This window comes from Rhizobium sp. CSW-27, from assembly GCF_018760785.1.
GTDB lineage: Bacteria > Pseudomonadota > Alphaproteobacteria > Rhizobiales > Rhizobiaceae > Neorhizobium.
The window spans coordinates 56475-113133 of record NZ_JAHHZO010000015.1 but is presented as its reverse complement, the minus strand read 5'-3'; the positions used below and the strand labels follow the sequence as shown (position 1 = coordinate 113133).

Here is a 56659-nt window from a genome sequence, read left to right as displayed (position 1 = left end):
AATATCGATCGGTGTCGGCTCGCCATCGTAGAGATCGGCCGGCAGAAGTTCGATGGCATCTGCGAGGGCCGTTTCAAGATCCTCGCCGTCGCGGGGCCGGCATGTGTAGGTCTCGCCGAACGGGCCGCAGGTCAGGGCATGCGTGCCGAGTACGAAGTCGGGATGACGGGCAAACCACCTATTGACGCGGATCGCATCTTCTTCATCGGTGGCCAGCCTGATCTCATCGAAATCGAGCCACAGCTGATCGCCTTCAGGCTCACCGAGCTTTCGCTTGCGGAAGAAGAGGATGTCGACGACGACATCCGTGCCAGCATCGCGGCGAAAACTGCCCTCGGGCAGGCGGATCGCGGCGACCAGGTCGGCCGACTTTGCGATATGCTCTCGGGCTGTCGGATCCGCTTTGTCCATCGTCCCGTGCGATGTCACGAAAGCAGCCAGCGCGCCCGGCTTCAAAAGGTCGATCGACCGGGCGATGAAGTAATCGTGCAGACGAAGGCCAAGCGAGCGATAGGTTCGGTCCGATCGGACAGTGCGTTCAGAGAAAGGCGGATTGCCAATGGCAAGATCGTAGATCGACGCCAGATCGGTGCGGGCGAAGTCGCCATTGATGATCCGCGCCTTCGGCTGCAACAGGCCGACGATGCGGGCCGTGACCGGATCGAGTTCGATACCGGTGGCATAGGCAGCATCGCGATAGGGCTCAGGCATCAGAGCCGGAAACAGGCCAGTCCCAATTCCGGGCTCCAGCACCTGGCCGCCGCGCCAGCCGAGTTTTGCGATCCCGGCCCAGATCGCCCGGATGATGAACTCGGGCGTGAAATACGCATATTGGGTGCAACGCGCGAGCGACGAATACTCCGCGTCGGATACTGCGGTTTCGAGCGAAGAGCCGAGCTCACCCCAACCCTCCCGGAAATCGACGTCGCCAGGCCGGCGGAACATACCATTGGCCAGCTCGCCGGCGCCGAAGCCGGTGAAGCGGATCAGCTGCGCCTGCTCCGTGAGTGTTGCCGGCCGGTCCTGCTTGGCAATGCCATCGGCAACGAGGATTGCCGCGACATTGGCGCGGGCGCGATCCTTCCAGGTGGCGCCCAACGCGCGGTCGCCGTCAAGATAGAAGTTTGCCCGAGACCCTGCTCGCCGCACGGGGGTGGCAGCGACGGGGAGGGCAGGGGGTGGTGCGGGCGGAATGGGATCCGGGTCGTCATCATTGGCAGCATCTGGAGAGAAGCCGCCAAACGGGGTCACACCAAGCCCAAGCCCGGAGGACAGGGCAGAGCTGCTGAACATGTCGAAGGTAAAGGGATCATTGCTCATGAAAAGCTCCTTTGGAAAGCGGGCGTGCGAAATCGTCGGGTCGAGGATTCGACCGGCTGCAGCGCTCGGATTGTTGGGCTTGAATCTGGCTTAGGCCGCCAGGACCGTGGGGAGATGGCGCAGATGCACCGGCAGCTTGGCGGCAATTTCGTCGTCGCTGAGCGTATCGAGCAGCTTCAGGAAAGTGCCGTCCTTGCCGCCATAGAGCATGACCGTGCGATGGCCCTGCACCGGCTTCGGCCAGCGGGAGCCTGCATAGCCGCGATAGTCGTCCGCGGTGGTGCTCCAGATATGTTCGAGCCGTTCCTCCCGGCTCATCGCCCGAACCGGTCGGGTTTCGCGGTCGACGATCGCCGTGCGCATCGCCTCGACCGAGTTTGGTTCGGAGAGGTCGCAGTATGTGTGGAAATAGCGGACGGCGTCATCGATCCGAATCGCGTAGAACACCGAGGTCACGGAACCCGTCATGAACTCGCGCATCGCAAAGATCGGTCCACGCATCCAGAGGGGTGGAAGGATGTCGAGCATGTAGGTGTATGAGGTCTCGTCGATCTCAAACCATTCTCCAGCATAGGTGGCCGACTGATGACCATCAAATCGATCTGGGCGCTTGGCGTGCCGGTCGAACATCCGGAACATCTCGGCGCGTTTGGCAACACCTTGAAACACTTTGCGGGGGAGGGATATCGAACTCATCAGCTTGATCCTTTCGGGGTTTGGGGACCGAAGGCAGCACTGTCGTTTCGACCTCACCATCCTCTTCAGTCCTTCATGACCCCTCCCGCGTTGCTGCGTCCGTGTCCGGCTGGGTCAAGGGCCGGCGTGCCGGGCGAAGCCTCCCTTGATGCGGCCGGCGCGCATGCGGCAGGCCTCCTCTTCTTCTCCATTTTCCTTTCCCGTCTCTCCTTATCCTTGGCTTTCAGAACCTCGTTCCAGTCCTCTGCCGGCGGACGGAGCCGCTGCCAGTCACAGCCGGACGCTTCCGAGACCGCACGCAATCGTTCTGCGTAAATGTCCCCTTGGGAATTGGCATCCGTGGCAGCGACCAATGTCAGTCCGGGTCGCATAGTAAGCTCGGCAAGCGTCGCATCTGTCGCCGGTGACCACCCGCCGCCTGTGCTGAGATAGAGCGTTCTCTCGCGCGAACCCTCGAGCGCTGCGAGGCTCATCGCGTCGATCGCGGCCTCGGTGACGCAAAGGCGGTTGGCGTCACTCCGACCCAATCGGAACAGAAGCTTGGATCCCCCGGTCGAGAACCCGCGCCATTTGGGTCCTCGCTCTTCCCAACCGACCACTCGGCCGTGGCTATCGACATGCGCCGCCCACATGCTGCCGAAAGGTCCTTCCCGCAGGATGTCTTCTCGAATGGCCTGCCGGATTATGGCAGACGGGATCAGGCGCTGCCAAGATAGATAGCGCCACGCGCCCGATCCGGGAAAAGGCGAGCGCCGGCTGCGCCAACGGTCGCAAATGTCTTTTACTGGCACGGAAGACCGCGAAGACCTCCATTCCGGCCGGGAGAGTTGATACCCGACAATTGATGCGACCGCTTCCGTTGCGGACAGGAATGGAACTCCTTCCAGGGACATTGCAAGGCCGAATACATCGCCTTTCTCGTCGCTGAGCGGATCGAACCAGCCGCGCCCGTCATGCGTGACAATGACAATGCTGCCGCTACGCCGGTATTTGACGGCGCGTCGCGTGCTCTCTTTTAGATCGATTTCGTAACCGGCTCGTTCCAGCACGGCTTCGCAACTCACCTTGGCGCGCAGCGCCTCCAACTCTTCTCGCTTCATCTTCCCTTCGGTCGCAGCGCGACCGTCCCTTTTTCCCTTCCCGCAATGTGCGGGCCACCTTCCACCCACCGCGAAGAGCGGAGGGGGCAAGGGCGCAGCACGCAACTGACAAAAGTTGCAGCAACGTGCTGCGGCGAAGCTTCCCTTGCGGCCGCCAGGTCGCCAGCGGCAGGAACAGGCGGGTCTCAATGAGACCCGCGGGGGAAATACTCGTGCACGATCTCAAGATCGTCTTCGTCATCGAGTTCGTCGGACGGAAGGACGCCGAATTCGTCGCCTGATTTGAACAGGGTGATCGGAACCATCAGGTTGTTGCAGAGGTGGAAGGCGTGAGACTGGGCGAGGGAAAGATCGTGTGCCATGTTCAGGTGCTCCATCGGAAGCGGGCCAATTCCCGCTGATGGCTCCTCGAAGGAACAGGGACGGTCGCGATCACCGCAAAGGCGCAGACGAAGCGGCGGCAGCTTGCTAGCCGACCCTTTACGGGTTGATCGACGGAGATCCGGGCCTGGTCCAGGACGCCATCACAAGAAGCGGGATTGGAGTGCTTCCAGTGCTGCAATCTTACAGCGCACGGTTTTCGGTCCGCAGGTTCAGCTGGCTGCTGTCCGGCGGATGACCTAGATGATAGCACCCTACATCAAAACAGAAACATAATTAATTTATTTCAATGCCTTAGACAAAGTGGCATAGGGTAAATTATGGAACAGTTTTCACCATCGATCTGCGGCCTCCACTCGAGCCCCTGGGAACAATTCGACAAGGAGTTCCACCTGGTCAATATCCTTTAGAAGGCATGCTGTCGTCGAAAGCGCGTCTGCGACCACCGCCGTGGGCGCAGAGATCGACAAAGCGCGCCATATAGCCGGTGCTGGTGTTCCGCTCGCTGGATCAAGAATGTGGCCTTGCCGCCCTGCAGCGTCGAATGTCGTACCAAGTGGCGACGAAGTAGCGAGAGCACGTTGCCGCAAACCGACAGACCCGCTAGCTTCGAGCCGGACCGGCCACTCGCCCCCCTCTGGACTGCCGCCAAGAGCACGAAATTCTCCTGTATCGATGAGGATGTCCGTCAGTCCCTCGGCCTCCAGTAACGCTGCCACTCGGTCGGCGACATAGCCCTGGCCGATGCCGTTCAGCGTCAGCGCCATGCCCGGCCGCAGCGCGATTTTTGCCGCATCCAGCTCGACCTTTTGCCAGCCGACCAAGGCTTTCGCCGCCGCAATCGCCTCGGGGTCCGGCCGCCCGCCACGCACGGCAGCTTCAGCCCAGAGCGTCCAGAGTGGTTGCACCGTCGGATCGAACCGTCCGCCGCTGGCATGGTTCACCGCACTGGCAAGCGACAGGCAATCCAAGAGCTCGAAGGGCGGCTCGGCGAGATCGCCTTGCCGGTTCAGCCGCGCCAGCGCGCTATCCGCGCGGTAAAGACTGAGAACATCTTCCAGCCGATCGATTTCCGCCATCACACGCGCGGCGATCGCGTCGCCGTCCGGATGGTCGATCCGGATCGAGGCACGCGCACCGAGCGCCTGTCCCGTCCAGATTCTCGATGCGTGTGGGGCGGCACGTGCGACGGCTGGCAGCAAGGCAACTGCGGCAGAAATCGTGATCAGTCGGCGGCGTGTTATCGGCATGTGTCAGCCTCCAGCTTTGTTGGGCAGGGCACGCAAGCGCTCCTGGAAATCGGCATCATCGTTCCCTGCGTCCGACTTGGGCTCGGTCTCGACCGGGGTCAGCACCATGTCGTCGGTGATTTCGTCCAATGCCAAGACCCGGCCGCCTTCGGCGCGGGCGAAGGATTGGGCCCTTTCCGTGCTCGAAAACGGCACCGTCTCCGGCGCGCCCATGCCGCCTTGCCGGGTCGAGCCGACAACATAGACGGCCTTGTCGACGGCGATCCAATTGCCGTCACCGGGATGATCCCAGGTTGCGCCCGGAGCTCCCATGTCGTTGACATAGACGGCAACGATCGGCGCCATCTGCTCTGGTCCCCGCATATAGGCGATGACGTCGCGCACCTGGCTGAAGAACAGGGGCGCAGGCATGCCCTCGAGGAACACCTGGCCTTTGGGGCCGGGATGTTCCAGCAGGTTCATCTGGCAGTAGTGACCGAGCGTTTCGGCCGTCATATCCTGCGGCGTCGTGTCCTGCGCAGTTTTTTGCTGGCAGCCGGCCAACAGCGTCAGCCCAAGGATGAAGAGGGTCGGGCGAAGTAGCGCTTTCAATGGCGCTTTCAATGGATCTCTCATGGCGTGACCTTTCGAAACGCGGCAAGTGCAAGCGCGATGGCGAGCAAGGGCCAGGCAAACAGCGAGGTAGCCGATTGCCAGAGCGGGACCGCACCGGCCGCGCCGCCTATACCGCCGGCAGCGGCCACTGCCTCGCCTGCCGAGAGATTGAAGACACGGAAGGCATCGGCGGGATTGGCCAGCAGAGCGATGGGCAGGGCCTGCGTGGTGAAGGCGCCGCCGCCATCCGTCACGATCAGCGCCAGAAGCGACAGGTCGTAAAGCACGACCGCAACCAGCCAGAGCGCGATTGCAAGACCGGCGGCGCCGGAGGGACGGCGCGCCAGCGCGGACAGCGCATAGCCCGCGCCCAGAAAGGTCGCGCCCAAGAGAACCGAGGACCAGATCAGCCGCCATAGCGAGCCGATACCCTCGATCGCGCCCGGATCGGACCAGATCGCCACCACCAGCGCTGCGCCGTAACCGAGCGTGACGGCGAGTGCCAGGATTGCCAAATGCGCGAGAAGCTTTCCGAGCAGGATCTCCAGGCGGGAGACCGGATAGGTAAGAAGCAGAGGCAGCGTACCGCGCTCCACCTCGCCCGCCACGGCATCGAAACTCATCAACAGCGCGAGAAGCGGCACGAGATAGACGGCCAACGACGTCAGCGAGGCGACCGTGACCGACAGCCGATCGACGCCGACATCGCCTGTCGGCGCAGAACCGGCGGCGGCCAGAACCAGGGCGAACAACACCATCATGCCGGTGGCGATCAACACCCAACGATTGCGAAACGAAATGCGGAATTCGGTGATCCCGGTGGCGAGGATGCGGCTCATTGCCCGTCCCTCCGGCTGAAATGGCTGTAGATATCCTCGAGGCTCGGCGGGATCACGTCGAAGTCGGCGACGTCTGCGCCACGCGCCGTGATCCGGGCGAGCAGCGGCAGCTTCTGCGCCTGCGCGCAGGAGATGCGCAGCAGCCCGTCGGCGCCGACAACGGCCTCCGGAAAGGCGGCCGCGAGCGGTGCCGCATGGGCTGCCGCCGGGCGAACGAGGAGCATGATCGGCAGGGCGGCCCGAGCGCGCAGATCGGCAAGCGTGCCCTCGGCTACCAATTGTCCGCCGGACAGGATCAGGATGCTGTCGGTGCGCGCCTCGACCTCGGTCAGGACATGCGAGGACAACAGGATCGTGGTGCCGTCTGCCGAAAGACCGTCGAGCAGGTCGTAGAAATCCCGGCGGGAGACCGGATCGAGGCCGGACGTCGGCTCGTCGAGCACCAGAAGACGGGGGCGACCGATCAAGGTCTGGGCGAGGCCGACCCGCTGGCGCATACCCTTGGAATAGGTTCCAATCCGACGTCGCGCCGCGTGGGCGAGCCCGACACGGGCCAGAAGCTCCGGCGCGTTGCGCGGATTTTCACCGCGCAGCGAAAGATAATGGCGGATCTGTTCCTCGCCGGTCAGCGCCGGATGGAAGGCGACATTTTCCGGCAGATAGGCCACCTGCATGCGCGCGGCAGCCGAGCCCGGCGCCTCGCCGCAGACCGTGACGTCACCGCTGTCGAACGGGATCAGCCCCAGAATGATCTTCATCATCGTCGACTTGCCGGCGCCGTTATGCCCCAGCAACGCGGCGCGCTTTCCCGGCTGTAAGGACAGCGAGACCTGGTTCAGCGCCTCGACGGAGTGGAAGTGCTTAGTGAGCCGAGAGATTGTCAGCGTCGGTGTCATCGTAATGTCCTTCGGCCCAGCGGCCGGCGGCCTGGGTTTCGTAACCAAGGATTTCGGGCGGAACGGCAATGGTCAGGGGCCGCATCAACGGCGCACTGTCGCGCACGCCGCCCGGGAGCGTGGCGGGGAAGTCCCGCTGGCTCCAGCGGACGAGTTGGACGGCTGGCGAGCCGATCAACAGGCTTGCGGCGGGCTGGGACCAGAGGATCTGGTCCATCACGTCATTGGGACGATAAAAGCTGTCGGCAACGCCGTCGCCATTCAGATCGAAGGCCGGATGGTCGGACCAGAAATTGCCCCTGCCCTCATGGCTCCACTCCATGTTGCGGGTGCCGACATATTTAACCTGTTCGCGATTGGCGATGAAGGCATTGCCGGTCAGCACGTTTTTCTCAGAGCCAGCGGTGAAGTGAATGCCGATATCGCACCCCTCGAAACGGTTGTCCCAGATCAGGTTCTTGTGGGCGTTGTAAATGAAGAAGCACTTCTTCGTGCCGCCGCGCACCAGATTGCCGGTGACGTCGGCATTGTTGGCATAGTTCAGCATCAGCCCGTGCTCGCGGTCGCCGAGGCTGAAATTGTTCAGGATCCTCGCCTGGTTCGAGAACATGATGGCGAAGCCGAGATGGTTGCCGATCGAGATATTGTCGGAAACCTCGGTGTTGCGCGTATACATGAAATGCACGGCAAACCTGAGGTCGCGCATGAGATTGCCGCGATAGATGCTGTTCGAGCTGGCATTGGAGAAGATACCGTCGCGGCCGAAGCGGATGACATTGTTCTCCAGCAAGGTGCCGGGACTGTTCCAGACATAGATGCCATTGCCGCGCTCGTTCATGCGGGGGCTATCGAGGCCGATGATCTCGTTGCGGGCCACCACCGCATCACGGCCACCATGCACGTCGATGCCATGCAGATTACCAGTCACGAGCAGGTCTTCGACCTGGGAGCGATCTGCGCCCTTGTCAATCTTCACGCCAGCATCGAGGTTCTGGTTGATGCGTCCGGAGCCGGTGACCGTAAAGCCCTTGAGGGCGACGTCAGAGGCGGTGATGGTGATCACGCTACCGGAGCCCTGGCCATCGACGACAGCGCCGCGCGGGCCGGTGACGACAAGCGCCCGATCGACAACGACAGGTCCCAGATAGGCCCCGTCGGTCAGCATCAGCACATCGCCGGGTGCTGCCTCGGCGATGGCGGCGGCAAGGCTGCCCGTTCCCGGCGCGACCCTGTGCTCCGCCGCCGCCAGCGGCGAGGCGAGAACAAGGCTGAACAGGAGGACGGGCAGCCACATGGATCAAGCGCCCTTCCGTTCGACGAACATGCGTCCGCGCATTTCCATGTGCAGGGCATGGCAGAACCACTGGCAATAATACCAGTAGACGCCCGGATTGGCCGCGACGAAGGTGACAGAACTCGTCTGCTGCGGTCCGATCTCCATCGCCACACCATGATTGCCCATGGTGAAGCCATGCGTCAGATCGTCGATCTCGTCGAGATTGGTGACGATGACGGTGACTTCGTCGCCTTCCTTGACCGTGAAGCTCTCCTGGCTGAAAGCCGGAGCGACGGAGGTCAGATAGACGCGGACCTTGTTGCCGTCGCGGATCACCGCATCCGTCCATTCATCGATATTGACGCCATCGGCTTCGGCCTGCTTACGCGTCTCTGCCCAGAGCGGATCCTTGCGATCCCAGGTCGAGCGAATGTTCGGCAGGATCGACGGAGCAACCGCGATCGCGTCATGCGGCTCGGCAAAATTCGGGCCGTCATGCACGAGCTTCATCTTGTCGCCGGAGATGTCGATCAGCTGGTCGTTTTCCGGCTTCAGCGGGCCGACATTGAGGAAACGGTCCTTGGAGAACTTGCACAGGCAGACCAGCCAGTCGCTCGAAGCATCCAGCGTTTCGCCCATGACCGTCTTCAGGTGGCCCGGCTGATACTGGACGTCGATCTTGTCCTTGATCGGATTGATCTTCTCGCCAGCATAGGCCTTGATGGCGTCCTCGATGTTCCACTTGGCAACCTGGCTGTCGAGGAAGAGCGAGGTATAGGCATTGCCGCGGCCGTCGAAGGCGGTGTGCAACGGGCCGAGGCCAAGTTCCGGTTCGGCAACGACAGCACTGCGCGGTTCGGCGTTGTCGTAAAACAGGGCATCGAACTTGGTCACGTCAAGCACGGTGACGGTCGGCGAAAGCTTGCCGCCAATGCACAAGTGCTTCTTGTCCGGGGCCATGTTGCAGCCATGCGGATTGTTGGCGATCGGGATGTAGCGGGTGAACAGTGACTTGGCTTCCTTGCGACCGTCGAGCACCTTGACGCCATTGACCTCCTCGAATTGCCCGGCGGCGATCGCCTTTTCGATTTCGGCGAGGTTGAAGATGACGACATGGTCCATTTCAGACTTGGTCATCTCTTCGAGGGTCATCCCCATTTCGGAGTTGTAGCTGGTGGAGAAGGCCCATTTGCCTTCGTAGTCGGCGTCGCAATTGTCGAGATTGCCCGACACCTTGACCTGCCAGGCGACATCCCACTTTTCGGCATCGACGGCCGTGAAGATGTTCACATAGGTGGAGACATCCGTCATCGTCGAGCCATCATTGACGAGCGGCGCTTCGTCTTCGCCGTTGCAGAAGACGTAGTTGGTCTTCGGCCATTTCTGCGGACGCATGCCATGGATGCCCTTGGCATTCGGGATTTCCAGAATGGCATCGGTCTTCATGACGTCGCAGCGAACGCGGGCGACGCGGGTGTTGGCCTTGTCGTTCATGAACAGGAAGCGGCCGTCATATTTGCCCTCGGTGAAGGACATGTGGACGTGGTGAAGATCGCCATTGTCATGGATCTTCTTGCCGTTGGCGGCGAGCTGCTTCTTGGTCTTCTCGGACATCGTCCGCTGATGGATGCGGATCGATTCGTTGGTCTGGCCCCAGCCGGTGGCCGAGCAACGGTTGAACACCGGAACGCGCATCAGCTCGCGCATCGAGGGAATGCCAAGAATGCGCATTTCACCGGTCTGGCCGGAGGACCAGAAGCCGTAATAGTCATCGAGTTTGCCGGGCGCGACAGAGCCATCGCCTTCCGCGGCCGCGAGCGCCGGTGTCGCCATGACGGCGGCTCCGAGGCCCAGTGCGCCGGCTCCCATGCTTCCGGCCAAAACGGCACTGCCGGCCGTGGCGCTGAACAGCTCTCGCCGGCTCAGGCCCTTGGTTTCTTTGGTTTTCATCGTCGATGTCCTCCTTCGGTTAGATTTGGCTTCAGTTAGACTTTGGCTGCGGATTGGTTGATCGGTGCCCCGCCCGGGCTTGCCGCTAGCTTAGCCCGCGACTTCATCTTCTTGATCACCACGGGGCAGACGGTTTCGGACTGGTAGAGCACCTGGCAGTGGAGGCAGTTGATGCACTCGTTCGGATTGATTTCGCCGGTCTTGTGGATGGCCTGCACCGGACACTGGTTGGAGCAGGTCTGGCAGGGATTTCCGCATTCGTGGTAGCGCTTCAGCCAGTCAAACATGCGCATGCGGGCCGGGATCGCGAGTGCGGCACCCAGCGGGCAGAGATAGCGGCAGTAGAAACGCTCGACGAACAGGCCGGCAACGAGAAGGGCGCCGGCATAGGCCACGAACGGCCAGGCACGGATGAACTTCAGGATGATCGCCGTCTTGAAGGGTTCGATCTCGGCCAGGTGCTCGGCCTGCTCCACACTCATCAGCGAGACGCCGAACAGACCGAGGAAGATCATGTACTTGAGCGGCCACAGGCGCTCATGCAGTCCCCAGGGTAGGGTCCATTGCGGGATATGCAGCTTGCGGGCGATCTGGTTGGTCAGTTCCTGCAGCGCGCCGAAGGGACAAAGCCAGCCGCAATAGGCGCCGCGCCCCCAGAACAGAAGTGCCGCCGCCACCGAGAACCAGAGGATGAAGGTCAGTGGATCGAGCAGGAAAGCCTGCCAACTGAAACCGGTGACGAGACTACCGAACAGGGCCATCAGGTTGACCACGGAGAGCTGGGCATTGGCATACCAGCCGAGGAAAACCAGTGTCACCGTCAGGAACAGGATCCGGAAGATGTAGAAGGCGCGGGCGTTTCTGACGGCATAGGTCTGGAAGAAGAAGACCGCCGTCAGCACGAAGAGCATGGCACCGAGCACCGTGATCTCCAGCGTCTTGTCGCGCCAGATACGCTTCCAAAGATCCGCCTGGGCGGAGCCCTCGTCCTGCTCGGCAACGGCCTTGACCTCGACGGGAGGGGCGACGACGGCCTTCAGATACGTCCGCGGCAGCTGATAGCCAAGCTCGAAGGTATGAAAAACCTTCTCGATCGGCCCGACCTCGCGATGCGCCAGAAGCTGGATACGAAACGGCTTGCTCGGATCGAAGCCGACATTCGCAGGAATGCGAAAGAGGTCCATCTCAGAGAATTCGGGCGCTCCAGGCAGTGCGATCCCGCCCAGGCGGCGATGATCGCGGTCGCGAAAGCGCACCGAAACGTCATCCTGGATCAGCACGATGCGATCGAAGATGCCGCCGCGCACATAGCCGGAGCCTTTGAACGAGTAGAGCCCCCTGCCAACGATGGCGATGGCGCTTTCGCCCTCCTTCAACCAGCTCTTTAGATTGGCCTCCTCGGCCGGGCCAAGGAGAGCCTTGCCGATGGCAGGCACCGAGACCAGCGCCGCATGCATGTCGATGAAGGTGGTTTCAGGCGGCTCCGTCAGGGCACGCTCGCGGGCACGCACATCGGCATGTTCGGCGAATGCGGCATTGACCTGCGCCACGTCCAGCGACAGCCGGCGGATCGTCCCGTCTCCCTCCGCCTCGGTCCAATCGACCGGCGCAGACGCATCGACATTGACCGTGAAGCGTGGGCCGGCCTGGTCGCTCTCCGGCGTCAGGCCACCAAGCCCGAGCGCCCGCGCCACCTTCAGGCCGGAGCGCACGATCGAATCGTCGATCACCATCACGGTGACCGTCGCACCGGAGATCATATCCACATCGTGGGACGTACCGCCGGATTTCGCCTCGGCGGCGAGGTCCAGTCCTGCATAGCCCGACACCAGCGCCTTGACCTTGGCTTCGGGAATACCGATCAGGACGATCGGCTCGGAATGCTTCACCAGCTGTACGCCGATAATCTTGGCGTCGAGACCAACGGCCACCAGGGTGTGGATGGGTTTGCCGGAATAGCCGGTCGTGCCGACGAAATCCGAGGTGAGGAAGATCCAGCCCACAGTCTCGCCGCCCTTCAGTACGGGCGCGACCGGCAGATCTGCGCGGATGGGACCGAAGCCGTCTGCCCCCAGCACGAGATCGGAGACCTTGGCCGCCGGCAGATACTTTTGCAGCACCGACGCCGCGCTAGCCGAGTAAGCCAGGCAGAGAGAGGCACAGAGCAAAAGAACCAGACGGAAGAGTTTCATCCCAGATTTCCCGCAAATCGTTGCAGGACCATTGGCGTCTTCCGAGTTAAGGATCGTTGCGCCAGATCAAGCACTGAAGCAATTCTTGAATGATTGCAGGCGACTGGAAGGCGGCATATCAGTTGCGCGATCCGACAACGGTCGACGGTTGTCGACGGCCCGCAGACTGCGGGTCAACCTCTCGACTTACCCGGCAAACAATGACATTGCACGCCTCGGCGACCGGCAGATCCGGATCCCATCTCGCGTTTTGACAGTCGGTGGCGGTGACAAATGAAGAATGAGAGCAGCGCGAAGCCGCAGCACCTGGACCGCCCTGCCCTCGGCATCATCCTGCGCATACTCTCCGGCGCGCTCTTTGCGGCGATGGCTGTTTTCGTCAAAGCGGTTTCTGCAGATGTGCCCGTGGGCCAGATCGTATTCTTCCGGTCGACATTCGCGCTCGCACCCCTCGTCTGCTTCCTCTGGATACGAGGAGAGTTTCCAGGCGGACTCGCGACAAGGCGTCCGCTCGATCACCTGCTGCGATCAGCACTCGGCGCGGCAGCCATGTTTGCGTCCTTCGCCTCGATTGCCCGCCTGTCACTCGCGGAGGCAACCTTGCTGGGTTACCTCTCTCCCGTTTTCACGGCAATTGCAGGCGTCCTCATCCTTTCGGAACGGGCAACGGTCTGGCGGGTCGCAGGAGTCATCTTGGGCACTCTCGGCGTGTTGGCACTCGTCTGGCCGGAACTTGGTCAAGCAACGGTCGACGACACTCGTCTAGCCGGCTTCGGCTTCGGTCTCCTGATGGGGCTGCTCACGGCATTCGCTCTGATTATGGTGCGCAGCCTCAGCCGGACGGAAAGTCCAGGCGCTATCGCATTCTATTTCGTCGTGGCATCCATGATCGGCGGCATCGCGACGCTCCCCTTCGGCTGGGCCGTCCCGAGCCTATCCCAATTGCTGTGTCTCGTCGGCGCCGGCATTTTCGGAGGCTTCGCACATATCTGCATGACGCTGGCCTTCCGCTACACGGAAGCCTCGCGCCTCGCCCCGTTCGAATATCTGGCGATCCTGTGGCCGATCTTGGCCGATCTCGTCCTGTTCGGTCAGCCGCTGACGCATCCCTTCCTCCTCGCCCTGCCGCTCGTCCTATCGGGGGCCGCCGTTGCGGCGCTCGAAGCAAAGCGGCGGGCCTCGCCCTCAAAGAGCAAGACCCCATGAGCTTGCAGACACGTTGTTTACCCGCGCCAGCGGAACGATGACCGAGCACACCTTGCACCGCAGCACGATGTCATCGAAGTGACGCGCAGCAATGCGAAGACTATCCTGACTGGTCCATGCAGGAGGCCCGTTACCCCCCCTGCGTTCAACTCTGCCGAACCGGACAGCATGGCAAAGGGAGGTGGAGAATACTGATGAGGATCACTTTTTGACTTCTATCAACCGGAGGCAGGAGCTAGGTTGCCGCTCACGAATGGCGAATCGTTCGCAACCGGTGCGGATGACGGCCCGCGCAAAATCGCTTCGGTAAAGTGAACTAGAAATCACGGTCGCTATGGTAAACTCGCAAAAGAGGAACACCCGATCGCTCCCCAACGCGCGGGGCTATGTCGTCGCGGTTGTCGGAACGGTAGCGGCCATCGGTGGCGCACGTTTTGCCATGGGCGACGCCGCTTCGGAAACGCTCTCCCTGTTTCTGGCGATTTCGGTCGTCGCCACAGCTCTGATTGGCGGGGCGGGCCCGGCCCTGCTCGCAGCCATCTTAGGCCTCACCGGTTGGCTCTTTTCCGGTCAGTTTCCTCTCCCCGAAACAGCACGCTTCGAAACAGGCGCGCTTGCCGTCTTAGCCGCGCTTATTGTCTGGCTTGCCTGGCGATCAGATGAAAATCGAGACACGCAGTCGGAACTGAAAGAAGCACTGGACGACCGCGAGGCGCGGCTTGGGTCGATCCTCGACACCGTGCTCGATGCTACCATCGTCAGCGACGAGAACGGGATCATCATTTCGTTCAACTCCGCAGCGGTCCGTCAGTTTGGCTATTCGGAAGACGAAGCGATCGGTCAGAACCTGAAACTGCTCATGCCTCAGCCCTACCGCCTGGAGCATGACGGCTACATGCGCCGCTACATGGAAACGGGCGAAAAGAGGATTATTGGTGTCGACCGGGTCGTGGTCGGCCAGCGCAAGGACGGTTCGACCTTTCCGATGAAGCTTGCCGTCGGCGAGATCAAACGCGGCGGAAAACGGTTCTTCACCGGGTTTGTCCGCGACCTCACGGAGCGAGAAGAATCTGCGGCGCGCCTGCAGGAGATCCAGACCGAACTCGCAAGGCTCGGCCGATTGAACGAAATGGGAGAGATGGCATCGACGCTGGCACACGAGTTGAACCAGCCATTGTCGGCGATCGCCAACTATGTGCATGGCTGTGCGCGTTTGTTGCAGAACGCGGTTGACGATCGCGATATCCAGGTTCGCGACGCCTTGCTGGAAGCGGGAGAGCAGAGCATCCGCGCCGGGCAGATCATTCGACATCTGCGCGAGTTCGTCACCAAAGGCGAGACGGAAAAGCGCGCGGAGAGCCTGCGCCAACTCGTGGAAGAGGCCGGAGCGCTCGCGCTTGTCGGCTCACGGGAAAAGGGCGTGCGCACCGTGTTCGATTTCACCTCCGACAATGATCAGGTCTTCGTCGACCGCATCCAGATCCAGCAGGTGCTGACCAACCTTATGCGCAACGCGATCGAGGCGATGAAGCACACGGAAAACAAGGAAATCCGCGTCAGCGTCCGCTCGGACAAGATGGAACTGCTGACGGTGAGAGTTGAGGATTCCGGTCCCGGGATATCTCCTGAAGTCGCTCAGGATATCTTCAAGCCATTCACCACCACCAAGGCAGGAGGAATGGGGATCGGCTTGTCGATCTCCAGGCGGATCGTCGAAGCCCATGGCGGAGAGATGACCGTGTCCAAAAGTGAACTTGGCGGCGCCTGTTTCAGTTTTACCCTTTTGCAGCACGACGAGGGCCAGAATGCAGCCTGACGATTTTACCGTCCACATCGTTGATGACGAAGAGGCACTTCGCAAATCGCTGGGGTTCATGCTGACGGTGAACGGTTTCGGCGTGAGGCTTCATCCGACCGCAACCGCCTTTTCGGAGATTGCCCAGAGCCTTCGCAACGCAGTCCTGGTCACGGACATGCGCATGCCCGACATGAGTGGCCTGGACCTGGTGCGCAAGATATCGAGCATCTCGCCACCGATACCCTCGATCATCGTAACAGGGCATGGCGATATCCCGATGGCCGTCGAAGCGATGAAAGCCGGCGCCGTGGACTTCATCGAGAAGCCGTTCGAAGAGGCCGTGATCATTGAAGCGGTGCGACGGGCGGCCGAAAAACTTGCGGATTCATCTGCGGGCACGGTGAGCGTGGACGATCTCCGCTCACGCATTGGTAGCCTCAGCGAACGGGAACGGCAGATCCTGGCAGCCGTTGTGGCCGGGCAGCCGAACAAAGCCATCGCTTTCAATCTCGACATCAGCCCGCGAACCGTCGAAGTCCATCGCGCCAATGTGATGATGAAGATGAAAGCACGCAGCCTGCCGGAACTGGTGCGCATGTCGCTGACCGTCAGCATCTAGCCTGTCCAGCAAAGTTCTCTTAGCGGTTTTGCATCCGGACTGCGGAAAAACAAATAGATATATGATTTCAGGTGGTCGGCTTTTCACCGGAAATTCTCCCGCCGATTTCTCGCGTAATCCGACTTACGCTTGATCCATGACAAGGTCGTGCGTCTGCCAATATGCGATCACGAAGCTTGGTGAAAGACTACGACCGAGCTTCTGAGATCCCATTGTCCACGCTGTCTGCCATTGTTGCTGTTGTCAAAGACCCGGCCTTGCTGCGGTCGATCAGCTTTGCTCTCAACACGCACGGCCAGACAGTGGAGCAGTTCAACGACTGGACGATGGCGACCGAGGCGATCAGTCATGCGCAATGCGTCATTCTCGACACCTGCCTCCCGCCCGCCGATCTGACGGCCGGCCTCAGTCTGGCCAGCCGCGGCGTAAAAGTCGTCGTGCTCGCCGAGGACGACAGAGACTACGAGGGCTTCAACCCGGACGACATTTGTGTGCTGTCCAAACCCCTCAAGGGGCCGGATATTGCCAATGCCGTATCGGCCCTACGTAAGAACCCGTAGTGGAAGAACTCAATAGCGGCAAAGCCCCCGATCCAACATGATCTCTTCAACCAGAGGGGACATGCCGATGCAGACCGCCGCTTCGATCACACTCAATTCGCGTATCTCCGCCCCGCCGCGTGCGCGGAGCCAAGCGCATATCAGGCCCGTGACCTTTCATACGCCGGATTGTGTGATCTACGCCCAGGGCGAACGCACGCGTTCCCTCTACCAGATCGAATATGGGGCGGTGCGCATTTACCGCCTCCTGGCCGATGGCCGCCGTCAGATCGTCGCCTTTCACCTCGTCGGTGAGACCTTTGGCTTCGAGATCAACGACACCCACAGCTTCTATGCCGAGGCCATGGTGAACACCGGTCTGATCTCCATCGAACGCGACGCCGGCGGCCAGCTCAACGACCGCCTGGTCGGCGTCGCCTTGAAAGCCATGGTTCGCGCCCAGGAGCACCTGCTGGTCGTTGGCCGGCAGAGTTCGCTCGAGAAGATTGCCGTTTTCCTGGTGGACCTCGCCGATCGCGAGGGCGGCGCGGATGTGATCGACCTGCCCATGAGCCGTATCGACATCGGCGACTACCTCGGGCTGACCATCGAAACCGTTTCGCGCACGATCTCGAAACTCCGCGATATGGGGATCGTCAGGCTGCGCAATGCCCGCAGCATCGAGATCGTGAAACCCGAAAAGCTTCGGATGCTGAGCAACTAGAGCAAGTCCAGCAAAAGTGCGAAGCGGTTTTGCGTCCAAAATTGCGTGAAAACAAAGAGATAGAGCATTGAAGGCGCATCCGTTTTCGCCGGAAGTGCTCTATAGTCTTTCCGGCAAAACTGCGTCGGCATATGCGAAACAGCGGACCGAAGCCGGGCCCTGAGAAACGGTCGTCGCTCGGTCTCCGCACGGATCACCAGATCACTCATCTCCGCTTGCGACACGACGCTCGTCGTGACCGAGGCGACACCGCCCCCCCAGGCGACATGGAAGGTCTCTGCCTGCCGGAACGCGCGGAAGCGCGATCCACATAGAGGCTGGTTCAGTCAAAAAATGCCGCCCAGGGCCTCCCGGGCGGCATTTTCCATTCTGCAACAATCTTCCGGTTTACTTCGCTGCGGCGACAGCAGCGTCGATGCGCTCGCGGGCCTTCTTCGGAAGCTTGGCGGCGTTGAAGGCGTCGAGATTGGCGGCAGGGGCGTCCCCAACGAGGATGGCAGCGACCATACCCATGCCGACATGAGGCGCGCATTTCACACCGTAGACACCGGGAACCTCGAAGGTAACCTTGATCGTCTCGTTCATCTTGCCCTTGAACTCCGCAGCACCATCCGGGATCATGCCCTTGATGGTTTCGGCATTGTGACCCTTGTCGGTGGGGATGAAGGTGACGGTATCACCGGGGGCAATCTTCAGGCCCGCAGGCTCGAACACCATGGCACCATCTGCACCCTTGTTCAGCAACTTGACTTCGAAGTCAGCAGCGATCGAGAGCGCCGGGGCCGAAAGCAAAAGAACGGCTGCCATGGTTACACTACGCAGTTTCATTTTCATCTCCTAAGACGGGAACACCTCGTTCCGATGGAGAAGAGATAGGCCGGGATGGACGAGCCTTCTTTGCGCAATATCAAGTAAGGGAACGCTTCCCCTGGCTATCGACGTTCGGGAAGCGAATCCGCCAGCGATGCCAGTTCGGCCATATCGCGCACAAGCAGTTTCTGACGACCGCCTTCGATCAGGCCTCTGCTCTCCCAGGAACTGAATATGCGCGAGACCGTATGAATCGTGGTTCCGGTCATTTCGGCGATATCCTGCCTTGAAATCGGAAAATCGATCCGAATTCCCGCAGCCTCCTTGCGACCGGCCTTCTGCGCCAGCCGCAACACGGTATGCGCTACCCTCTTCTCGACTTCTTGCGTGGACATTTCGCGAATGCGGACATGCGCTTCCTCGAGCCTTTGTCCGATCGTCTCCATCGCGCTGACGGCAAGCCTTGGATTCCGTTCCACGAATTTCGGCCACATATCAGTTGGCCAGGACAGAACAATGCTTTCGGCAGCAGCAAGGGCGGTTCCCGGATAATCGTGTCGTTGCAGAGCCTTGGCGAAGCCGAACAGGTCACCTGGATGGACGACGCGCACGATGATCTGCTGACCCGCGCTCGTGACCTGCGTGACCTTCAAACGCCCATGCAGAAGGAGGAAGAAATATGAAGCCGGCTGTCCCTGCTCGAACACGGACTCACCGATCGGCAGTCGTCTCGTCTGCGCGGGAACGAGCAGCGCGTCCAACTCGTCATCGGTCATCTTGTCGAATAATGACAAGGACTTGATGATCGTCCGATCAAGTTTCAAAACAGATCCCTCTCCCGCCAACCAGCGTGCACTTTCAGGCCTTGAGGAACCCGATAACGACTGTAATGGCGAGTGTCCAATGCGACAGGGGCAACCTACCTCACAAGGCACCGATCGAAAAGAGCAAAGGAGCGTACCAGCGACGATCTTCGACCAGCCGGAAGCCGACATGGTCTGGAGGAACACCGACAGAACAGCCACCGCTTTTAGGGTCGCGGATGAACGAACTCAGGGGCGATCTGTGTTTGCCGGTGGCAATATAGACGCCACAGGCTTCGGTTGTGACCGACCGTCCCTCCGTGACGAGATCGACGCGTTTATTGCAGGTCGTCGTCCATTCCCAGACGTTACCAGCAAAATCGGCCAGACCATGCTCGTTCTCGCCAAAGCTGCCATAGGGAAGCGGCTCTGGCTCCTTGGATCTCTTGCGAGCGGCTTCGCGCTCGTAGTCGGCGAGCCAACGCAGTGCCGGGTTCCGAGTGTCCGGATCTATGCCGAGGGCGTCATCCGGAAACTTTTCACCAGCCGCAAAGGCCAACTCCACGTCACTCGGCAGACGCCAGACCCCACCGCTCTTTTCCGAAAACCAGCGGGCATAGAGTGTCGCGTCGTCATGACTGACGCCAGTTGCCGGCATGTCGGGGCGAGATAGGGTGGCCGATTCCCGGGCCGGGCATGCCCCATCGGCAACGCAGGCATCGTAATCCTGCGTGCTCACCTGATACTTCATGATCGTCAGAGGCGCTGTCATCACATAGTCTGCCTTCGGCCCGTCGACGGCATATCCGGCGCGGTAAAACTCACCGGGCTGGCGGTAGGTGAAACTTGCCGGAGCCACCGAGATCGTCTGCGGCGGGAGCAGATCAGTGCCACCACTCAACCGCACGATCCCCGATTGAACCAAGACGGCAGTGGACAAAGCACCGATGAGCAGAAGCGGCAGCAATACCGAGCCGACCGAATTCGGATGCCTGGGGGTGAGAACAGCGCCGGACATGGCGATTTCCAACAGATTAGAGAGGAAGTTCACGGGGCGCTCTATCAGCACCCCGTGCGTCGCAAGGATCAGCTGTCCGGCTTGACCACGGCGGTCATCAGATCGTCGTTCCAGTCGCCGGTGACCTTAAAGTGTGCGGCCGCACCCTTTTCGAAGGCTTCGATCAGGTTGTGGTTCACATAGGCGTAGATGCCCGGCTGCTGGAAGGTGTAGTAGGCGGCACCCGCAGCGCCTCCGGGAATGAACCAGGTTTCCTGATCGAGTTGCGGCGGGTTGGCGAACTTGCCGGTTGCCCAGACATAATCGCCATGGCCACCGATCAGATGCGGACGGGTATCGCGATTGGCCTGCGAATGCAGGATCAGAACCCGTTCGCCGACCGCAGCAGTCAGGGCATTGTCGCCCGTCAGGGCTCCGACCGCACCGTTGAAAACAATATGGCTCGGGGTCAGCGTATTCATGACTTCGAGCACATCGGCATAAGCATCGCCGGCACTTTCATATTTCTTGTAGTTGCCGTCGGCATCCTTGGGGACATAAAAGTCCTGCTCGCCGACATAGTATACCTTGTCATAAGGCAGATCATTGCCCTTGTGGTCCTTGAGACCGTCGCGCGGCAGAACCATGATCGCGCCATTCATGCCCGAGGTGACATGCCACGGCACCATTCCGGGAGGTGCGCAGTGGTAGACGAAGACACCTGCCTTGGTGGCCTTGAAGCGCAAGACGGCTGTCTCGCCCGGATTGACCAGCGTCAGCGCGCCACCGCCAAGGGCACCCGTGGCCGAGTGGAAATCGATGTTGTGCTGAAGCGTGTTCGTCTCGGGATTGATGAGAGTCAACTCGACATAATCGTCCTGATGAACGACCATCATGGGACCAGGGACAGAGCCGTTGAACGTCATGGCATGGACTTCGGTTCCGGCATCATCGACGATGATCTTCTTTTCCTGGATGCTGAGGGTGAACTCGACAACCTTCGGGGGCCCTTCGGCCTTCTGCGTATGGGCATGAACGAAGGGCGGCGCCACCAGGTCGACCTTTACCCGCTCCAACTTGGCAATGTCGGCGGCAGCAGCAGCGGCGTTGGTTTTGATGTCACCGCCTTCTGCGCGAGCAACCGTGCCTGACAAAACAGGTGCGAGTGCGCTCGCGAAGACAGCGCCGGCAAGCATTGTTCTTCTGGTTAGGTTCAGGCACTCGGTCATGGTCGTTTCTCCTTATCAATCAGTGAGCGTTTCGCTCGAACTGTTGACACTGTTTTACTTCATGATGCGCCGATCTATTTGTTCTGGAACAATGAACTTCGGAGGGCGACTGCGTCATTCAGCCGCCGATCTAATAATAGGTTTGTCGGCGCCCTTTGATCGAGATCAATTACTTCGTCTGAAAATCTTTGAGGCAGCATCTATCGGCGACTTTGGAGAGCAAGTTTCATGAAGGAAGAGACACGACCGACCCGTGGCGGCATTCCCCGCGGACTGGGGCGTGACGGCGCCATTCTGCTATCCTACGGATTCCGGCCTTTCTATCTCGGCGCGTCTCTTTGGGCCATTGCGACGATAGCGATCTGGATCTGCACGAATAGCGGCTGGCTCCAGACAGCAGAAACATATGGCCAGTCCGCCTGGCACGCGCACGAACTTCTGTTCGGCTTCATGCCGGCCGTTCTGGTGGGATATCTGATGACGACCGTTCCGAACTGGACGGGTCGCTTTCCCCTCTCAGGCAAGCCTCTAGGCCGCCTCTTCATCATCTGGGTTGCGGGCCGCCTCTCCATGCTGATGGTCGGGGAAACAACGGCCGTCATCGCGCTCCTGATCGACTGGATCTTCCTTCCACTCTTTGCCTATTTCTGCTTGCGGGAGGTCTGGGTCGCGAGACGAATTGCGGATGTAAAGCCAATCCTTTGCGTTAGCTCTCTCGCGCTTATCAATGGCGGGTTTCATATCGCAGCCATGCACGGCGGAGACGTCGGAGCCTGGGCACGGGCAGCCCTTTCCGTCTATGTCCTGTTGATCACCGCGACCTCCGACAAACTCATTCCAAGCTTCACAAACAGCTGGCTTGCCCAGTCAGGCAGACCGCGCCTCGCCACCGGCAATCGCATTGTCGATAGCTTCGTCCTGACTGCCACGCTCCTGACCGCGACGATGTGGACATATGAACCGTCCAGTCTGCTTACGGCGACCCTGGCGGCTGTTGCGGCTGGTGCGCACCTCGTTCGCGCAGCAAGATGGTTCAGGCCAATGATCCTGCGATCTCCCCTGATCTCAGGGATGCACTTCTCTTACGGCTTCATCCCTCTCGGGCTATTGGGAATGGGCGCGACCGCACTCGACCTGCTCGGCCCGCTTACGGCAATGCATCTTCTAGCCATCGGATCCGTCACGGGGATGATGCTTGCGGTTATGAACCGGTCGATCCGGCTTCATACCGGTCGAAACGAGAAAATTTCGTGGGTTCAGCGGCTGTCCGTTCCATGCGTGCTGTTTGCAGCAGGCGTTCGCATCGCAGCCGACCTCATTCCGGAATACTATGGGCCCGTTATCGCAACGTCAGGACTGTTCTGGATTTCCGCCTTTGTCTTGTTTCTCAGGGACAATGCGGGTCTCCTATGCCACGTTCAGCGGCAACCGGGTCGTCAACCTTCACCGCCAACCCGGATCAACATGCGATAGGCGCGCTTCGACGCATCGAGATTGCCGACCCATTGATGACCGCGCTGTTCCAGCTCCGCGCATAAAAAGCGCGATTCCTCTGACAACACCGCGAAAAGCACTTCGCCGGGCTCCATGAGTTCGATCAGCGAGAGAACCTTTTCCATCGGTACCGGGGGCTGCTGCTCAGAAAGGTCGACCCGCCACAGCGGATCAGGCCAGGCCGCTGCTTCTTCTGCCCCGATCGAGTGGAGAACTTCTGCGGAAGCTTCCGTCACCGGAAGGAACATCACCTCCCACTCGCCGTCATCCAGTTCCTTCAGTTCGGCCGAATAGCCCCGGCGCGCCATGACGCTCAGCAGCGGTACCGGGCGAAACGTTGCCAGCAGGCGCAGGCCTTCTCCCGGCTGCAAGGACTGAACCGCATCCATGATCGCGGGAAACGGCTCCCCTCCGTCACGAAGGATGGGCCTTACGTCGAGTTCTTTGAAGTTGGCTGTCGTCGACACTTGACCTCCCAATTTCCGACTTCACCTGTCCGATCACCATGGATGGCGTGGAGCGACCGCTGTCTCCCGATCGCTCCCTCATGGTTCAGTGACCGCCACCGCAGTTGCAGTTGCAGCCTTCGTGCTTCTTTCGGCGAATCCGGACTTCCCATATCTCCGGACCGCGGGAAAGGTATTCCCATCCGAACATCCCATCATAATGCATTTCCAGATGGTAGTAGAGCGGGACCGGATCATGATCGACGGTCAGGAGCAGCTGGAAATCCGGAAGCAGCGCATTCAACATTCCGAATATGCGGGGATGTCTTTCCATGTGGGGAATTTCGCGCACGTCGAGTTTGAGAACATGATCTTCAACAACGGTCATTCGGTGGCTTTCTTCAATGCAGGTTTGCAGGTCGCATGCAGCTCTGCCGCACCACAGGACATTGCAGCCCGCGTGCCCAGCCTTCGTTGTGCTGTGACAAGCAAAAGCTGGAAAGCAGCGTTCCTCTTTGCCTTTCGACAACGAAACGACGGCACCTGACAGTATCGTCACGGCACAAAACCGGAGCGATATGATGAACTCAGAGATTATCCGCCGTTATGGCGAAAGCCGCCTGCCCCGTTACACGAGCTATCCGACGGCGCCCCGCTTTTCGCCCAGCATAGGTGCGGGCACCTATCGCGACTGGCTGGCCGCCATGCCGGAAAACGATCCGGTCTCCCTTTACCTGCATGTGCCCTTCTGCCGCTCCATGTGCTGGTATTGCGGCTGCCACACGACGATTACCCAGAAGGATGCACCGATCCTCGACTACCTGACCGTGCTGAAACAGGAAATCAGACTGGTGGCGAAGGCCATCGGACGGCGGCAGGACGTCAGCGACATTCACTTCGGCGGCGGCACGCCCACCATCATGACGCCGCAGGAATTCCGAGATCTGGCTGCCACGCTTGCCGCAACCTTTGGCACCGGGAGCACGACAGAGCTTGCGGTGGAAATCGACCCGAGAACGCTGACCGTCGATATGTCTGTAGCACTCGGCGAAGCAGGAATGACCCGGGCGAGCCTCGGCGTACAGAGCTTCGATCCCAAGGTTCAAAAGGCGATCAATCGCATCCAGTCGGCAGAACAGACGGCAACAGCCCTTTCAAACCTGCGCAAGGCAGGAGCCAGAAGCGTCAACTTCGACCTCATCTATGGTTTGCCGCATCAGACCGTCGACTCCGCGATTGAAACTGCGAAGATGGCGGCCGCCATGCGTCCCGAACGCTTCGCCGTGTTCGGCTACGCCCATGTTCCGAACTTCAAGAAGCATCAGCGCCTGATCGATGCGGCAGCCCTTGGCGATGCTCATGAGCGGCATGCCCAGGCAGAGGCAATCGCGGCAACGCTGTGTCAAGCAGGATATCGCCGCATCGGCCTCGATCATTTTGCCCTTCCGGAGGATTCGCTTTCGATCGCGGCCGATCGCAAAGCACTGCGCCGCAATTTCCAGGGATATACGACCGATGACGCCTCGACACTCATCGGGTTTGGATCCTCGGCGATCGGACGCCTTGACGAAGGCTACGCGCAAAACGACGTCGCGATCGGACGTTATGCAAATGCCATCTCATCCGGTGAACTGGCGACGTCGAAAGGCTATCGTCTCACCCGAGAAGACCGCGTCCGTGCCTGGATCATCGAGCGGCTGATGTGCGACTTCCAGGTCGATTTTGGAGCCATGCCGGAAGGTTTCGAACTTCCAGACGACAGCATCGGCAAAGCCAATCTGCCACTGAAGACGTTGTTGGAGGAAGGTATCGTTAGCTGGCGTGGGGATCTGCTGAGTGTCGATACGCAGCACAGATTCCTGGTGAGAACGGTGGCTTCGTGCTTCGATGCCTATCTCGGTGAAACGGACAGAACACACGCCACTGCGGCCTGAGCCAAAACGGTGAAACGAGAAAGCCCGGACCGATCGATCGGTCCGGGCTTTCCCTTTGCGCGATCGCGGATCAGCGAACGAGCGCGCGGTAGATCTGCGGCAGGGCTGCCGGCAGGCGCCGGATATCGGGTACGATGGCATAGCCGTGATGGCCGAACACGGCGGGCACATAGGTCTTGGCATCCTGGTCGACGGTCACGCCGAAGACATGGATGCCGCGGCGGCGCGCCTCGGTCACTGCCCGGCGGGTATCTTCAAGCGCAAAACGGCCCTCGTAGTGATCGACATCGTTCGGCTTGCCATCGGTCAGAATAAGCAGCAGGTGCTTGCGGTTGGGACGTTCGGCAAGCTTGGCCGTCGCATGGCGAAGCGCTGCGCCCATGCGGGTGTAGTAGCCGGGCTTGAGCGCGGCGATGCGATGGCGCACATGCGCACTCATTGGCTCGTCAAAGTCCTTGATCGTCTCGACACGCACCCAGTCCCTGCGCCTCGACGTGAAGCTCAGGATCGAATGCATGTCACCACAGGCGGCAAGCCCCTCGGCCAGCACCAGAAGGGCCTCCTTCTCGACATCAAGTACCCGGCGGTCGTTTAACCAGGCGTCAGTCGACAGCGATACGTCGACCAGCAACGTGACGGCGAGATCATGGGTCTGCGGCCGGCTTGCCAGATGGATACGGTCCGAACATTCACCGCTCGCGGCCAGTTCGGTACGACTGCGGACCACAGCGTCGAGATCGAGATCGGCACCGTCTACCTGCGCGCGCAGCATCTCGTGGCGCGGGCGCATCGCCTCAAACTGTCGCCGCACTCGGCGAACCAGCGCCTTCATCTCCGGCGACGGGCCAGGCGAAAGGCCTTCATCGGATGCCGGGCCGGCAATGACCCGGCAGTGGTCCTTGAGATAGACCCCGTGCCTATAGTCCCATTCCGGATAGGTCGTTTCAGCTTCGATGGCAGAATGAATGAGCGCTTCCGGCGGCAGGTCGAGGTCGAAGCGAAATTTAGCTGCAGGTCGGCCCTTGCGTTCGCCAAGCACCATCTCGTCGAGTTCATCGGCAGCCGACGCATCGTGATCGTCGCGGTCATCGGCGGGACGATCGACATTGACCATTTCGGCCATGGCGAGGATCTTTTCGAAGCGGTTGAGGATGAAGGGGCTGCGCTCGCCCTTGGCGGCTGAATCCTTTTCGCGCGTCGCGACATGGCGGCCAGCGGCTTGCGCATCCGCCTGACTGGAGCCGACCGGCTGATCCACGTCCTGGCGACCGGCCCATTCTTCCCGGATGACCGCTTGCGGCCAGAGCGGCACGGGCAACATCGGTAGATAGCCGGGCGGCGCCCTCCCCGGCATATCATCCCCTGGTGAAAGCGGCGCGAGCCCCGCGCCACTGCGCAGGAGATCGATGATGCGATCCTCCAGCAACCCCTCCACCCGTGGCAGCGAGCCACGCCGGCGCTCCGACAGAAGGGCGAGGCAAAGCCGGCGATAGCAATCAATGAGACCAGGAAAAGCCTTCAACACCTGGTTTTCGAGCGCCGACGCCGCCTCCAGCATGGCGAGATCGGCCTTAAGCGGATCGGATTCGGTGATTGGCAGAAGCGGCATCACGGCCATGGCAGCCGCCAGCCAGACATAGAGATCGCGGTTGAGCGCCTTCTCCGGCATCAGGTCGAGGACCGGGGGCAACATCACGCTTGCTTCGTCCCGCGCCGGGTGGATGAGCTTCTCTTCGCCGAGCCCCATACGTTGCCGAAGCTTCAGCCGGTGTTGCGAGGTCTTGCCCCGCGCCGGCACCAGTTGCACCGTCCTTTCGCCGCCGAAGCCGCGAAAACAGACGGAAAGCACAGGAAGCATCTCTTCCAGCATGACAGCCGCTTCCGCGTAACGCGGCCAGGTGCGGGTATCGCCGGCAAGCCTGTGCCAAGCGCGCCCAACCGTTTCCTCGAGCTCCAGAAAGTCCAGCATGACATTCTCCTAGCGGATGACCGCCTTTGCCAGTTCGAGAAGGGCAGTGCGAACGTCGGGTTCGTCGGTCAGCGGCTCGATCATGGCGGCGCGAACGGCCTCGCGCGGAGAAAGGCCGGCATCGATCAGGCTGGCGCAATAGACGAGCAGGCGCGTCGAGACGCCTTCCTCCAGGTCATGGCCTTTCAGTGCGCGTAGCCGTCTGGCGAGCTCAACGAGAGGCTCGACCGTGACAGCGGGCAAACCGCTTTCAGCCGAGACAACCTCGATTTCCCGCGCCTTGGGCAGGAAGTCGAATTCGATGGCGACGAAACGCTGGCGGGTCGATGGCTTCAGTACCTTGAGCAGGCTCTGATAGCCGGGATTGTAGGACACAACGAGCATGAAGGCGGGCGGCGCTACGAGCTCTTCGCCGGTGCGTTCCAGGGGCAGGATACGCCGATCATCGGTAAGCGGATGGAGAACGACAGCGACATCCTTGCGCGCCTCGACCACCTCGTCGAGATAGCAGACACCACCGTCCCGGACCGCCCGGGTCAGCGGTCCGTCGACCCAGACCGTCTCTCCGCCTTTGAGCAGGAAGCGGCCGGTGAGATCGGCAGCGGCCAGATCGTCGTGGCACGACACGGTGGTCAGCGGCAGGCCGAGCTTCTGTGCCATATGGCTGACGAAGCGGGTCTTGCCACAGCCCGTCGGACCTTTGAGGAGGAGCGGCAGTTGCCGCGTCCAGGCTGTCTCGAACAGGGCGCATTCATTGCCGGCGGGAGAATAGGCCGGGATTTCAGGCTGAATGTTGCGGGCGATGACGTTCATGGTGCTGATCCTTATAGCGCTTGGAAGGGCCCCGCCGCCTTTGAAGCAGCGGAGCCGCTGGGTCACTCGGCGGGTTCGACGTAACCGCCGAAGGCAGGCTGTTTTTCCTTGCCGGGGATGAGCACCGCCCAGACGAACATCAGGGCGGAGACCAGAACGACGGCGCCTGAGCCGAGGCGCACCCAATAGAACAGGGCCAGCTGGTCCTGGACGTCCATGTAGCTTTCGCCGAGCACGCGCTGCAGATGGACCTGCAGGACACCGGCAAAGGTGAGCGCGAAGGTCATGACCGACATGGCCGTGCACATCATCCAGAAGCTCGCGATGGACAGCCACTGGTTATAGGGCTGACGTCCGCGCATCTCGGGAATGGCATAGGCCATGATCGCGAGGTTGAGCATGACATAGGCGCCGAAGAAGGCGAGATGCCCGTGGGCTGCGGTGACCTGCGTGCCGTGGGTGTAATAGTTCACTGACGACAGCGTGTGCAGGAAGCCCCAGACACCGGCCCCGAAGAACGCCATGACCGAGCAGCCGAGCGACCACAGGAGTGCTGCCTTGTTCGGATGCTTTCGGCCGGCCTTCCAGGTCATGACGAAGGTGAAGATCACCATGGTGAAAAAGGGCGCCACTTCGAGCGTCGAGAAGAGCGAACCGATCCACTGCCAGTAGCCCGGCGCACCGATCCAATAGTAGTGATGGCCCGTGCCGAGAATGCCTGAGAATAGCGCCAGACCGATGATGACATAGAGCCACTTCTCGACGACTTCGCGGTCGATGCCGTTGAGCTTGATCATCAGGAAGGCGAGCACGGAGGCCATGATCAGCTCCCAGACGCCCTCGACCCAGAGATGGACGACATACCACCAGTACATCTTGTCGAGCGCCAGGTTGGCCGGGTTGTAGAAGGCGAAGAGGAAGAAGATCGCGACCCCCCAGAGCCCGAAGATCAGGATGTTGGTGACGACGGTCTTGCGACCTTTGAGCGATGTCATGGTGACGTTGAACAGCAGCATCAAGGCGACGATGACAATGCCGACCTTGATGATGAAGGGCTGCTCAAGAAACTCGCGTCCCTCATGAATGCCGAAGAGATAACCGACGACGGCGGCGGCAGCAGCGATCAGGAAGATCCAGAACTGCGCGACGGCGAGTTTGGGGCTGTAAAGCTCCGTCTCCGCCTCTTCAGGCAGCAGATAGTAGGTCGCGCCCATGAAGCCCATGAGCAACCAGACGATCAAGGCGTTGGTGTGGATCATGCGCACGATGTTGAAGGGGACGAGTTCGGACAGCGTGTTCGGCAAGACATAGATCGTGCCTGCCAGCACGCCGAAGAGAACCTGTGCGAGGAAGAGGCCGAGCGCGCCGTAGAAATACAGCATCGCGACCTTCTGGCTTTGATATTTCATGATAGATCTCCTTGGGTCACGAAGGGCTCAGCCCGCCTCGTTCGGCGGCCAGTTCTGCGTCTTGATTTTGCTGGTCCATTCGAGGAAGTCTGCGAGATCGTTGATCTCTTCGTCGGTCAGATTGAATTGCGGCATCTGGCGGCGACCTTCGACACCAGAGGGCTGTGCCGCCATCCAAGAACGAAGCGTCTCGCGTGCACCGTCGCGATCGTCCTGGCCACCCCAGCGGGTCCAGACATTGCCGAGTTCGGGCGCGAAGTAGGCGCCTTCACCCAAGATCGAGTGGCAGTTGATACAGGCGTTCTTTTCCCAGATATGCTTGCCGCGCGCGACGCTGTCGGTCAGCGTCGATTCATCTGTTGAAGTAGTGCGGATGTAGTAATGGCTGTGGGCGGTGAGCCCCACGAAGATCGCAAAAAAGAAAATGGAGCCGCCATAGAAGACGTTGCGCGCTCCGGTCTTGGTCAGGCGCTCTGCCATGCCCTTGTCCTTCCGTCTGCCAGGCTTGAAAGGCCCGACCTGGTTTCCCCGCCTCGAAGGCTTCGGCGATCCCCTCGCCGGCTCTGCGGGATGTTCTTTTCATAGAGAGTGATCGGAGTTGTTCTTTGCGCTTTGGCAAGCAACGACGCGAATGTTCAGCCCAAAAGAAGGACCACCAGCGACCGAGACAGGGCGGCGATCAGAATGATGCTCAACCAGCATATGAGCGCAATCCGCATGGGATGATGTCCGCCCCTGAGTTCGAGGAAGTCGAGCACCACAAGCCGTCCCTTTACAAAGGCAATCGCAAGAACGGCGGCAATCGGTACGATCGTTGGACCGGCGAGCGCCGTAACAATCGCGCCACCAATTGCGAAGGTCATCAGCATGGCGAGCACACCCACCAAATCCTCGTGCTGTCTGCGGGTCATGAGAAGCCTCACGCAAGATAGAGAATGGGAAAGATGACCAGCCAGACGAGGTCGATCACATGCCAGAGTGTGGCGATCAGGACCAGGTTTTCCCGTGCCGGGCGCCAGGCGACAAGAAGAAGCGCAATGGCGCCGAAAAAGACATGCAGCAGATGGAAGCCGGTGATGATGAAATAGAGCTCGAAGAAGGTGTCGAGCGTTGCATCCTGAGCGTAGCGAACCTCACCCCAGTATTCGAAGAGCTTGACCGCCACGAAGCAGAAGCCGAGCAGGGCTGCAATCGTCAACGGCCGTTTCACCGCCTCAAGATCAAGCCGATTTCGCATCGCCACAGCGACAAAGTACCCACTGACCAGCAGGATAAGCGTGTTCGCGCCGGCGATCCCCGGCCTTAAATGCAGACGCGCCAGTTCGAAGGCCTGGGCATCAAAGGTCGAGACGACGAGGAAGCCAAGGATCAGGATGCCGAAAGCGATCAGCTCGCTCCACACCAGTATCCAGAGCAGCAGGTGGTCGTCCTTTGCCTCGTCCTGGAGGCTCGTTTGCATAGCCATGGTCAGATCTCCCGTTGGTCGGGATCGGTTCTAAAGAAAAATTCGAAGCGCTCTTTGTGGGAGCGCAAAGAAGACTGACGAAAGACAAGGCAGAGTGCTTCCTGAACAGAAGGAAACGACTGAAATGACGGATGCACAGATCGGCCTTGTCGTTGCGACGCCTGTCATCATGGGCTTTGCCTTGATGCTGAAGCGCATGGGCGTGCTCCAGGGCGGAGGCACGCTAGCCGCCGTCCTGGCTTCGCTTGCGATCGGCGTCGTCCTGTTTCTCGGCCAATAAGGAGGAACTTATGAAAATGAATGGATCCAGCCTGACGGCAACCGAGGTCAGGGCGCTCGAGGACAAGCACCGCGATCTTCTCATTCTCTGCTTGAAGCTGGAGGAATTGGCCGCGGACTTTGACACAGGTGAGATCCCACGTGGTATCCAGAAGGTTGCCAAGCACATTGGACCGTTGGTCGCCGCCGCCCACACGCTGGAGGAGCAAAAGTTCTACCCCGAACTCGAGCTGCATGCCGGCTCCTGCTTCGGCTCGCTTCTTCTCGATCAGGTCAAGTCCGAACATCGCGTCGACCGTCGCGCGGCCCGTGAGCTATCCCTCACTTTGGCCGCTGTCGCGCGCAAACGATGCCGACTAAGCCTTCAAACGGTGGCCCATATGGTTCGCGGTTTTCAGGAAGCTGTCCGGCGCCATATAACTGCGGAGCAGATGCTGCTGCAGCAGCTCCTAAACGTGGAACCCGAAACGCAGGTGTTCCCAGCATGACTGAGGTCGTTCTTGCACTTGCAGTATTCTTGGTGTTGCATTCGGTGCCTGCCTTACCAACCATCCGGGGAAAGCTGACCGCAGCACTTGGATTGCGGCTCTACCTTGTGGTCTATTCGACAACATCCGTGGCACTCCTGATTTGGGTCCTGCATGCGGCCTGGAGCACCGAATATGTCGAACTCTGGCGGCCGGATTCCCGGAACGCCCTTGCCAATTTCGTGTTGTCGCCACTCGGGCTCTTCCTGGTCACGGCAGGCCTTATCAGCCCCAATCCCGCATCTATCAGCTTCATGACAGGCACTACACCTGGCGCGATTACAACTCTCACCCGCCATCCGGTCTTGTGGGGATTTTTCCTCTGGTCTCTCGGCCACCTCGCAGCAAACGGTGATACCAGATCGCTCCTTGTCTTCGGTGGCCTCGGTCTGTTTTCTGCTGTCGGTATCCTTGTCGCGGAAAAGCGCGCAAGGCGCAGGATGGGGGCCCACTGGTCACCAATCGAGAGATCAACATCCATATTTCCGTTGAGCGCCCTTTTCTCAGGACGCGCCAAGTTGCGTCTGGATGGACATTTGGTAGCCGGGTTCGCCGTGACGCTGCTTGTCACACTCTGGCTGCTCGCGGGAGGCCATGCCGCCCTGTTTGGCGCAGACCCGATTCTCGCGCTCGACATCTGAGAACGATTCCAGCCGGTAATTCCACACACTACTTGCTCTACGTCAAACATCCGCGCGCGGACGGCTATAACATGAGTAAATAAATCAATTTTCGGAGAGCGGGATGCCCAACACCCTGAAACAGGTCAGCGAGACGAATATCATTGAGGCCGACGCGGCAGGCTATGCAACAACCCGTCGCACTTTATGCGCTGGCATCGCAGCGACCCTTGCCCTTCCCTTCCTCAACACACGGGCACGCGCTTCCTCCCTCGACCAACTCGTCCTCTTCGGCCCTCCTGCCGGACCATCGATCACGCTGGCCTATGCGGTTGGCAAAGGCCTGCTGCGCAACGTCGCAGATAAGGTGGAGTTTAGGGTCTGGCGCACGCCCGATGAAATGCGGGCGGGCCTGTCGTCCGGATCCATGAGAGCCGTAGTCATGCCGACAACGGCGGCGGCAAATCTCCATACGCGCGGCCTTGGCCTGAAACTGGCCAGCGTAATGACCAATGGTCTTCTCTATATGGTGTCGCGCAACGATAAGATCGCGGCTTTCGCAGATCTCGAAGGTCAAAGTGTAACCGTGCCATTCCCCAATGACACGCCGGAACTCGTCTTCGATGCGGCCCTTACCCATCATCGGATGACCGGCAAGGTCAAGGTAGAGCGGGCCGGCACGCCGATCGAAGCTGTGCAGATGCTGCTCGCAGGGCGTATCGACACGGCGCTCCTACCCGAACCGGCAGTCTCTGCCGCCATCTTCAAGGCCAGTACCGGTGGTCAGGCGCTTCACCGCGTCATCGACATGCAGAAGGAATGGGGTAAGGTCACCGCAAGTACGCCGGTCCTGCCCCAGGCAGGTCTCGCCCTGACGCAAAACTTCCTGGACGATCATCCGGAACAGGCGACCGCGCTTCTTGCGGGACTTGCACGGGCAGCAGTCGAGGTGAACGCCAATCCGGCAGCGGCTGCGAGCCAGGCCGCATCGGCACTTGAACTCCCATGGCCTGTTCTGGAGGCGTCGATCCCCTATTCGAACCTCGTCGCCATTGCCGCTCGGGACGCTCGCGGACCGATCGAGACCCTGCTCAAAGCCGTGGCACAGAGGCATCTCGATATGGTGGGCGGTCGCATGCCGGACGCGTCACTTTATCTGTAGGGCGGGATCATCATGAGCCTAGCTTATCGTGCGGGAAGGGTGGCGCGCTTCCTCTGGTCCGGCTGGGCGGGTTTCAGCGGCCTTGCCGTCTTTGCAGCCGTTTGGCAGCTCGGAGCCGAAGCCTATGGCAGCTTCGTGTTGCCAGCACCGGCCGAGACGATCCAGACCCTGTTCAAGCTAGCAGCAGACCCCGACAATCAGATGTTGGTGCTGTCGACGAGCTTGAGGGCGCTCGGCGGCTTTTCACTCGCCGCCGTGTTTGGAACGATGGCAGGCGTGGTGGCCGGATACCATCCGGCGATCATGAGGCTTGCGCGTCCGCAAGTAACCTTGCTGATCGGCGTCCCGCCAATCGCCTGGATCGTCCTTCTGATGATCTGGTTCGGCATGGGGGCCGGAACGGTCATTGCCACCGCGGCTATCGCCGCATTGCCGCTTGTCTTTGTTGGTGCAGCCGAGGCCATCCAGACACGAGACCGGGGATTGGAAGACATGGCCCGTATGGCCGGCCTGTCGTGGCTGGCCCGCCTGTTTCAGATATCCCTACGGCAAACGCTTCATGCGTTATTTCCTGCTTTGGTCATGGCACTGGGCACGGCTTTCAAGGCAGCAGTCATGGCCGAGTTGCTGGCCAATGCCGGCGGGATAGGAGGCGCGCTCGCCAATGCCCGTTCCGCACTCGATGTGGAAGCAGCTCTTGCGTGGATCCTCCTGTCGGTCATTGCGCTGATCAGCGTCGAATATGGAATTGTTCAGCCTCTGCGCGCCGAAGCCGAGGCATGGCGGGAAGCCGCCCAACCCTGGGGCGTACGCCGATGACCCTCCTCCAGCTCAAAGCCGTGGGGCACGTTTTTCTCGGCCGCCCCGTTCTCGAACAGGTCAGTCTGCAGGTCAGCCAGGGGGAAATGGTCGCGCTGGTCGGACCATCCGGTTGCGGCAAGAGCACGCTTGCCCAGATCGCCGCCGGGCTGATTATCCCCCGCCACGGCCAGGTCGAGCGAGGCTATGCGCGCTGCGCTTTCGTCTTTCAGGAACCGCGCCTCCTCCCATGGGCAACGGTCGAAGCCAACGTGGCACTCGGCCTATCCGGCCTCCCAGTGGCGCGGTCCGAGCGAAGGGTAAGAACTGCAGCGGCCTGTGATCGCGTATCGCTGGAAGAGAGCGACTGGCAAAAGTTTCCATCGCAGTTGTCGGGTGGCATGCGCCAGCGCACGGCGCTTGCCCGTGCGCTCGTCGCCGACCCCGATTTCCTCTATTTCGACGAGCCCTTCACCGCACTCGATGCCGCCTTGCGACGACGGATGCAGGATCTCGTTGTCGCCACGGTCTCGAACAGCGGCAAGGGCGGGCTCTTCATCACCCATGACATCCATGAAGCGCTGCGGATCTGCCACCGGATCGCGGTTCTCGATCGCTACGGCCATGGAATTCTCGACTGCGTCGCTGTTCCCGAGACACCGGGGCATCGCAGTGAGGAGATGATTTTCGAGACGGCGCGAAGGCTCATCTCCGATCATCCGCTGTTTGCCGTCGTGGAAGAACATGACGAGCGGAGGCTGGCATGAGTGTGCTTCCAGCCATACGCATGCTTCCCTCGGCCGATCTTGCCAGGGCAATGTCCGCCGAAGGTCTGAGGTTGATGTTTCCACTTGCCGCCTTGCATGCGGCACTCTGGCCGTTTCTCTGGGTGGTCGTTTGGTCTCTCGACCTGCCATTTGCTTCCTCGTCTCTTCCCGCCCACTGGCACGCGCAGGAAATGCTGGTCGGCTCCTTTGGAGCCGCGCTTTTAGGCTTCCTCACCTCTGCACTGCCGGAATGGACGGACACGCGGCGGATTAGCGGCCGTCCACTTTTCCTGTTTGCGGGCCTCTGGGCTGGCGCACGAGTGCTCGGCTTGCTTGCCGTCGAGAGCGGCTGGCTGATCGGTCTGATGTTCGATCAGGCCTGGATACTGTTCCTGCTCGCCTATGCGCTGCGCCTGTCCTGGAGCAAGAAGAGCACAGATCTCCTGGGCTTCGTCTTGTTCGTCACCGCCTTTGCTGCGGCTGCGGCCATGCTGCGGATCGCAATGGCCTTTGAACTCTACGATCTGTCGGAAAGCGCGATCAGAATTCTCGGGTTCGCGCTTCTCGGCCTGCTCGGTCTCGCCCTTGCCCGCATCACCGTGCCGGTGACCAACCTGATCCTCGATCCGACGGAAAAGACCTCGCCCTACAGACCGCATCCGGGCCGGGTCCATCTCTCAGCGGGGTTGACCATGCTGGTGATCGTGGCAGAGGCAGCCACGCTCTCGGACGCCGTGCGCGGCTATCTGATGTTGGCTGCCGGTGCAGCCTTTCTCGATCGGGTTGCCGAGGGGTTTGTGGGGCGCGAAGGCTTTTCCTTCGAACTTGGCGGTCTTTGGCTGTCGAGTGCGCTGGCTGGCACCGGCCTTCTCATCTGCGGCCTTAGCCTCATTGGCCTGCCTCTGCCCTGGCTGGGCGGGCTGCATCTGGCGCTGATGGGCGGGCTAGGTCTCGGCGTCCTGCAGGTGTTGTCGATTGCAGGCCTGCTCCATACCGGTCAACCGCTGCGCTTTTCGAAGACAACCCGGATGGCGATCCAGCTTCTGGTCCTGTCGGTGCTTCTCCGGATCCTCCCGGAATTCGCGCCGTCCCTCTCCCTGCCCTTCGGCGCTTACGGTCTGACCTCTGCGCTGTTTTCGCTCTCATTTCTCCTTTGGGCCAAGGCCTATATTCCTCTGCTCTGGTCACCGGAAACGGTCGATCAGGAAAGGTGCTGACATGACCAAATTTCCAGGCCCGTCCATCCCACAGCGTCTCCTGTCTGGAGGCTTCCGCCTGTTCTTTCCAGGCAGCGCGCTTTTGGCCGCCGTCTCCATCGCTATCTGGGTCCCGTGGTTCCTCGGCTTCATGGATGTTCCGACCCTCTTGCCCCCGGTTGCCTGGCACCAGCACGAGCTCCTCTTCGGCTTTGTCCCAGCCGTGATAGCAGGGTTTCTTCTCACCGCCGTGCCGAACTGGACCGGCAGGCCCGGTTTGACGGGCATACCGCTTCTGGCGCTGTTTCTTCTCTGGATCGCCGGGCGGCTGACGATCAGTTTTTCAGAATGGACCGGCATGCTCGGCGCAACACTCGTTGCGCTGGCCTTCCTGCCAGTGCTCGCCATCTTCGTTCTGAAAGAACTTGTCGCTGCCTCGAACCGACGCAACTACAAGATCGTCGCCGTTCTCGCGCTCCTGAGCGCCGCTCAGGTGCTTTTCCATCACGAGATCGAGCGCTACGGTCGCGTCGAAATGGCCGATCGTCTGGCGCTGTCTGCGATCCTCATCCTCATCTCTCTGGTTGCAGGGCGCATTATTCCGGCATTTACCGGCAACTGGCTGAAGGCGAACAATCCAGGGCGGTTGCCGCAGAGTTTCGCCCCTTTCGATCTCGCCGTCATGATCCTTGGAAGCTTTTCACTGGCGATGTGGATCGCTGTCGGCGGCGGTTTTGAAAGCCTCCGGTTTCCCACGGGGCTGCTGATGCTTGTCGCCAGCCTTGCTCATCTCGTGCGACAGGCAAGATGGTGCCCCGAGCGCACGCTCGGGGAGCCCCTCGTGACGATCCTGCATGTCGGCTATCTCTTCATTCCCTTAGGCTTTTTGCTGACCGGCCTGTCAATGCTGTTGGACCACTCCGGCTTCGCTTCGGCAGGCATCCATGCCTGGACGACAGGTGGGGTCGGGGTCGTAACGCTGGCGGTGATGACCCGCGCCACGAGAGGCCATACGGGCCAGGCTTTAACGTCCCCGCACTCAACAACCTGGCTCATCTATGCACCAATCATCCTCTCGGCACTGCTGAGGATCCTGGTCGCAATTTGGCCGCAGCACACCATGCTGCTATTGCCGATCGCAGGCCTTGCCTGGATCGTGGCATTCCTGGGTTACGTGGTCTTCTACATGCCGTTGATAGCGCGAAAGGGATAGGAGGGAGCCATGAGCGCCCTCACCCTCTCCACTCCGGTATCAAGGGTGCATCCGTCAACCCGAGCAGATCCACGGCACGAGCCGCAATATGGGCGACGAGATCCTCCACGCTCGCTGGATTGCGGTAGAAAGAGGGGACCGGCGGCATCACCACGGCCCCCATCTCGGTCACCGCGACCATATTGCGCAAGTGCGCGAGATGCAGCGGCGTTTCGCGGGCAAGCAGAACCAGCCTGCGACGCTCCTTGAGCTGCACATCGGCCGCCCGGGTGAGGAGGTTATCGGTGATCCCAGTCGCGATGGCGGCAAGAGACCGCATCGAACAAGGGGCGACGATCATACCGGCCGTGCGGAACGATCCGCTGGCAATCGATGCACCGATATCGCTTTCCGAATGGAAATGGGTGGCGAGCCCGATCAGCCGCCCCATCGCCTCGTTGCCCGCCTCATGTGCGATTGTCCGGCGCGCCGCTGACGTGACGACGAGATGCAGTTCCACATTATCTATGGCGGCCAGGAGCCGACCGACCTGAAGACCGATCGCCGCCCCCGAAGCGCCTGACATGCCGAGAATGACGCGCCGCATCATGGCTCACCTTCCCTTGTCTTGAGGGATCCAAGTCCAAGTTCGCGCCAGATCGCATCAACGCGCGCCGAGACCTCCGGCGTCATTTGCAGCACGCGGCCCCATTCCCGATCGGTTTCTGCGCCAAGCTTGTTGGTGGCATCGAGACCGAGCTTTCCACCGAGCCCAGGCTTGGGAGAGGCAAAATCGAGGTAGTCGATGGGTGTGTTATCCACCACCACCAGATCGCGGGAGGCGTCGAACCGCGTGGAAAGCGCCCAGATGACATCGCTCCAGTTTCTGACGTCAACATCGGCATCGACCACGATGATGAGCTTGGTATAGCTGAATTGCGGCAGCATCGACCAAAGCCCGAGCATGATCCGACGCGCTTGCCCTGGATAGCGCTTGTCGATCGAGACGACGATCGCCCGGTAGGAGCAGGCTTCTGGAGGCAGATAGAGATCAATGATCTCCGGAAACTGGCGCTTGACGATGGGAAGGAAGAGGGCATTCATCGCCTCTCCAAGCACCGAAGGCTCGTCTGGTGGACGGCCGGTGAAGGTCGAGAGGTAAACAGGATCCTGCCGCATCGTCATCGCCCTCAAGGTCATGACGGGAAACGGCTCGACGGAATTGTAGTAGCCCGTGTGGTCGCCATAGGGACCCTCAAGTGCGGTGTCCGCGATCGAAACGGTCCCCTCCAGAACGATTTCTGCAGTGGCTGGAATATCAAGGGGCTGGGTGAGCGCCCGTACCACGCGGCTGCGCTTTCCTCTGAGCACACCGGCGAACGAAAGCTCGCTCATTGTCTCCGGCAGCGGCATGACGGCGGAGAGGATTGTTTGTGGATCAGCGCCGATCACGACCGCAATGGGCATATCCTGCCCCACCGCCTGCCACTGCCGGAAGTGTTTTGCAGCACCACGATGGGCAAGCCAGCGCGTGATCAATCGCTTGCGATCCAGCGCTTGCAGCCGGTAGACGCCGACATTGACATCCCTGGGGTCGGAGGGCGATGCGGTGACGACAAGCCCCCAGGTGATCAGCGGTGCCGGTTCGCCGGGCCAGCACCACTGGATCGGCAGTCGGTTGAGATCAACGGCCTCGCCTTCGAACACGATATCCTGGCATTCGGCGTGAGACACCCTGCGGCATCCCAGCGCCATGGCGGAGCGAAGCACAGGCAGCTTCTTCAGGGCATCCCGGAGCGACGCCGGCGGCCTCGGTTCGCGCAATTCGGCCAGAAGGTCCGCGAGATCGCCGATCTTGCCGACAGGGATGCCATAGCCAAGTTCGATCCGCTCGCGCGTGCCGAACAGATTGGCAAGCAGCGGTATCTCTGACACTGCACCGTCCGACCGGACCGGGCGCTCAAAGAGCAAGGCCGGGCCTCCCTCTGCCAGGACGCGCCTGTGGATTTCGGTAATCTCATGAACAAGGCTCACCGGCTGCGCGACGCGGAGAAGTCGTCCCCGCTTTTCCAGTTCGGTCATGAAAACTTGAAGACCGTCGTAGCGACGAGGCGGTGCGTTATGTGTCATGCGGACCGCTATGACCTGTGAATTCGGTTGCGTCTTTGCGCTGGAGCAATCTGGATTGTCGGCCGTTCCCATAGGTTTGCGCCGGTTCAAACCACTCAAATTGGCGCAATGCAGATAACATCCATTCTGGCTCTCCCGCTGAAAGCCGTGCCGCTCATGCCTCTCGTGTCAATTGAGCTCGTGGCAAGTCGCCTCTTCAAGCTCCTGCTCTCGGCTCATGGCGACATGTTCGAGCGCCTTGGCACATACAAGAGCAACCGCTTTTCATTTGCTCCGACTGATCTACCCCTCATCTTCCTGATCGAGCCTCACCTCCTCCGTCTCAAGGTGGTGCGCCAGAGCGAGGCATTCACAGCGGATGCGGGTGTCGAGGCCCCGCTGGTGATGCTGCTGGCGCTCCTTGAGGGGCGTTGCGATGCCGATGCGCTGTTCTTTTCCCGCGACCTGAAGGTGATCGGGGACATGGAAGCCATGCTTGCGATGAGAAACGCCCTCGATGACTGCGATATCGATCTTCCGCGTGATCTCGCACGGATCGGAGGACCGGCCGCCCCCATCGTTCACAGGCTGGCCGTGGAAATCCGAAGCCGGTCGCTGAGGGAGATCCAGTGATGGAACTGATCTGTCCGGCGGGAACGCCAGCCGCCTTTCGTGAAGCCGTCGATGCAGGCGCTGATGCGGTCTATTGCGGCTTCCGCGACGAGACCAATGCCCGCAATTTTCCCGGCCTCAATTTCAGCCGGGACGAACTGCACGACGCAATTGTCTATGCCCGCAAGAAAGGCTGCATGACATTTGTCGCCCTCAACACCTTCATGCGGGCTGGCGACGAAGAGATCTGGTATAGCGCGGCGGCCGACGCCGTAAGGCTCGGTGCCGATGCGCTGATCCTGGCCGATTTCGGCCTCATGGCCCATGTCAGGGAACAGTATCCAGAGCAGCGCTTGCATGTTTCGGTCCAGGCGTCTGCTTCCAATCCCGAAGCGATCAATTTTCTCGTCGAAGCCTTCGACGCAAAACGGGTCGTCTTGCCGAGAACGCTGACGATCGGCGACATTGCCCGCATTGGTCGCAAGGTCAAATGCGAGATCGAGGTCTTTGTTTTCGGCGGGCTTTGCGTCATGGCCGAGGGACGCTGCTCGCTCTCCTCCTACGCCACCGGCAAATCGCCCAACATGAACGGCGTCTGCTCCCCGGCGAGCCATGTGCGGTACCGACAGGACGGCTCCGACATGGTGTCGGAGCTCGGCACTTATACGATCAACCGGTTCAGCCATGGGGAGGCCGCCGGCTATCCCACACTGTGCAAGGGACGCTTCGACATCGGCGATGCCCGTGGCTACGCCTTCGAAGACCCCGTGTCCCTCGATGTCATGGGCGAAATCGAAGCCTTGAAGGATGCCGGCGTCTCGGCCTTGAAAATCGAAGGACGCCAGCGCGGCAAAGCCTATGTGGCCGAAGTCGTATCGACGCTGCGCCAGGTACTCGCAACCGCCCCCTCGGGGCGTGGCCCCTTGTTGGCCCGGCTGAGGGCGCTGAGCGAAGGGCAGAAGACGACGGTCGGCGCCTATGAGAAGCGCTGGAGATGAGCATGACCGAACTGACACTGGGCCCCGTCTACTATCTCTGGGACGGCCCGAAATGGCGCGATTTCTATTTTCAGATCGCGGACGAAGCGCCGGTGGATCGCGTCATCCTCGGCGAGACCGTGTGCTCCAAGCGGCAGCATTTCATCGAACCCCATCTGGCAGAGGTCGTAGAACGCCTGGAACGGGCCGGGAAATCCTTAGCCTTCTCGTCGCTGGCGCTCGTGACCTTGGAGCGCGAAAGCCGGATTGTGAAAGAGCTGATCGAAACGTCGGACTACCCCATTGAGGTCAATGACCTCTCCGCCATCGGCCTGATCAAGGGCCGTCGACACCTCGTCGGTCCCTTGGTCAATGTCTATAATGGCCCGACCGCGCGCTTGCTGGCACAACGCGGGGCAGACCGTATCTGTCTTCCGCCGGAACTTCCCTTTAGCTCGATCGCCAGGATCGCCGCCGACGCGCCGGATGTGGCTCTCGAAGTGATGGTATTCGGTCGCATGCCGCTTGCCATATCGGCCCGCTGCGCCCATGCCCGTTCCAAGGGCAGGATCAAGGACAACTGCCAGTTCGTCTGTGGCGAGGAGCCGGACGGCCTGTCAATCAGGACACTCGATCGCCAGTCATTCCTGGTGCTCAATGGCGTGCAGACAATGTCGCATACGTGCCAACTCCTGCTCAGCGAACTGAAGGACTTGCAAGAGGCCGGGGTCAATGCCTTCCGTCTCTCACCACAGGACTGCGACATGGCGCGCATCGCCGCCATCTTCCAGGAAACGCTGTCGGGCAGCATGGAACCCCAAGAGGCCATCGAACTGATCGGGCATACTTATCCCAAAGCCAAGTTCTCCAACGGCTTTCATCACGGGCGAGAGGGAGCTGGCTGGGTATCGCGGGCGAAAAGCAATGCCCATGCGCCATAACGGGCGAGGGAGTGCAAGCACATCTTGTTTGCGAAAGCGCAACGACCAGATAGGCGTTCCTCACCATAGTCGGCACCACAGCGATCACGCATTGAAGCGCAAAGCAAGGTGAACTCGATGGAACTTGACGCAAGCCAGACGGTCGGAAAGATTGCGACCTCCCTCCCCGGTGCAGCCGCACTTTTCCGCAGTCACGGCATCAGTTTCTGCTGCGGTGGCTCAGATAGCATCGAGGTTGCGGCTGAAGCCGCAGGACTCTCGCCGGAAACCCTGGTGGACGAATTGCAGAGCCTTGTCGACGCCGCCTCGACAGAAGCACCGGATGGAACTGCCGATCTGATCAAGCACCTCAGGACACGCTACCACGACACCCACCGCGCAGAACTCATCTCGCTGATCCCGCTTGCGGCAAAGGTCGAGCGGGTGCATGGGGACCACCCCGATGCACCGATCGGCCTGGCAAATCTGCTGGAGCGCATCCAGAGCGACCTACACAGCCACATGCATCGCGAGGAGCTCATGCTCTTCCCGCTCATGGAACGCGGCGACCATCAAGCTCTGACGAGACCCATCGAACAGATGCGCCACGAACATGACGTAGAGGCCGGGCATCTGGCAGAACTCGAGCACGTGACAGGCGGATTTCATCTGCCGGACGGCGCATGCAATTCATGGCGCGCGCTTTACGCAGGGGCGAAGAAATTCGCCGACGATCTGGTCCAGCACATGCATCTGGAAAATGAAGTCCTCTTTCCACGCTTTACCGGCGGGACCCTCTAAAACAAATCTATTGAAGATGAGGAATCATGTTGAAGAGCCATAAGCCGGACCGAGGCATAGACCGCGACAGGTTTGTTCCTCCGGTCGTCTTTAGATCGCGGCGTGAGCGAGTCTGTGACACCGTCTGCGACATGCATGAATGCGTGATCAGTGGCTGCGCCGGACCCGAGACGGTCGCCTATCTCATGGACCGGCTGCTGTCACTTGATCCTCGATACACAGGCGACAGACGATGATCGGCCTCTCCATGCCATCCGCTCAATTGCGCCTGGAGTTTGCGCGTAAATGTGCAGTTCGCGCTTCAAATCCCCACCAAACCTGCATTGGGTTGACGCACGCTGAGGTTTATTTTTTCGACGCTTGGCATCCGTCAAACCGAGCCAGAATGCGTTAGGCAGGTTTTTACCTCATCACATCAATTCTAGCTAAAATTCACATCGTATCATGATGTTACGATATTCGGCATGATGCCCCAGCTCAGGACAACCTGCAGATGCGCATCACCGACTTTTCAATCAGCAAACGCCTCTGGCTTGCGATCATGATCCCCCTGGTTGCAGCACTCACCCTTGCCTCGATGGAGTTTCTAAGCTCTTGGGGTTCCTACCAGCAGATGCAGACCGTGGTCAAAGTGAGCGAGAACATCGCGGCGATGGGCGAGCTGATCCACGTCCTTCAGGGAGAGCGCGGGCAGAGCGCTGGATACATCGGATCAAAGGGAAGTGCGGACAAGCAGCCGCTTGTGACAGCGCGTCAATCGACGGATGTGGCTCTGGCAAAATTGCCGGATCTCGCTGATGCCTTGGCGGAATTCGAAAACACAGAGCTCAACCGTCGCTGGAGCTTCGCTCAGGACACATTGAAAAGCCTCGCCGACACCAGGCGATCCATCGACAATCTGTCAATCACCGGAAAACAGTCCTTCGACTTCTATAGCGGCCTAATCGGTGAGCTCTCGGGCCTCGCCTCGGAACTGTCCCTCCAGGGTGTCGGGTCGAGGATCGCGGCCGAAATGATCGCCTATAACCTGCTCATGCAGGCAAAGGAGATCGCAGGCCAGGAACGCGCTACCGGCAACGCCTTCATCACGTCCGGGGATATCGACCCCGAGCGCATTGCTCCCTTTGCCCGCATGGCTGGCGCGCAGAATGTGTTGATCGATAACTTCCTCGCCCTGCAACAGAAGGAACGGCAATCCGCCTACGCTTCGCACCTATCCATTCCAGCGTCGCAGGAGATCGAAACTACAAGGTCGACCTTGATTGGGATGGGTCCAACAGCGGCCAGTGATTTGAGTGCTGATCGCTGGTTTGCAGCCGCTAGTCAGCGCATTGACGCAATGAAGGCTCTGGAAACGGCAAGCCTTGAACGCCTCGGCAGCGAGGCTCGCGCCATCGCCGCAGGCGCATTCACTCGCCTCGGAACGGTTCTGCTCCTTTGTGTCGCTGGAGCAGTTCTGGTCATCGCTTCGTCGATGCTCCTGGCACGCACCATCAGCCATCCACTGAAGGCGCTCGTACTGTCAATGCGCAGATTGGCGGAGGGGCACCTTGAGACAACGGGGCAGTCTGCCGACCGGAAGGACGAAGTCGGAGACATGGTCAAAGCGGTGGAAGTCTTCCGGCTCTCTGCGATCCGCAATCGCGAACTGGAGCTTGAGGCAGAGCGTGCGCGCGAACAGGCCGAACGCGACCGAGTTGACATGCAAATCGCAGCAGAGGCAGAGGCCGAAGCGCGTATGAACAAGGCGACGGGCACGCTTGCCCAGGCCTTGAGGAAACTTGCTGCTGGCGACCTTCTTTGCGAGGTGACCCAGGCTTTCGCGCCGCAGTTCGAAGACCTTCGCCATGACTTCAATCGCTCGGTGGTGCAGTTGCGGCAAGCGCTGGTTGGTGTTGGCCAATCGGTCACGACCGTCACCGGTGGAGCATCCGAAGTTTCTTCAGCATCGGATGACCTGTCGAAGCGCACCGAGCAGCAGGCCGCCTCGCTTGAAGAGACGGCCGCTGCACTGGAACAGATCACAGCAAATGTGACAGCCACGTCCAGACGCTCAGATTTGGCCCGCAGCGTGACGAAGCGCGCACGCGAAAGGGCAAATCGATCAGGTGAAGTGGTACGAAACGCCGTGGCGGCGATGGACAAGATAGAACAGGCATCGAGCCAGATCAGCCAAATTATCGATGTGATCGACCAGATTGCCTTCCAGACAAACCTGCTCGCTCTCAACGCGGGCGTCGAGGCAGCCCGCGCCGGCGAGGCCGGCAAGGGGTTTGCCGTGGTTGCGCAGGAAGTCCGGGAGCTGGCACAACGTTCGGCACAGGCGGCCCGCGAAATCTCGGGACTGATCGGTAATTCTGAACTGGCTGTTCGCCAGGGGGTCGAGCTGGTCTCCGAGACCGGTACCGGACTGGCCGAGATTGACGAGCTGGTGCAGGAAGCAGCAAGCCATGTGGATGCCATCGCCATTGCAGCCCAGGAACAGGCGGTCGGCCTTTCGCAGGTCAATGTGGCGGTGAACCATCTGGATCAATCGACACAACAGAACGCGGCCATGGTGGAAGAGATGAACGCTGCTGGCGCAGCCTTAGCCAGCGAAAGCGCCACTCTTCAGAGCCTGCTTCTTGGCTTCCGTTTGACCTCACCTTCCGACGGCAACATCGTGCCAGGAAGGATGAGGGCCTGAGTCGATGGAGGGATGGACGACACGGCGGTGCGCAGCCGACATTCATGGCGTTCGTAGTTCCCCGCGCGGGCTCCATCTTGCAGATGCCATCAAACTTCTGCTCGAGCGATCCCGCGGGCCATCGCGGCGATGAGGTCGGTTCTGGTGACGATACCGATGAGTTTGCCGTATTCCAGAATGGGTACTGCATCGACATCTGTATCGCCCATCAAAGGCAACAAGGCTCCGAGCGGCGTGTTCGCAATAGCCCGAGGGACCGTGACACTCATGATGTCGATTGCCAGGACTGGTTTATCCCTTTCGGGGTCGATCAGTCTTCGCAGAGCGGGGATGAGACCTCGATCAAGACGAAGTGCGTCTTCTCTTGCGCGGCTGATGAGGTGCATCTGGAAGATAATGCCTAGAAACCGCTGTCTATCGTCGACCACGGGTAGCGATGTAAAACGATGACGCCGGAAGAGATCCGCGACTGTGCCCAAATCCGTGTTTGCCTTCACCGTGATCAGGTTCGAGGACATGATGGCGCCCGCAGTTGGAGTGCCGGTCTGGTGCGCGGCCGCCTGGAGCTCTGCTGCACCGATAAGGCGTGCCAGATCTTCAACGCCGAGATTGAATGACTGTCGATAGCGTTGAAGGATGTCGCTTAGCTCAGCCTCGGAAAGGCCCAGCCGTTCAACCGCGATCCGATCAGCGGTGCCATGCCTGTTCTGCTGGTCGAATTGACGAAATGGATAGCGACGCCCTGTGAGCCTGGCATAGGCGATCGCAATCAGGACGAGGCTTGCAGTGCCCGTCGCAATCGGCGCAAGCGCGAACCAGAAGCCAAGGTGCTCCACAGCTTCCGGGCTCATGGCAGCCGTCATGGCCACTGCTCCTGCCGGCGGATGAATTGCCCGCAGCATGATTGTCATAAGAATCGCAATCGAGACAGCAAGGGCGATCCGTAACGTCGGCTCGTGGATGAACAGCGAGATTGCAACGCCAACAAGAGCCGCGACAGTATTGCCGATGACAGCAGACCATGGCTGAGCAAGCGGACTGTTGGGAACGGCAAACAGGAGAACCGCAGTCGCGCCCAGCGGTGCGACGAGGTAGAGGCCATTTTCAAGATCGACGCCGGGAGACAGCAAGAAATAGCCGGAGAGCCAAAGCCCGATGAAAGCTCCAAGGCCCGCGCGCAGAGCCTCCTTTGGAGCCGTGCCAGTCACTGCGGGCCCAAATGAACGTAAAAACTGCAATTGAATATTCCCGATCGGTTGAAAGCACAAACTTTCAGCAAATGATCAGAATTTCAACTAGCAATAGGGGTTTCAAAGGGCTGGCGCTGGACAAGATTGCGTACCTAAATCCAAGTGTCGCGATAAGGATCGCGGCGTCGCCTAGGCTTCCCGCGCGCTGGTGGGCGTCTCGATCTACGGAACCATGGCGATCCTTGTCATCGCCTATCTTTCGCGATTTCTGCCCCGCCTCAAGGCAGTCAGGGTCACTGCCCTGTCAGTTCAAATGCAGGCTGGCAGATAGACTGGGCAGATCAGGCACTTCGATCATCTAGCGTGTCTAGCGTGTCCGCAACGGGGCCGCAAGCGGACTGTCCAATGATGGGGTGCCGAACGACGAAAACCGGACATCCACGTATGTGGTAATGTGGTCCGCGTTCGGCCCTAAGCGGACATGTCGGAAGCAGGCATCACGCTGCCACGAGACAGAGCCGGCCTCAAGGGTCAGTTGAGCCATGTCTAGGGGCAGCGAGCCATCGATAGCCAAGCTCGCCTTTGGAAACCTGGATCGCTGAAGTGCCTGCCAGATGAGCGCCAAACATAATGGTGCCCGGCCGGGCCGCACGCTCCAGTACCAGTTTTCGCGACGCGCGCGCCCGCTCTGGGTCGGCATCAAACACCGAATTGACATCCGGGTATACTACCTGGCTCTGATGATGCAGCGTATCACCGGCGAAGAGTGCTTCACCATCATCCGTCGCAAGCGCAATCGAGGTATGGAAGGGACTGTGGCCCGGCGTCGGGATGAACCGGATACCCGACAGAACTTCGGCGCCATTCGCTTCGATCATCAATGCCTGCCCGAACCGTACGACAGGGTCGACGCTATCCTCACGCGCCATGAAGCTGGTTCGATGTCTGTCAATCAAGTTTTCCGGATTGGAAAAGAAAGCATATTCATCGGCGCAGAACACGTATTTCGCATTTGGAAATGTCGGGACGAATTCATCTCCGTCGCGCCGTGTATTCCAGCCCACGTGATCGACATGCAGATGAGTGAGCAGAACAAGATCGACATCTTCGGGCTTTACGCCATGGTCGGCGAGGTTTTCCAGAAATGGTGGCGAAAGATTCTCGAAATACGGGGCGAATGGCCGTGACTTGCCCGCGCCTGCACCTGTATCGACGAGGATTGTCCGCGTCCCGTCCTGCAACAGCCAGCTATGGCAACTCAAAATGATATTGCCGTCCTCGCTCAGCAGGTCGCGCGGAAAAATCCGCTCGTCCTCTACCTCTGCGGCCAGTGCGGGGAACAGCTTCGACGGGGAAAAGCTCATCAGTTGAAGCTCGTCGATGCGGCTGATCAGCGTCTTGCCCATCTGGTAGCGAATTCTTTCCTGCATGCGCAGTCCTTCTCCGTCTGCTGCCCTCATGACGGCGCCATCAAAAACAACCTTATGCGGCAGTTGGACTGTACTGTCCAGTCTAATTAATGTTAGACCGGTTTGCAGACGGGAGTTGCGGATGTTGAAGGAAGCGACGAGTATGCAAAAAGACTCCGCCAAGGAGATTACTAAGGCTGCCCGTGCCCTGTTTCTGGAAAGGGGGTATGACGGCGTCAATCTTGAGGCCGTCGCCAAACAGGCAGGGCGTGCTCGCCAGACCCTCTACAACAACTTTGCGAGCAAGGAGGCGATCTTCAAGGCAGTCCTGAACGATCATTGGGCGAGCTTATCAGGCTGCTCCCCGTTCAGCGGCAGCAAAGCTGAACAAGGTTATACCGCTGAAGGTTTCCTGCGGGATTTCGCCATCCGGATGCTGCGCTTCGTCGATGAGGTTGATCAGGTCGAGTTCACCAGGCTGATCATTGCAGAATCCCGTCGCGCACCCTGGATTGGCCAGGAATTCTACGAGGTCGGAAAAAAGCCGCTGTTGCTTGCCCTGGCTCATGAACTCGAAAGTCTTACACAAAACGGGATCCTCCGCTGCTCTCGGCCGGAGATAGCAGCGCATCAGTTTTTCGGAATGGTTCAGGAGATTAGTTTCTGGCCATTTGTTATGGCTACCGGATCGACGACAGGCAATGTTTCCCGCGAAGAGATAATCGACGAAGCCGTCAAAACCTTTCTTGCGCGCTACGCAACTCCGGTCGTTCCGGCAACAACGGAGGCTTGATAAGCCGCGCTATCCGGATGACCGCTTCTGGCGCGAGGCGGAAGACGTCTGACGGCCGAAGCGGTCATTGGCCGTCGCATAAGTAGGTAGCGAAACTCTTATTTCTTCACCTGAGTTAAGCGACAGAGACTTCCCCTGAGATCCAAATGCGCTCGATCCGTCGCAAATGTTAGGAATTTCGCAAAAAACGATAAATGGCTGGCTGCAAACCATCAGCATCAAGCTCCGGCAGAATCTCGAATCCGCATCGTCGGCAGCAAGCGAGGCTTGCTGCATTATCCGGCTCGATTCGTCCTTCCAAGATCCCATAGATACCTCCAGGCCCCGACAGAAACGCCTTTAGGACCGCCGTTCCGATCCCTTGGCCTCTGAGCTGGGGGCGTACGGCTAGGTCCAGATAGCCTCGTTCAGAATCCTCGCGGTCAACCTGAATCATGGCTATGAGTTCACCGGCGTCCGACGCCACCCAGCAACGGGCATCCGCCCCAGCCGTCACATAGGCGAACCAATCATCGGTTGGGAATGATAGCCGGCGCGATAACTCCGCATCCTTAAACCATGTGTGCAATTCGGGGAGATCGTCGCTCGCAAGGGGCCGAAAAGTAATCTGCATCTGGTTCGCAAAAATCCCAATTAAGGCGAAACTTGTTTTGCTGACTTAGGCGACGTCGCAGAATAGGGAGTTTTCCGGCAGGCACAATGTCAGCTTCTGGCGCGAAGCTGCTGCAGCCTCGCTGCCCTAGGCGGCAACCTGCCGCCAAAGAATTGATTGTGCGATCCTAAAAAACTGCACTGGCCAAAAATTGACCCTGTCATTCGTCTATCGAAGTGGCAGCGATTCACCAAATCGACTTTCCGGAGCATCTATGAGTGAAACACGGCCTGCAGTTCTTACGATTATACGCTCACTGCTGATCGATTACTGGCGGGACGCTCGGGGGACCACTCTCCTCGTCATGGCTGCGACACTGGTTGGATCGATGGCCTCTATCTCTGCGCCCTATCTTTTCTCGCGAGCCATAGACGATCTTGCGAACGTAGGACAAGCCGACGGTGGTGCGGTGCGTACCTTGATGTACTACGCGCTCCTGTTCGGATTGGCGACGGCGTTCAGTCAAGCCTCCCGCTTTCTCATCTTCTTATGCGCTGAACGACTGTGCTTCATCGCCAATCTGGCCTTTGTTGCACGGCTTCTGCGCAAGACGCAGGCCTTCTTCCTTGATCACAATCCCGCAGAGATCGGTACGGCGCGTCAAGAGGGCGAACAGACACTCAATATCATCACCCAACTGACCATCGGCGGCCTATTGCCGGGTCTTATCCAAATCCTTTTGAGTGCTGTCCTTCTCTGGAATCTGGTGAGTTGGGAAATTGCGGCGATCGTTTTGGTGTACGGATCTGTTGTGATCGGTCTCGACTATATCAGGGTTGGTCGGGTGAAGCCCTTTCTCGATACCGCGATGGAACGCAGCCAGGAGAATGCCAGCCTGGTTGGCAACGCCGTGGCGATTATCGACACAATTCGTCAGACGCGCGGTGAAACCTGGATGGCGAAGCGGTTTGCAGCAGGTGCTGGCGATGCCTTCAACAACTGGCGGCGCTACGCACTGGCAAGCAGCACGTTTTCCGGCATCCTAGGCGTCGTGGCTGCCATACAGCTCGCCGTAACTTTCCTGATCTTGGTGCCACGATATCAGGCTGGGCTCCTGTCGATCGGCGATATCGTGCTTTTCAACACCCTTCTGATTCAGCTTAATGAACCTTTTCATCTTGTCGGCATGGCGATCAAAGAAACCGTTGAGGCAGTTGCTCGTTTCCGTCCACTTGCCGTGATGTGGTCAGCGCCAGAAACTGTGGAGCCCTCTGACCCTCTCCCCTATCGACCCACCCAAGGTTCAATTTCCTTCCAGAATGTGACATTCCGGTATCCGAACGGGCGCGGCATTTCGGATCTCTCGTTTGCCGTCCATCGCGGGACGCCAACTTTCCTGGTCGGGGAGACCGGCTCTGGCAAATCGACGGTCCTGCGTCTGTTGCTGAAAGGTCTGGAGCCAACGAGTGGTCGCATCCTCGCCGACAACATTGAACTCGCACGAATTACGAGCGGAGACTGGTTCGCTCATGTTGGGGTCGTCCCCCAGGATGTGGCTCTGCTAAATGATACATTGTCGGCGAATATTGTGCTCGGTCGACCGTTCAATTTAGACCGGCTGCGCAAGGTCGCCGCCCAGGCTTCCATTTTGGCCCGCATCGAAGTCATGCCGGACGGTTTTGATACGGTAGTCGGCGAGCGAGGCTTGAAACTCTCCGGCGGGGAACGGCAGCGCATCGCTATCGCCAGGGCTCTCTATGGAAAGCCCGACATCCTCGTTCTGGATGAAGCAAGTTCGGCACTCGACGATGATACTGAACGGCAGATCATGGATGGGTTGCGAGATTTGACGCAGGACCTGACAATCATTGCGGTGACCCACCGGATGTCCTCTATCCAATCAGGCGATCAAGTCGTACGTTTGAGCCCGAAACCATAAGGGGCTTCGTCAGCCATAGCAGGTATTCTCGACCGCAAGGCTGAATCTAACGGCCTCCCAGACATTTGACCTTCTCAATGTCTCCTATTTGCGCGAGAGAGACCACCGGCTGTCGCCGATGGTCAAGACCCTAAAGCTCAATTTGCTCCGCGATTCTCAGCGCATCGTCGATCTCGACGCCCAGGTATCGGACGGTGCTTTCGAGTTTCGTGTGACCGAGCAGAATTTGGACCGCCCGAAGATTGCCTGTCTTTTTATAAATCTGAGCAGCCTTTGTTCTCCTCATGGAATGGGTGCCATATGCGCTGGCGTCGAGCCCGATGGACGCCACCCATCGGTGAACGATCCGAGCATATTGCCGTGTCGACAAATGCTGCGAGCCCTTACGGCTGCTTGGAAACAGATAATTGCTGCCATTCCTTCGAACAAACGGGAGCCACGCGGCGAGCGCCATCTTGGTCTGTTCGGTGACCTCGAATTGTACGGGTCGCTTCGTCTTCTTCTGGATGATGGTGGCCCGATCGCGGATCGAACTACCGGACCATAAATCCTCAACCTTCAGCTTGACGAGGTCGCAAGCACGCAGCTTGCTGTCGATGGCGAGGTTGAAGAGCGCCAGTTCCCGGACCGCGCCGCTCATCTCCAGTCGAACGCGGATCGACCACACATTCTTTGGCTGAAGTGGGCGCTTCTGCCCTACCAGAATACCTTTGTTCCATGGATATCGATTACGCAGTACGGCGGTGTCCATGCCAAAGCCTCCGCCACACCTCCCACCGCGTCGCCTCCGTCAGGCAGCCAAGTTATAGCACGTTTCGTCATCACGAGGCCCGAGCGGCCATTTGCATGACCAAGGGAACGCCCGCGGTCTCCCGTGCACCTGAACCTTCCACGTGCTACATCCTGTTTATGGCACTCATTACCCTTGCTGTTTCCGGATACCGTTCTCTTCGCAGTCTCGTTCTTCCGCTTGAACGGTTGAATGTTGTTACGGGTGCGAATGGCAGCGGAAAATCGAGCCTTTACCGCTCTTTGCGCCTCTTGGCTGATGTCGCTCAGGGGCAAGCGATTGGTTCGCTTGCTGCGGAGGGTGGCTTGCGGTCGACGATGTGGGCGGGTGGCTCAGGCTATTCAACCGCCATGCGCTCGGGACGATCGCCGATCCAGGGAAACATTGGGCGCGGTCCTGTCTCGCTTCGCCTTGGCTTTGCATCCGAAGATTACGGCTATGCCATCGATCTTGGGCTGCCCATTCCAGGCCCCGGCGCAAGCCGGGAGGAAGCTTCTCTATTCGGGGATGATCCGGTCGTGAAGGCGGAAGCCGTCTGGGCCGGAGAGAGACTATCGCGCCACAATGCCATCGCTCGACGGGGTAACGCATCGGTGCTCGTGCAGGATGCAAGCGGTCGCCTGCGGCCCGTCGTGACCGACCTCGCCCCTTTCGAGACTATGATGATGCGGGCGGCCGACCCGACGAACGCGGTCGAACTGCTTCTTCTTCGTGAACGTATGCGAGCATGGCGCTTTTACGATCACTTCCGGATCGATCGCGACGCTCCAGCACGTATTCCCCGAATTGGTACGCGTACAGTCGCCCTTGCTTCCGACGGTTCAGATTTGGCCCCCGCTGTTCAGACAGTGCGGGAAATCGGTAACGGGCCCGCTTTCGACAGAGCGATTGAGGATGCCTTCCCTGATTCATCGATCGAGATCGATGCAGCAGACGGATTGTTTCGTTTGTCGATGCGACAAAACGGGCTTCACCGACCTCTTGGGGCATCCGAACTTTCGGACGGGACGTTGCGATACATTGCGCTCGCCACCGCACTTCACACACCGCGCCCGCCCGAACTGATGGTGCTTAATGAGCCAGAAGGCAGCCTCCATCCCAGTTTGCTTGAGCCACTCGCACGCATGATCGCAGCGGCCAGCGAGCGTAGTCAGGTCATCGTAGTCAGCCACGCTCAAACACTCGTCGAAGCTCTTTCCAAGCATGGCGCTCAGATGCTGGCACTGGAGAAGGACAACGGCGAAACAGTTGTTGCGAACGTCGAACCTCCAGCCTGGGCGTGGCCAGAACGCTGATCTGCACGCTCAGCCGCCTTGGAGTTAACGGGACCAAGTCAGGATGAAACTGTCGTGCCTCGCTGCGGGAGGTATACAAGGCCGTGACCGGCCCACTAGACTTCATGTCATTACGTGCGCTGCATCGCGACCTGCAAACCCAGCCCTACCAGCACAGTTCCACCAGCGCGTTGAAGCAGCTTCTGCACCGCACCGGAGCCCTTCAGCCTCGTCATGATGAGCCCAGCGAGAAAGACGCAAACGACATCTGCGAAGGTGAAGGTGGCGTTGACTGTGGCTCCAAGTATGGCGAGCTGCGCCCAAAGTGGCAGGCCTCCATCGCCATCCACAAATTGAGGGAGAAACGCCATGAAGAAGATCGCCGTCTTTGGGTTCAGCACTTCAACGGCGATGCTTTGGAGGAATGCTTTCTTTGCGGACGTGGGTGGCACATCTGGCACGCCATCAGATGGCGGTGGTGCTCGGAACATCGAGATGCCAAGCCAGATCAGATAGAGAGCGCCCGCCAGTTTGACGGTCGTGTAAGCCACAGGGACCGCATGGAAAAGCGCGGATAACCCTGCTGCCGCAGCGACGACGTGTACATAAGCGCCCAGGTGAATGCCTAGCACTGCCCACAACCCCGCGCGTCGGCCGCCTGCCATGGTACGTGCTGCGGCATAGAGCATCGCCGGTCCCGGAATGAATGCGAATACGGCCGTAGTGGCGGCAAATGCGAGCAAGACTTCAAGCGACGGCATCCGAGACGTTCCTTAGTCGGGGGTGTTTTCAAACACTAGAGACTTTCTGAGCCGACGCAATGACCGGTGTTGGCGCGAAGGCGACGAGTTGTCGCTGCGGACTATGGCCGCTTTCAGGAACGACAAACGACGACGGGAACGACCGATATGGAGGCGCGAAGCGGTCGTGACGCACGAGCCGCATATGGCTCGAGAAAATACCATTCGGGCGTCTTCGCCTTGAAAGGACTCGAACCGGCGCCTCGTTAGTTCTTTCAGAGAAATGATTTTTTTCAGAGGGTTAGTCATCGTGCGTTGATTTGGTAATCCGCGCTTCAAGAAGTGCGGGGACCGCAACCGGATGCGACTGATGACCTGTCCATCATTCCACAGGGTGGACGTTCGATCGTCACAAGGTGGACCTTAGCCAAAACCTCAAGAACGGCGCCAGTGAACGCCAGCATCGAAAGGCACATCTTGCGGCGTTACCAATGAAAGGTGCGTAAGTGGCAAGGGCCCCGGCCGCTTCTTATGATAATGGGTGGTCTCGTCAATTGCCCATGCTTCATCAATAGACGCTTCGGGAGAAAAGTAGTGGCAGAACACGTAGTCTAGTGGCTTTCCTCGGGTATCGAAGGCCGACACACTCGCCTTAATTATCTCGAAGCGACGCTGCTCAACAGCATCACCGCCGAGAGCTTCGAACCCGATATGAACGATACCGGAGACACCTTCAGGAAGCTGATCATTCGCTTCAACTAGTTTGCCAATGACGTCACGCGCCCTTTTATCGATTGCCGCTTCCGAAGCGCAGGCCCACCTCAGCGCGACCGCCTGATCAATCGCATCGATAAAATGGGGGTTCGGGCTAAATCTCACTTTGTGGGCTAGAAGGAGGCTTTCATATCGGCGGTAGGAGCCGAGAAGAAGATTGTTGTATTTCGGCCCAGGGTGCATCCACGAAGAGTCCGCGAGCGCCGACTGTAAGGGACCAAGGTCCAGTTTTCTCAAGGTTCCGTAAGAGACATCGTCGTAAATTATCTCATTGTCGGCATCACGTTCGATGAACCTAAGCGCAACCCTCCGCAGGTAGTCGACGGGAATAGTTTCAACCTCTGTTTTGAATGTCAGGTCAAAGCAATAGGAGTCACCCGTACGAACAAGAGCTTGAGACGCTGGCTTCCAAAGGCCCCGCATCGCAGCTCGTTCTTTCTCATGGTACTGACCTGCCTCCATTCGCTTGCATTCGATGGCAAAACAATCCCCGCCGCGCTTAACGTCGAGATCGTGCGTGCGCCGGCGTCCTGGCTTTTCGGGGTGAAAAGCAACCTCGTATCCTTCGCTGACATATTTTGCCGCCACCAAGAACTCGAACAGGCCCCCGTTGGGCTGAGATCGTTCTTTGAATATTAATCGATTGAGCCGATCGCTGTATCCAGTCACGCGCTCCAAGTTGTCCAGATTTCGCCCTAATGCTGACAGTACCGGAATTACTCTGCATCCGTAAACGACTTCGTAGTTTTGAGGATGATCGTTGAACGCTTCACCAAGAAAAAGATACCAGGCGAACAAATCCCTATTGTCAAAATATCTCCCCATTCCTGCAGGCTCTGGGTTCTCGCCGACAAGCGATTGGTAAAACCGCTTTGCAGTGGCGTCTCTCCGAACACGCCATTCCACTTGACCCATGGCTGATTTTAGGTGCTCGACATAGCGCTTTAAGTCCTCGTTGTGACCGAAGAGGCGCGGCTCGTCCTCGTGGAGCTCATACATGTCCGGTGGAAATTCAAGAAGACGGCTCAAGCAAGCCCCCATAGCCTCTCGGCAAGCGGAATAAGATCTCGAACACAAATCGCTGATGACCGTAAAAGGGTCGGCCGGACGTGAGTTGCTTCATCCGAGGTACGAGGCGATGGCCTCTCTCAGGCAAGCGACGAACGTGCCCTCGCGCTCGGGGCTTCTTCGGAATTCCTCGCGGAGTGACAACGGGATTTCTAGCTGAACACCAGCCTTCTTGGTCCCCCGGTTGCAAATGTTGTTGGGGTGTATGCCCTTGAATTTTGGGGGGGCGAATAGAACAGGAAATCCCCTTTCTTGGAGCATGTCACCGATGTGTTTGGATAGGTCCCGGTCTAATCCACCCATCCATGTCCTTTTGGCGTCATCACCGTCTCGTCGGCCGTGCAGTGCGATCACCAGATCGGCTGTCTTGACCGCATTCAGGGCCTCCGGCACGTCATAGACCTCGGACGCGATATGCATTTCTACTCGATTGTTTGCCGGGAGCTTTGCCTGGAACAGATAACACGAGTATTCGTGCGCTGCCGTTGCGCACGCGATCTCGGCAGTGCGGATCTCGATTTTACCCCCGTGCGGCGCCATGATCAGCACGGACGGTTTGGTAGCACCAGTCCTGACTGACACATCGAAGTGGTCACCTGGCATATATACCGCTGCAAGCTCGCGGTAAGAAGCAAATCGATCATCGCTCATTGATAGTCGGTATGCTCCTCTGTTGCCGCGGCCCGGTCTTCTGA

55 protein-coding genes and 1 pseudogene are annotated in these 56659 nt (G+C 59.7%); 24 read left to right on the top strand and 32 right to left on the bottom strand.

Annotated features, from left to right (window positions below):
- From KLP42_RS22410 to KLP42_RS22360, 11 genes and pseudogenes are all read right to left on the bottom strand, one after another.
- Positions 1-1320, bottom strand: a pseudogene (locus KLP42_RS22410) (N-6 DNA methylase); the annotation flags it as partial.
- A gap of 90 nt (positions 1321-1410) precedes the next feature.
- Positions 1411-2016 (bottom strand): DUF1419 domain-containing protein, encoded by a 606-nt coding sequence (locus KLP42_RS22405; protein ID WP_215569650.1) that lies wholly within the window; start codon positions 2014-2016, stop codon positions 1411-1413.
- Positions 2017-2081: 65 nt separating this feature from the next.
- Complete coding sequence (locus KLP42_RS22400; protein WP_215569648.1) at positions 2082-3116, bottom strand: DUF3991 and toprim domain-containing protein; 1035 nt, start codon at positions 3114-3116, stop codon at positions 2082-2084.
- Positions 3117-3301: 185 nt separating this feature from the next.
- A complete protein-coding gene (locus tag KLP42_RS22395; protein ID WP_172977924.1) occupies positions 3302-3478 on the bottom strand; it encodes a hypothetical protein in 177 nt (58 codons plus the stop codon).
- A 351-nt stretch (positions 3479-3829) separates the two neighbouring features.
- Positions 3830-4747 carry an FAD:protein FMN transferase gene (locus KLP42_RS22390; RefSeq protein ID WP_215569647.1) on the bottom strand — a complete coding sequence of 306 codons (918 nt, stop codon included), beginning with the start codon at positions 4745-4747 and terminating at the stop codon, positions 3830-3832.
- Between the two features lie 3 nt (positions 4748-4750).
- Complete coding sequence (locus KLP42_RS22385; protein WP_252193182.1) at positions 4751-5350, bottom strand: nitrous oxide reductase accessory protein NosL; 600 nt, start codon at positions 5348-5350, stop codon at positions 4751-4753.
- Positions 5351-5358: 8 nt separating this feature from the next.
- Positions 5359-6180 carry an ABC transporter permease gene (locus KLP42_RS22380; RefSeq protein ID WP_215569631.1) on the bottom strand — a complete coding sequence of 274 codons (822 nt, stop codon included), beginning with the start codon at positions 6178-6180 and terminating at the stop codon, positions 5359-5361.
- Entirely contained in the window at positions 6177-7076 is a 900-nt protein-coding gene (locus KLP42_RS22375; protein WP_215569629.1) for an ABC transporter ATP-binding protein, read from the bottom strand. Before KLP42_RS22375 ends, KLP42_RS22380 begins: the two co-directional genes overlap by 4 nt.
- Complete coding sequence (locus tag KLP42_RS22370; RefSeq protein WP_215569627.1) at positions 7042-8370, bottom strand: nitrous oxide reductase family maturation protein NosD; 1329 nt, start codon at positions 8368-8370, stop codon at positions 7042-7044. The genes KLP42_RS22375 and KLP42_RS22370 overlap by 35 nt, the downstream gene beginning before the upstream one ends.
- A gap of 3 nt (positions 8371-8373) precedes the next feature.
- Entirely contained in the window at positions 8374-10302 is a 1929-nt protein-coding gene (gene nosZ, locus KLP42_RS22365) for a TAT-dependent nitrous-oxide reductase (RefSeq protein ID WP_120275934.1), read from the bottom strand.
- A 35-nt stretch (positions 10303-10337) separates the two neighbouring features.
- Positions 10338-12494 carry a NosR/NirI family protein gene (locus tag KLP42_RS22360; RefSeq protein WP_215569626.1) on the bottom strand — a complete coding sequence of 719 codons (2157 nt, stop codon included), beginning with the start codon at positions 12492-12494 and terminating at the stop codon, positions 10338-10340.
- Between the two features lie 273 nt (positions 12495-12767).
- Between KLP42_RS22360 and KLP42_RS22355 the strand changes: the two genes are divergently transcribed.
- The 5 genes from KLP42_RS22355 (at position 12768) to KLP42_RS22335 (ending at position 17380) form a co-directional block, all read left to right on the top strand.
- On the top strand, positions 12768-13700 hold the full coding sequence (locus KLP42_RS22355) for a DMT family transporter (protein WP_215569624.1): 933 nt from the start codon (positions 12768-12770) through the stop codon (positions 13698-13700).
- 334 nt (positions 13701-14034) lie between these two features.
- Positions 14035-15516, top strand: coding sequence for a PAS domain S-box protein (locus KLP42_RS22350; protein WP_215569622.1), 1482 nt, complete (start codon positions 14035-14037; stop codon positions 15514-15516).
- Entirely contained in the window at positions 15506-16117 is a 612-nt protein-coding gene (gene fixJ / locus KLP42_RS22345; RefSeq protein WP_215569620.1) for a response regulator FixJ, read from the top strand. The genes KLP42_RS22350 and fixJ overlap by 11 nt, the downstream gene beginning before the upstream one ends.
- 179 nt (positions 16118-16296) lie before the next feature.
- Entirely contained in the window at positions 16297-16677 is a 381-nt protein-coding gene (locus tag KLP42_RS22340; protein ID WP_215569618.1) for a hypothetical protein, read from the top strand.
- A gap of 67 nt (positions 16678-16744) precedes the next feature.
- Positions 16745-17380 (top strand): helix-turn-helix domain-containing protein, encoded by a 636-nt coding sequence (locus KLP42_RS22335; RefSeq protein WP_215569669.1) that lies wholly within the window; start codon positions 16745-16747, stop codon positions 17378-17380.
- Between the two features lie 387 nt (positions 17381-17767).
- Here KLP42_RS22335 and KLP42_RS22330 read toward each other — a convergent pair whose 3' ends face one another.
- From KLP42_RS22330 to nirK, 4 genes are all read right to left on the bottom strand, one after another.
- The gene (locus KLP42_RS22330) at positions 17768-18208 is read right to left on the bottom strand and encodes a pseudoazurin (protein ID WP_425353504.1); all 441 of its coding nucleotides are present in this window, start codon (positions 18206-18208) and stop codon (positions 17768-17770) included.
- A gap of 104 nt (positions 18209-18312) precedes the next feature.
- On the bottom strand, positions 18313-19014 hold the full coding sequence (locus KLP42_RS22325; RefSeq protein ID WP_110792358.1) for a Crp/Fnr family transcriptional regulator: 702 nt from the start codon (positions 19012-19014) through the stop codon (positions 18313-18315).
- A gap of 100 nt (positions 19015-19114) precedes the next feature.
- The gene (locus tag KLP42_RS22320) at positions 19115-20011 is read right to left on the bottom strand and encodes an SUMF1/EgtB/PvdO family nonheme iron enzyme (protein ID WP_120275928.1); all 897 of its coding nucleotides are present in this window, start codon (positions 20009-20011) and stop codon (positions 19115-19117) included.
- Positions 20012-20079: 68 nt separating this feature from the next.
- Positions 20080-21219, bottom strand: coding sequence for a copper-containing nitrite reductase (gene nirK / locus KLP42_RS22315; RefSeq protein WP_215569616.1), 1140 nt, complete (start codon positions 21217-21219; stop codon positions 20080-20082).
- Between the two features lie 228 nt (positions 21220-21447).
- Here nirK and KLP42_RS22310 point away from each other — a divergent pair, with 228 nt between their 5' ends.
- On the top strand, positions 21448-22692 hold the full coding sequence (locus KLP42_RS22310) for an NnrS family protein (protein WP_215569614.1): 1245 nt from the start codon (positions 21448-21450) through the stop codon (positions 22690-22692).
- Here KLP42_RS22310 and KLP42_RS22305 read toward each other — a convergent pair.
- Complete coding sequence (locus KLP42_RS22305) at positions 22656-23180, bottom strand: DUF2249 domain-containing protein (protein WP_245408925.1); 525 nt, start codon at positions 23178-23180, stop codon at positions 22656-22658. The genes KLP42_RS22310 and KLP42_RS22305 overlap by 37 nt on opposite strands.
- Before the next feature lie 85 nt (positions 23181-23265).
- Positions 23266-23466: a DUF2249 domain-containing protein gene (locus KLP42_RS22300; RefSeq protein ID WP_342588659.1), complete on the bottom strand. Its 201-nt coding sequence runs from the start codon at positions 23464-23466 to the stop codon at positions 23266-23268.
- Between KLP42_RS22300 and KLP42_RS26990 the strand changes: the two genes are divergently transcribed.
- Entirely contained in the window at positions 23416-23706 is a 291-nt protein-coding gene (locus KLP42_RS26990; RefSeq protein ID WP_245408940.1) for a hypothetical protein, read from the top strand. The two genes, KLP42_RS22300 and KLP42_RS26990, sit on opposite strands and share 51 nt — an antisense overlap.
- Before the next feature lie 34 nt (positions 23707-23740).
- Entirely contained in the window at positions 23741-25093 is a 1353-nt protein-coding gene (gene hemN / locus KLP42_RS22295) for an oxygen-independent coproporphyrinogen III oxidase (RefSeq protein WP_215569666.1), read from the top strand.
- 70 nt (positions 25094-25163) lie between these two features.
- Here hemN and KLP42_RS22290 read toward each other — a convergent pair whose 3' ends face one another.
- The 6 genes from KLP42_RS22290 to KLP42_RS22265 form a co-directional block, all read right to left on the bottom strand.
- Positions 25164-27062, bottom strand: coding sequence for a nitric oxide reductase activation protein NorD (locus KLP42_RS22290; RefSeq protein WP_215569612.1), 1899 nt, complete (start codon positions 27060-27062; stop codon positions 25164-25166).
- Between the two features lie 9 nt (positions 27063-27071).
- Entirely contained in the window at positions 27072-27875 is an 804-nt protein-coding gene (locus KLP42_RS22285; RefSeq protein ID WP_215569611.1) for a CbbQ/NirQ/NorQ/GpvN family protein, read from the bottom strand.
- Positions 27876-27937: 62 nt separating this feature from the next.
- Positions 27938-29284, bottom strand: a complete 1347-nt coding sequence (locus tag KLP42_RS22280) for a nitric-oxide reductase large subunit (RefSeq protein WP_215569609.1) — start codon at positions 29282-29284, stop codon at positions 27938-27940.
- Between the two features lie 27 nt (positions 29285-29311).
- Entirely contained in the window at positions 29312-29764 is a 453-nt protein-coding gene (locus tag KLP42_RS22275) for a c-type cytochrome (RefSeq protein WP_054149255.1), read from the bottom strand.
- Positions 29765-29919: 155 nt separating this feature from the next.
- Positions 29920-30195, bottom strand: coding sequence for a cytochrome C oxidase subunit IV family protein (locus tag KLP42_RS22270; protein ID WP_215569607.1), 276 nt, complete (start codon positions 30193-30195; stop codon positions 29920-29922).
- Positions 30196-30203: 8 nt separating this feature from the next.
- Positions 30204-30749 carry a cytochrome c oxidase subunit 3 gene (locus tag KLP42_RS22265; protein ID WP_215569605.1) on the bottom strand — a complete coding sequence of 182 codons (546 nt, stop codon included), beginning with the start codon at positions 30747-30749 and terminating at the stop codon, positions 30204-30206.
- A 124-nt stretch (positions 30750-30873) separates the two neighbouring features.
- On the opposite strand from KLP42_RS22265, the gene KLP42_RS22260 reads away from it, so the two are divergent.
- From KLP42_RS22260 to KLP42_RS22225, 8 genes are all read left to right on the top strand, one after another.
- Positions 30874-31029, top strand: a complete 156-nt coding sequence (locus KLP42_RS22260) for a hypothetical protein (RefSeq protein WP_205910163.1) — start codon at positions 30874-30876, stop codon at positions 31027-31029.
- Positions 31030-31039: 10 nt separating this feature from the next.
- Positions 31040-31516, top strand: a complete 477-nt coding sequence (locus KLP42_RS22255; RefSeq protein WP_215569603.1) for a hemerythrin domain-containing protein — start codon at positions 31040-31042, stop codon at positions 31514-31516.
- The gene (locus KLP42_RS22250) at positions 31513-32196 is read left to right on the top strand and encodes an NnrU family protein (RefSeq protein WP_215569601.1); all 684 of its coding nucleotides are present in this window, start codon (positions 31513-31515) and stop codon (positions 32194-32196) included. Before KLP42_RS22255 ends, KLP42_RS22250 begins: the two co-directional genes overlap by 4 nt.
- 103 nt (positions 32197-32299) lie before the next feature.
- On the top strand, positions 32300-33337 hold the full coding sequence (locus KLP42_RS22245; protein ID WP_215569599.1) for an ABC transporter substrate-binding protein: 1038 nt from the start codon (positions 32300-32302) through the stop codon (positions 33335-33337).
- Positions 33338-33349: 12 nt separating this feature from the next.
- The gene (locus tag KLP42_RS22240) at positions 33350-34156 is read left to right on the top strand and encodes an ABC transporter permease (protein ID WP_069041040.1); all 807 of its coding nucleotides are present in this window, start codon (positions 33350-33352) and stop codon (positions 34154-34156) included.
- Positions 34153-34902: an ABC transporter ATP-binding protein gene (locus KLP42_RS22235; RefSeq protein WP_069041039.1), complete on the top strand. Its 750-nt coding sequence runs from the start codon at positions 34153-34155 to the stop codon at positions 34900-34902. The genes KLP42_RS22240 and KLP42_RS22235 overlap by 4 nt, the downstream gene beginning before the upstream one ends.
- Positions 34899-36119 (top strand): NnrS family protein, encoded by a 1221-nt coding sequence (locus KLP42_RS22230; protein ID WP_215569597.1) that lies wholly within the window; start codon positions 34899-34901, stop codon positions 36117-36119. The genes KLP42_RS22235 and KLP42_RS22230 overlap by 4 nt, the downstream gene beginning before the upstream one ends.
- Position 36120: 1 nt before the next feature.
- A complete protein-coding gene (locus tag KLP42_RS22225; protein ID WP_215569595.1) occupies positions 36121-37311 on the top strand; it encodes an NnrS family protein in 1191 nt (396 codons plus the stop codon).
- A 19-nt stretch (positions 37312-37330) separates the two neighbouring features.
- On the opposite strand, the gene KLP42_RS22220 is transcribed toward KLP42_RS22225, so the two are convergent.
- Positions 37331-37900 carry a UbiX family flavin prenyltransferase gene (locus KLP42_RS22220; RefSeq protein WP_165222421.1) on the bottom strand — a complete coding sequence of 190 codons (570 nt, stop codon included), beginning with the start codon at positions 37898-37900 and terminating at the stop codon, positions 37331-37333.
- Positions 37897-39372, bottom strand: coding sequence for a UbiD family decarboxylase (locus KLP42_RS22215; protein WP_353844910.1), 1476 nt, complete (start codon positions 39370-39372; stop codon positions 37897-37899). Before KLP42_RS22215 ends, KLP42_RS22220 begins: the two co-directional genes overlap by 4 nt.
- Positions 39373-39528: 156 nt before the next feature.
- Here KLP42_RS22215 and ubiT point away from each other — a divergent pair, with 156 nt between their 5' ends.
- From ubiT to KLP42_RS22190, 5 genes are all read left to right on the top strand, one after another.
- Positions 39529-40032 (top strand): ubiquinone anaerobic biosynthesis accessory factor UbiT, encoded by a 504-nt coding sequence (ubiT, locus tag KLP42_RS22210; RefSeq protein ID WP_215569591.1) that lies wholly within the window; start codon positions 39529-39531, stop codon positions 40030-40032.
- Entirely contained in the window at positions 40032-41009 is a 978-nt protein-coding gene (gene ubiU / locus KLP42_RS22205) for a ubiquinone anaerobic biosynthesis protein UbiU (protein WP_215569589.1), read from the top strand. Before ubiT ends, ubiU begins: the two co-directional genes overlap by 1 nt.
- A complete protein-coding gene (gene ubiV / locus KLP42_RS22200) occupies positions 41006-41929 on the top strand; it encodes a ubiquinone anaerobic biosynthesis protein UbiV (RefSeq protein ID WP_215569587.1) in 924 nt (307 codons plus the stop codon). The genes ubiU and ubiV overlap by 4 nt, the downstream gene beginning before the upstream one ends.
- Positions 41930-42037: 108 nt before the next feature.
- Entirely contained in the window at positions 42038-42709 is a 672-nt protein-coding gene (ric, locus tag KLP42_RS22195) for an iron-sulfur cluster repair di-iron protein (protein ID WP_502941338.1), read from the top strand.
- Between the two features lie 493 nt (positions 42710-43202).
- On the top strand, positions 43203-45395 hold the full coding sequence (locus KLP42_RS22190) for a methyl-accepting chemotaxis protein (RefSeq protein WP_252193180.1): 2193 nt from the start codon (positions 43203-43205) through the stop codon (positions 45393-45395).
- Between the two features lie 89 nt (positions 45396-45484).
- Here KLP42_RS22190 and KLP42_RS22185 read toward each other — a convergent pair whose 3' ends face one another.
- On the bottom strand, positions 45485-46633 hold the full coding sequence (locus KLP42_RS22185) for an HPP family protein (protein WP_215569583.1): 1149 nt from the start codon (positions 46631-46633) through the stop codon (positions 45485-45487).
- Between the two features lie 476 nt (positions 46634-47109).
- Positions 47110-48015 (bottom strand): MBL fold metallo-hydrolase, encoded by a 906-nt coding sequence (locus KLP42_RS22180; protein ID WP_215569581.1) that lies wholly within the window; start codon positions 48013-48015, stop codon positions 47110-47112.
- A 121-nt stretch (positions 48016-48136) separates the two neighbouring features.
- Here KLP42_RS22180 and KLP42_RS22175 point away from each other — a divergent pair, with 121 nt between their 5' ends.
- A complete protein-coding gene (locus KLP42_RS22175; protein WP_215569579.1) occupies positions 48137-48787 on the top strand; it encodes a TetR/AcrR family transcriptional regulator in 651 nt (216 codons plus the stop codon).
- 169 nt (positions 48788-48956) lie between these two features.
- On the opposite strand, the gene KLP42_RS27305 is transcribed toward KLP42_RS22175, so the two are convergent.
- Positions 48957-49400 carry a GNAT family N-acetyltransferase gene (locus KLP42_RS27305; protein WP_215569577.1) on the bottom strand — a complete coding sequence of 148 codons (444 nt, stop codon included), beginning with the start codon at positions 49398-49400 and terminating at the stop codon, positions 48957-48959.
- 343 nt (positions 49401-49743) lie between these two features.
- Here KLP42_RS27305 and KLP42_RS22165 point away from each other — a divergent pair, with 343 nt between their 5' ends.
- Positions 49744-51318 (top strand): ABC transporter ATP-binding protein, encoded by a 1575-nt coding sequence (locus KLP42_RS22165; RefSeq protein WP_252193179.1) that lies wholly within the window; start codon positions 49744-49746, stop codon positions 51316-51318.
- A gap of 130 nt (positions 51319-51448) precedes the next feature.
- Here KLP42_RS22165 and KLP42_RS22160 read toward each other — a convergent pair whose 3' ends face one another.
- On the bottom strand, positions 51449-52069 hold the full coding sequence (locus KLP42_RS22160) for a tyrosine-type recombinase/integrase (RefSeq protein WP_215569573.1): 621 nt from the start codon (positions 52067-52069) through the stop codon (positions 51449-51451).
- A 158-nt stretch (positions 52070-52227) separates the two neighbouring features.
- Here KLP42_RS22160 and KLP42_RS22155 point away from each other — a divergent pair, with 158 nt between their 5' ends.
- Positions 52228-53403: an AAA family ATPase gene (locus KLP42_RS22155; protein WP_215569662.1), complete on the top strand. Its 1176-nt coding sequence runs from the start codon at positions 52228-52230 to the stop codon at positions 53401-53403.
- A 110-nt stretch (positions 53404-53513) separates the two neighbouring features.
- Here the strand turns inward: KLP42_RS22155 and KLP42_RS22150 are convergent, their stop codons facing one another.
- The 3 genes from KLP42_RS22150 to KLP42_RS22140 form a co-directional block, all read right to left on the bottom strand.
- Positions 53514-54143 (bottom strand): LysE family translocator, encoded by a 630-nt coding sequence (locus tag KLP42_RS22150; RefSeq protein WP_215569571.1) that lies wholly within the window; start codon positions 54141-54143, stop codon positions 53514-53516.
- A 414-nt stretch (positions 54144-54557) separates the two neighbouring features.
- Positions 54558-55925, bottom strand: a complete 1368-nt coding sequence (locus KLP42_RS22145; RefSeq protein ID WP_252193178.1) for a transposase — start codon at positions 55923-55925, stop codon at positions 54558-54560.
- Positions 55926-56015: 90 nt separating this feature from the next.
- Positions 56016-56615 (bottom strand): poly-gamma-glutamate hydrolase family protein, encoded by a 600-nt coding sequence (locus KLP42_RS22140; RefSeq protein WP_215569569.1) that lies wholly within the window; start codon positions 56613-56615, stop codon positions 56016-56018.
- Between the last annotated feature and the right edge of the window lie 44 nt (positions 56616-56659).

Bases quoted from the DNA above. Each gene is read 5' to 3' on its own strand.
- KLP42_RS26990 (WP_245408940.1), top strand. From the start codon at position 23,416: ATGATCGACGGTCAGGAGCAGCTGGAAATCCGGAAGCAGCGCATTCAA.
- KLP42_RS22380 (WP_215569631.1), bottom strand. From the start codon at position 6,180: ATGAGCCGCATCCTCGCCACCGGGATCACCGAATTCCGCATTTCGTTT.
- KLP42_RS22235 (WP_069041039.1), top strand. From the start codon at position 34,153: ATGACCCTCCTCCAGCTCAAAGCCGTGGGGCACGTTTTTCTCGGCCGC.
- ubiT (WP_215569591.1), top strand. From the start codon at position 39,529: ATGCAGATAACATCCATTCTGGCTCTCCCGCTGAAAGCCGTGCCGCTC.
- KLP42_RS22335 (WP_215569669.1), top strand. From the start codon at position 16,745: ATGCAGACCGCCGCTTCGATCACACTCAATTCGCGTATCTCCGCCCCG.
- KLP42_RS22190 (WP_252193180.1), top strand. From the start codon at position 43,203: ATGCGCATCACCGACTTTTCAATCAGCAAACGCCTCTGGCTTGCGATC.
- KLP42_RS22280 (WP_215569609.1), bottom strand. From the start codon at position 29,284: ATGAAATATCAAAGCCAGAAGGTCGCGATGCTGTATTTCTACGGCGCG.
- KLP42_RS22260 (WP_205910163.1), top strand. From the start codon at position 30,874: ATGACGGATGCACAGATCGGCCTTGTCGTTGCGACGCCTGTCATCATG.
- KLP42_RS22270 (WP_215569607.1), bottom strand. From the start codon at position 30,195: ATGACCCGCAGACAGCACGAGGATTTGGTGGGTGTGCTCGCCATGCTG.
- KLP42_RS22230 (WP_215569597.1), top strand. From the start codon at position 34,899: ATGAGTGTGCTTCCAGCCATACGCATGCTTCCCTCGGCCGATCTTGCC.
- fixJ (WP_215569620.1), top strand. From the start codon at position 15,506: ATGCAGCCTGACGATTTTACCGTCCACATCGTTGATGACGAAGAGGCA.
- KLP42_RS22275 (WP_054149255.1), bottom strand. From the start codon at position 29,764: ATGGCAGAGCGCCTGACCAAGACCGGAGCGCGCAACGTCTTCTATGGC.
- KLP42_RS22290 (WP_215569612.1), bottom strand. From the start codon at position 27,062: ATGCTGGACTTTCTGGAGCTCGAGGAAACGGTTGGGCGCGCTTGGCAC.
- KLP42_RS22175 (WP_215569579.1), top strand. From the start codon at position 48,137: ATGTTGAAGGAAGCGACGAGTATGCAAAAAGACTCCGCCAAGGAGATT.
- KLP42_RS27305 (WP_215569577.1), bottom strand. From the start codon at position 49,400: ATGCAGATTACTTTTCGGCCCCTTGCGAGCGACGATCTCCCCGAATTG.
- KLP42_RS22180 (WP_215569581.1), bottom strand. From the start codon at position 48,015: ATGCAGGAAAGAATTCGCTACCAGATGGGCAAGACGCTGATCAGCCGC.
- KLP42_RS22240 (WP_069041040.1), top strand. From the start codon at position 33,350: ATGAGCCTAGCTTATCGTGCGGGAAGGGTGGCGCGCTTCCTCTGGTCC.
- KLP42_RS22355 (WP_215569624.1), top strand. From the start codon at position 12,768: ATGAAGAATGAGAGCAGCGCGAAGCCGCAGCACCTGGACCGCCCTGCC.
- KLP42_RS22155 (WP_215569662.1), top strand. From the start codon at position 52,228: ATGGCACTCATTACCCTTGCTGTTTCCGGATACCGTTCTCTTCGCAGT.
- KLP42_RS22310 (WP_215569614.1), top strand. From the start codon at position 21,448: ATGAAGGAAGAGACACGACCGACCCGTGGCGGCATTCCCCGCGGACTG.
- KLP42_RS22140 (WP_215569569.1), bottom strand. From the start codon at position 56,615: ATGAGCGATGATCGATTTGCTTCTTACCGCGAGCTTGCAGCGGTATAT.
- KLP42_RS22160 (WP_215569573.1), bottom strand. From the start codon at position 52,069: ATGGACACCGCCGTACTGCGTAATCGATATCCATGGAACAAAGGTATT.
- KLP42_RS22265 (WP_215569605.1), bottom strand. From the start codon at position 30,749: ATGGCTATGCAAACGAGCCTCCAGGACGAGGCAAAGGACGACCACCTG.
- KLP42_RS22320 (WP_120275928.1), bottom strand. From the start codon at position 20,011: ATGTCCGGCGCTGTTCTCACCCCCAGGCATCCGAATTCGGTCGGCTCG.
- KLP42_RS22405 (WP_215569650.1), bottom strand. From the start codon at position 2,016: ATGAGTTCGATATCCCTCCCCCGCAAAGTGTTTCAAGGTGTTGCCAAA.
- nirK (WP_215569616.1), bottom strand. From the start codon at position 21,219: ATGACCGAGTGCCTGAACCTAACCAGAAGAACAATGCTTGCCGGCGCT.
- KLP42_RS22225 (WP_215569595.1), top strand. From the start codon at position 36,121: ATGACCAAATTTCCAGGCCCGTCCATCCCACAGCGTCTCCTGTCTGGA.
- KLP42_RS22360 (WP_215569626.1), bottom strand. From the start codon at position 12,494: ATGAAACTCTTCCGTCTGGTTCTTTTGCTCTGTGCCTCTCTCTGCCTG.
- KLP42_RS22220 (WP_165222421.1), bottom strand. From the start codon at position 37,900: ATGATGCGGCGCGTCATTCTCGGCATGTCAGGCGCTTCGGGGGCGGCG.
- KLP42_RS22245 (WP_215569599.1), top strand. From the start codon at position 32,300: ATGCCCAACACCCTGAAACAGGTCAGCGAGACGAATATCATTGAGGCC.
- KLP42_RS22250 (WP_215569601.1), top strand. From the start codon at position 31,513: ATGACTGAGGTCGTTCTTGCACTTGCAGTATTCTTGGTGTTGCATTCG.
- KLP42_RS22150 (WP_215569571.1), bottom strand. From the start codon at position 54,143: ATGCCGTCGCTTGAAGTCTTGCTCGCATTTGCCGCCACTACGGCCGTA.
- hemN (WP_215569666.1), top strand. From the start codon at position 23,741: ATGAACTCAGAGATTATCCGCCGTTATGGCGAAAGCCGCCTGCCCCGT.
- KLP42_RS22390 (WP_215569647.1), bottom strand. From the start codon at position 4,747: ATGCCGATAACACGCCGCCGACTGATCACGATTTCTGCCGCAGTTGCC.
- ubiU (WP_215569589.1), top strand. From the start codon at position 40,032: ATGGAACTGATCTGTCCGGCGGGAACGCCAGCCGCCTTTCGTGAAGCC.
- KLP42_RS22165 (WP_252193179.1), top strand. From the start codon at position 49,744: ATGGCTGCGACACTGGTTGGATCGATGGCCTCTATCTCTGCGCCCTAT.
- KLP42_RS22400 (WP_215569648.1), bottom strand. From the start codon at position 3,116: ATGAAGCGAGAAGAGTTGGAGGCGCTGCGCGCCAAGGTGAGTTGCGAA.
- nosZ (WP_120275934.1), bottom strand. From the start codon at position 10,302: ATGAAAACCAAAGAAACCAAGGGCCTGAGCCGGCGAGAGCTGTTCAGC.
- ubiV (WP_215569587.1), top strand. From the start codon at position 41,006: ATGAGCATGACCGAACTGACACTGGGCCCCGTCTACTATCTCTGGGAC.
- KLP42_RS22370 (WP_215569627.1), bottom strand. From the start codon at position 8,370: ATGTGGCTGCCCGTCCTCCTGTTCAGCCTTGTTCTCGCCTCGCCGCTG.
- KLP42_RS22350 (WP_215569622.1), top strand. From the start codon at position 14,035: ATGGTAAACTCGCAAAAGAGGAACACCCGATCGCTCCCCAACGCGCGG.
- KLP42_RS22395 (WP_172977924.1), bottom strand. From the start codon at position 3,478: ATGGCACACGATCTTTCCCTCGCCCAGTCTCACGCCTTCCACCTCTGC.
- KLP42_RS22255 (WP_215569603.1), top strand. From the start codon at position 31,040: ATGAAAATGAATGGATCCAGCCTGACGGCAACCGAGGTCAGGGCGCTC.
- KLP42_RS22330 (WP_425353504.1), bottom strand. From the start codon at position 18,208: ATGAAACTGCGTAGTGTAACCATGGCAGCCGTTCTTTTGCTTTCGGCC.
- KLP42_RS22285 (WP_215569611.1), bottom strand. From the start codon at position 27,875: ATGAACGTCATCGCCCGCAACATTCAGCCTGAAATCCCGGCCTATTCT.
- KLP42_RS22375 (WP_215569629.1), bottom strand. From the start codon at position 7,076: ATGACACCGACGCTGACAATCTCTCGGCTCACTAAGCACTTCCACTCC.
- KLP42_RS22215 (WP_353844910.1), bottom strand. From the start codon at position 39,372: ATGACCGAACTGGAAAAGCGGGGACGACTTCTCCGCGTCGCGCAGCCG.
- KLP42_RS22300 (WP_342588659.1), bottom strand. From the start codon at position 23,466: ATGTTGAATGCGCTGCTTCCGGATTTCCAGCTGCTCCTGACCGTCGAT.